The following is a 57,155-nucleotide window of genomic DNA, read 5'->3' on the forward strand; positions in this document are numbered from 1 at the left end:
ATTGAAGGCGGAGAGCACCGGCAGCCTGTACCTGCCCATTTCCCAGGTGGAAAGCTGTTCCTCCCAGCCCCGCAAGCACTTTGACGAGGCATCCCTGGCAGAGCTGGCCGACTCCATCCGAGAGCACGGTATCATCCAGCCTCTTACCGTCCGGAAGCTGGCCTCCGGCTACTATCAGATCATCGCCGGAGAGCGGCGCTGGCGGGCTGCGCGGCTGGCGGGCCTTCAGGAAGTGCCCGTCATTGTCATGGAGGCCGATGACCGCAAGGCCGCCGAGCTGGCCATGATCGAAAACCTCCAGCGGGAGGATCTGAACCCCATAGAGGAAGCCGCTGGCTTCCAGTCCCTGATGGAAACGTATCACATGACCCAGGCGGAGGCCGCGTCCCGAGTGGGCAAATCCCGCAGCGCCGTGGCCAACGCGCTGCGGCTGCTGTCCCTGACGCCGCCGGTGGCCAAGCTGGTGGAGGAGGGAAAGCTCTCCGCCGGTCACGCTCGGGCGCTGCTGCCCCTCTCCCCCGCCCTGCAGGAAAACGCCGCTGGCGCCGTGATCTCCGGCGGCCTCTCTGTCCGCCAGACGGAGGCCCTGGCCAAGCGGCTGAGTCTGGAAAAGCCGGAAAAAGCCCCCGCACCGAAGGGAATCGACTATGCTGCGGAGGCGCAGAAGGAGTTGAGCTCCAAGCTGGGCCGGGGGGTGCGGATCGTCACCGGCCGCAAAAAGGGCCGGATTGAGCTGGAATACTACGGCATTGACGACCTCAACGACCTGCTGGAGGCCCTGGCGATGCTCCGGGCAAAGCAAACGAAAACCCCCTGATTGGGAAAGGATGATCTGCCATGAAATTTGAAAAGCGCAGCGGAGACGAAGCGGAGACACCCTCCTCTGCTCCGGAGGAAACGCCCTCCACCGGGAAAAAGCCCGTTGTCATCTATATCATGATCCTGTTCATCGTGGCCTTTCTGCTGATGGCGCTGTCCTTTCTAATGCACCAGCGGAGCAACTCCGAGGTGCTTGGGGAGCTTCAGGACTCCGTCACTGCCATGCAGGAGGTACAGGCCACGCAGGACGCCCTGCTGGACCTGCAAAACCAGCTGGATGAAGCCCAGACCACCATCGACGCGCTGGAGTCCTCCGCAGAGGAAACTGACGCCGCCTTGGCGGAGGCCCAGCGGGAGAACCAGGCACTGCTGGCTCTGTACACCATTCAGCAGCAGTATTCTGCGGGAGATCTGGCGGGCTGTCAAGCCAGCATCGACGCCTTCGAGGCGTCTGAATACCGGGACGCACTGCCTGAGACTGCTGAGGAGGGTGTCACCCCTCCCTCCCAGCGGTATGCGCAGCTAAAGGAAGCAGCAGAGGCCCGTTGAGCAGTCAACGGCTGGCCATTGTTTCACGTGAAACATGCAACATCAATAAATTGAGGAGAGAATCATCATGCTGGATATCAAATTTATCCGGGAGAATCCGGATGCCGTCCGTGAAAATATCAAAAAGAAGTTTCAGGATGCCAAGCTTCCCCTGGTAGACGAAGTCCTGGACCTGGACTCCAAGCGCCGGGCCGCCATTGCGGAGGCGGATCAGCTCCGCTCCAACCGAAACACACTCAGCAAGCAGATCGGCATGCTGATGGGCCAGGCCAAAAAGGACCCCGCCAAGCTGGCGGAGGCCGAGGCTGTCAAGCAGCAGGTGAAGGAACAGGCGGACCGCTTGGCAGAGCTGGAGAAACAGGAGACGGAGCTGGAGGAAAAGCTCCATCACAATATGCTGCTGATCCCCCAGATGATCGATTCCTCCGTGCCCATCGGCAAGGATGACAGCGAAAATGTAGAGGTCCAGCGGTTCGGAGCATGTGAAGTCCCCGACTTCCCCATTCCCTACCACGTGGATATCATGGAGTCCTTCAACGGCATCGACCTGGATGCCGCCGGGCGGGTCTCCGGCAGCGGCTTTTACTACCTGCTGGGCGACATTGCCCGGCTCCATGAGGCGGTGCTGGCCTACGGCCGGGACTTCATGATCGACAAGGGCTTCACCTACTGCATCCCCCCCTTCATGATCCACGGCAACGTGGTGGAAGGCGTTATGAGCCAGACAGACATGGACGGCATGATGTACAAGATCGAAGGGGAGGACCTGTACCTGATCGGCACCAGCGAGCACTCCATGATCGGCCGGTTCATTGACCAGATCCTGCCGGCTGAGAGCCTGCCCCAGACCCTTACCTCCTACTCCCCCTGTTTCCGCAAGGAGAAAGGTGCCCACGGCATCGAGGAGCGTGGCATCTACCGCATCCACCAGTTTGAAAAGCAGGAGATGATCGTAGTCTGTAAGCCCGAGGAGTCCAAGGACTGGTATGAGAAGCTGTGGCGGATGTCCGTGGAGCTGTTCCGCTCTCTGGATATTCCGGTGCGGCAGCTGGAGTGCTGCTCCGGCGACCTGGCAGATCTAAAGGTCAAGTCCTGCGATATCGAGGCCTGGTCTCCCCGCCAGCAGAAGTTCTTTGAGGTGTGCTCCTGCTCCAATCTGGGGGACGCCCAGGCCCGCCGTCTGCGCATCCGCTATAAGGATGAAAATGGCAAAATGCAGCTGTGCCACACCCTGAATAACACCTGCGTGGCCCCGCCCCGGATGCTGATCGCCTTCCTGGAGAACAACCTCCAGGCCGACGGCACTGTCCGCATCCCCCAGGTCCTGCGGCCCTATATGGGCGGCAAGGAATTGCTGGTCCCCGCGGAAAAATCCAATTTGTAATTTTTTGTTTTATTTATACAAATCGTTGAACCCGTTTCCAGCCGTTGGAGCGGCGCGCAGCCCTGCTCCGGATCATTCGGTGCCCCTCCAGCGGCTCCATTCGGGTCAAATCTCTGAAAGCCTTGGGCTCCAATGGTTACAGCATACGTACACAGGCGCCCATTCATTTCACACAGGAGAGTCCCATGACTGAACTTACCAAAAAGACCACCGGCTTCCTGGCGGAGTTTCGCCAATTCATTGCCAGAGGAAATGTGCTGGATATGGCGGTGGGCGTCATCATCGGCGGCGCCTTCGGCAAAATTTCCACCTCCCTGGTCAACGATATCCTGATGCCCCTGCTCTCCCTGCTCACCGGCGGCGCGGACTTCTCCCAATGGCAATGGGTCCTGCGGGAGGCGGTGTATGACGCCGGCGGCAGCGAAGTGCGCGCCGCTGTTGCCATCAATTACGGCTCTTTTCTCTCCACTATTCTGGACTTCCTCATCATCGCCTTTGCGGTCTTCTGCCTCATCAAAGCTATCAACCGCTTCCACCGAAAGAAGGAGGCCGCTCCTCCTCCCCCGCCCCAGCCCTCGCAGGAGGAAGTGCTGCTGGCGGAGATCCGAGACCTGCTGAAGGAGAGGACATGATGGAACAGCGCCTGCAATCGGGTCTTGCCGCCCTGAACCTCCCTGTGGAGGGAATCCCTGCTCTGGTCCGGTATGGGGATCTGCTGATCGAGACCAACAAGGTGATGAACCTCACCGCCATTACGGACCCGGAGGATGTGGCCACTCTCCACTTTTTGGACAGCGCCGCCCTGCTGACCCTGGAGTCCTTTTCCGGAAAGTCCGTGGTGGACGTCGGCACCGGTGCCGGTTTTCCCGGTCTGCCCCTGCGGGTGCTGGAGCCCTCCATCCGCCTGACGCTGCTGGACTCCCTGAACAAGCGCATCCAGTTCCTGGAGACGGTGTGCCGGGAGCTGGACCTCCCCGATGTGGCCTGCGTCCACGCCCGGGCGGAGGAATTTGCCGCGGAGCACCGGGAAACCTTTGATTTAGCGGTCTCCCGGGCAGTGGCGGCCCTGCCGGTGCTGTGTGAGCTGTGCCTGCCGCTGGTAAAGCCCGGCGGGAAGTTCCTGGCCATGAAATCCGTGGAGTCAGACGCGGAGCTGGCCGCCTCACAGCACGCCATTGCGATCCTGGGCGGCGCCGTGGAGGCGGTCCGGGACTATGCCATCCCCGGTACAGATGTGCGCCACCGGCTGATCGTGGTGGAAAAAGTGAAAAAAACTCCGGAAAAATATCCGAGAATGTTTGCAAAAATCAAGAAGAATCCCTTATAATACATTTGTGAGCAGTTGAAAGGAAGTGCCGCCTGATGACGTCTCCAGGACAGTGCATTGCCGTCGCATCCGGAAAGGGCGGCACCGGAAAGACCTCCTTTACGGCGGGTGTAGGCGCGGCTCTCGCCCTATCTGGCCGGCGGGTGCTGTGCCTGGACTGCGACATCGGTCTGCGGAATCTGGATCTGGCCCTGGGCCTGTCGGACCGGACGCTGATGGACTTCTCAGACGTGGCGCAGAACCGCTGTTCCCTGGAACTGGCCGCTGTGGAACACCCCAAGATCCCCGGCCTTTTCCTGCTGACCGCGCCGGCGCGTCCCCATGGTCGCCCGGTGACGGAGATCCAGATGGCAGATCTGCTGCGGGAGGTACGCAGGCGGTTTGACTTCTGTCTGCTGGACGCACCTGCGGGCCTGGGGCGGGGCTTTCAGCTGGCCACCTGCGCCGCGGACCGCTGCGTGGTGGTGACCACTGCGGACGCCTCCTCCCTGCGGGACGCCCAGCACACCGTCATGGAGCTGGATCGCTTCCCATCAGGCGCCCTGCACCTGGTGGTGAATCGGGTGCGCAAAAAGCTGCTGCGCCAGCTCCACGCCACCATTGACGATGCCATCGACAAGGCCGGCCTGCCGCTGCTGGGAGTGGTCCCCGAGGATGACGCCCTGCCGCTGTGTATGAACCGGGGTGTGCCCATCCTGCTGGCGGACGGCCAGAGCGCCGCGACTGCCTACCGCAACATTGCGAAACGCCTCCAGGGGGAACGGGTCCCCCTGCTGCGGATCAGATAGAGAAAGGAGTCTTTCATGAACATCGCCCTCATGTCCCACGACAACAAGAAGGAGCTGATGGTGCAGTTCTGCACCGCCTACGCCGGCATCCTGTCCCACCACAACATTTACGCCACCAACACCACTGGCCACATGGTGGCCGACGCCACGGGCCTGAATGTCCACTGCTTCCTGTCCTACGCCCACGGCGGCAGCCAGCAGATCGGCGCCCGGATCGCATACAACGAATTCGACCTGGTACTCTTCTTCAACGACCCCAACAACGAGGCTATGGTGGGAGATGTTTCCTATATCTCCCGGCTGTGCGACCAGAACAACATCCCCTTTGCCAGCAATCTGGCCACGGCGGAGGCGCTGGTACTGGGTCTGGCCCGGGGCGATTTGGACTGGCGCTGCATCGTCAATCCCTCCAACCGTCCCATCGCTTGACATTTTTCCCCAAAGCGCATACAATCACCCTGTTGATTCATTTGCACCGCGCGGATGCCGCAGCAGTACTCCAATCGCCGGCCCCACAGAGAGGGGCGCACCGCTGAGAGCGGCCCGGCCGGCCTGGACGAAGGACAGCGGCGGAGCGGGGGCGGAGACGCCCACGGCACCCTCCCCGTAGCACAGGAGGCAAAAAGGAGGCTCTATAGGCCTTGAATTTGGGTGGCACCACGAAGCGGAATCGCTCTCGTCCCAAAGCCGCGGGACGGGAGCGTTTTATCATTTTGCGCCCGCGGTGCATCCCGGGCAGCGACCCGCATCCCACGAAAAAGGAGTTTTGACGATGGCTAAAATGACCCCACGGACACTGTCCGGCTTTATGGAACTGCTGCCCGGACCACAGCAGCAGATGGAGCGGATCATGGAGATCCTCCGCCGTACCTATTCCCTCTATGGCTTTACCCCCCTGGACACCCCGGTGATCGAGTCCAGCGAGGTACTGCTGGCCAAGGGCGGCGGCGAGACGGAGAAGCAGATCTACCGCTTCCAGAAGGGCGACGCGGATCTGGCACTCCGGTTCGACCTGACGGTCCCCCTGGCAAAGTATGTGGCCCTCCACTACAACGACCTGACCTTCCCTTTCCGCCGGTATCAGATCGGCAAGGTGTACCGGGGTGAGCGGGCCCAACGGGGCCGCTTCCGGGAGTTCTATCAGGCGGACATCGACATCATCGGAGATGGCAGGCTCTCCATCATCAATGAGGCGGAGATCCCCGCCATCATCTACAAGACCTTCTCCACCCTGGGACTGAAGCGGTTCCAGATCCGGGTGAACAACCGGAAGATCCTCAACGGCTTCTACGCCATGCTGGGTCTGACGGAGAAGTCCGGTGACATCATGCGCACCGTAGACAAGCTGGACAAGATCGGGCCGGAGAAGGTGAAGGCCATCCTCACCGGCGACCTCGCCGTGACTCCGTCCGACGCCGACGAGATCCTGAAGTTTATCGCCATCTCCGGCGGAAACGACGCCGTTCTCTCCGCTTTGGAGGGCTACCGGGGCCGGAACGAAATCTTCGACCAGGGTCTTGAGGAACTGAACACGGTGGTCCGGTATCTGGCGGACTTCGGCGTCCCGGCGGAGAATTTCGCCGTGGACCTGACCATCGCCCGGGGCCTGGACTACTACACCGGCACCGTCTACGAGACCACCTTGCTGGATCACCCCGAGATCGGCTCCGTCTGTTCCGGCGGCCGGTACGACAATCTGGCGGAGTATTACACGGACCGCCAGCTTCCCGGCGCGGGCATCTCCATCGGCCTGACCCGGCTGTTCTATGTGCTGGGAGAACAGGGTATGCTGAATCCGGACCTGCCCACCGCTCCGGCGGATGTGCTGATCCTGCCCATGACGGAGGACCTGTCCGCTGCCATCTCCCTGGCCACCCTGCTGCGGGAAAACGGCATCCGCTCCCAGCTCCACTGCGAGGAAAAGAAATTCAAGCAGAAAATCGCCTATGCCGACAAGCTGGGCATCCCCTATGTGATCTTTCTGGGGGAGGACGAGATCAGCTCCGGCGTGGTGGCCTGCAAGGACATGGCCACCGGCGAGCAGACAAAGCTGGAACCCGCCGCCACCGTCTACCGCATTAAGGCGGGTCTCGCGGAACGGGAAAAGGGCACCGTCATCCAGGAGTAATTCCCTGCCCCACAGAGATACTTTAACGCCGAATTTCACCTGCGGAGACAACCAAATCGCATCTCAAGCAGTCCAAGCAGAAATATTTTCTATAAAAAATACAAGCAGTATTTACTAGAGGTGTTTCTATGAAGAACCGGAAGCGTGTCTGGGTGCCTTTGTTGGTCCTGCTGCTGGTCGCCGCGATCTGGTACAGCCGTCCGGTAACATTGCCGGACCTGATGAAGGGCCAGGAACTCCAAGAGATCAACGTCCTGATCCGCTCCCTGGGGGACTGGGCCCAGGAGCCAGAGACCGCCACGGTGTCGGTACCCCTCACTTCCCCAGAGGGGGCGGCCCTGCTGAAACAGCTCCAAGACCTCTCCTTCTGCCGTTCTCTGACAGACCCGCTAATCAAGCCCCTTGCTCAGGCGGTGAATGCCAGCCATGGGTCCGTCTTCTATGAGGCGGGAGACTGGATGTTCTCCCTCTCCCTCGCCGGTACAGATGGCGATTTTGCTGTGCTGAACTTTACCGTCCGGGAGTGGTCCTATGCTGCTCCGGGACAGGCGGACTTCTACGGCTGCACCGTCCCGGACGGAGAGGCCGTTGGCAGGGGCCTTGGGGAACAGCTCTGGGCTCTGGCAGCGAAATATGATCTCAATTCGTAATATTTTTTATATAAATTTCTATTTGTAATCACATTTCCACACAGAAAGGAATCCACAATCATGACACAGAATCGCACCCATACCTGCGGAGAGCTGCGGCTCTCCGACGCCGGCAAGGCCATAAAGATCTGCGGCTGGCTGGAAAACCTCCGGGAGGTAGGCAGTGAGCTGGCCTTCGCCGTGGTCCGGGACTTCTACGGCACCACTCAGGTGGTGGCGGAGACCGCCGACATGGTGGCCCTGCTGAAGTCCATCAACAAGGAGTCCACCATCTCCGTGGAGGGCACCGTCCGAGAGCGGGACAGCAAGAACGCCAAGCTGCCCACCGGCGAGATCGAGGTGGTACCCGGCAAAATTGAGGTGCTGGGCCGCTGCCAGCACAACGAGCTGCCCTTCCCCATCAACCGCAGCCGGGAGGCCGACGAGGCCACCCGCCTGAAGTACCGCTATCTGGACCTGCGGAACCCGGCGGTGAAGAACAACATCATCCTCCGGTGCCAGGTAGTGGCCGCCCTGCGGCAGGCCATGACAGAGCATGGCTTCCTGGAGATCACCACCCCCATCCTGACCGCCTCCTCCCCGGAGGGTGCCCGGGACTATCTGGTGCCCGCCCGGAACCACCCCGGAAAGTTCTATGCCCTGCCTCAGGCGCCCCAGCAGTTCAAGCAGCTGCTGATGACCTCCGGCTTTGACCGGTACTTCCAGATCGCCCCCTGCTTCCGGGACGAGGACGCCCGGGCGGACCGCTCCCCCGGTGAGTTTTACCAGCTGGACATGGAGATGGCTTTTGCCTCTCAGGATGACGTATTTGCCGTACTGGAGGACGTGCTGCCCCCCATCTTTGCCAAGTACGGCAAATACGACCGGGCCAGCTCCGCGCCCTTCATGCGTATCCCTTACACCGAGGCCATGGAGAAGTATGGCTCCGACAAGCCGGACCTGCGCATCGACCTGACGGTGCAGGACGTCACCGGCCTGCTGGGCGCCTGCGGCTTCGGCCCCTTCGAGGGCAACGTGGTGAAGGCCGTGGTGGTCAGCGACTTCCACGAGACCCGGAAATTCATCGACAAGACCCTGGCGGATGTGGAGGTGGTCTCCGGCGGCAAGCCCTACTGGTTCCGCCTGGACGAAAACGGCGAAATCGTGGGCGGCATCGCCAAGTTTGTCCAGCCCATCAAGGAGTCTGTGGTCTCTGCCCTGGGTCTGAAGCCCAACGACTTCGTGGCCCTGTCCGCCGGCAAGCTGGGCGCTGCCCAAAAGACCGCCGGCACGCTGGTAAAGACTCTGGGCGCCGCCGTCCCCGGTCACATGGACAAGGAGCAGTACGCCTTCTGCTGGATTGTGGACTTCCCCATGTACGAGATCGGCGAGGAATCCGGCGAGCTGGAGTTCTGCCACAACCCCTTCTCCATGCCCTCCGGCGGGCTGGAGGTCCTGCTGAAGGCGGAGCGGGGCGAGATCGATCCCCTCAGCATCACCGCCGACCAGTATGACCTGGTGTGCAACGGCGTGGAGCTCAGCTCCGGCGCGGTCCGGAATCACGACCCGGAGATCATGATTAAGGCCTTTGAGATGGTCCGGCTGGGCGAGGAGGACGTAAAGGCCAAGTTCCCCGCCATGTACAACGCCTTCACCTACGGCGCGCCGCCCCATGCGGGCATTGCCCCCGGCGTGGATCGCATGGTGATGCTGCTGGCCGGGGAGGACTCCATTCGGGAGATCATCCCCTTCCCCATGAACAAAAACGCCCAGGACGTGATGATGAGCGCCCCCAGCGAGGTCACGCAGAAACAATTGGACGAGCTGCACATCGCCATCGTCAAGCCCCAGGACTGACCTGTAAATCCGGAATAAAAAAGAGACGGACCGCATTTCTGCGTTCCGCCTCTTTTTTTTCCACTTTCCGGCATCATCCCACGCATACCACCTTCATGACTCCGGAGGTCAAAGCCTGTCAAACCGCTGGCCCTGGGTATTGCACCAGAAATGGTCCTCCGCCAGACCGGAGACGTAATAGGTCAGCGGCCCGGAGAAATCGCCGGATTCGTGGATATCTATCTCCAACGACGGACACCAGCCCATGCCGCCGCGGTCCCGCAGCCGGGCAGAAAAGGCCGTTTCCCCATAGTAGTCCAGGTAGGGGATTACCACCCGACAGGTGCCGCTCTGGAAGATCAGCAGCTCCTGCAAGGTGCTGTCACACCAGATGCCGTCAAACGCAGCCAAATCCGCAGGCCAGGCAGAGGGCTCCTCCTGCCAGAGCGTGGTCTCCGTCCCCAGAAGCCTGGTGAAAAAGGGGGACAGGGACCGGACCGCCGCCCGGTAGGTCTCTTCTCCCAGCTCCGGCGCCTCACCTGCTTTCCGCAGGCTGTCCGCCCTGTCCAGAACCGCTGCAAATGCCACTGCGGAGGCTGCCGGTTCCGCCTCCATCTCCTCCAAAAGGGCCAGGACCACGTCCTCCTCCGGGATCGTCTGTCCAGAGCCCGCCCAGTCCAGCAGGGTCCGTGCCGCCGTCTCCGGTGTCTCCTCCAGCACTTGTACAGCCACCATCTCCCAGGTGGTCTCCGAGACCGTCCCCTCCCCCTGGGGACTCCCCAGCAGGGCGATCATTGCCATCAGTAGAGCCGCCATCCGCATGTTGTCACACGCTCCCTTCTATTTTTGCCAGCATACCACGGGGTCCGTTTGGATTCCACCACAAATCAGTAACAGTCTTTTCTTTCGGGCCTGGATGTGATACACTTCATATCATCACTCCACAGCAGAAAGGAGCTCTTATGAAACGACTTTTTACAATTCTGCTGGCTGTCCTCTCCCTGTTGAGCCTGACTGCCTGCGGCGGCTCCCCCACAGAGGAGACTTCCCAGGAACCCTTAGTGGACATTCAGCCCCAGGAGCCGGAGGCGCCCCCGGAACCCACGCCGGAGGAACTGGCCGCCCAGGAGGTGGAGGACCTGCTTGCCTCCCTGACCCTGGAGGAAAAGGTCGGCCAGCTGTTCTTTGTCCGGGTACCCGACACAGACGCGGTCTCCGACGTGAGCACCTATCATCTGGGCGGCTACATCCTCTTCGGCCGGGATACGGCGGACAAAACTGCCGATGCTTTGATCCAGACCATTCAGAGCTATCAGGACGCCGCGGCTGTGGACACCGGAATCCCGCTGCTGATCGGCGTGGACGAGGAGGGCGGCACGGTGGTGCGGGTCAGCTCCAATCCCCATCTGCGGGCCTCCAAGTTCCCCTCTCCTCAGAAAGCTTATGCCTCCGGCGGCATGGAGGCCGTGCTGGCAGATACCCGAGAGAAGGACCTCCTTCTCTCCGCCCTGGGCTTCAACGTGAACCTGTCCCCGGTGGCAGATGTGTCCACCAACCCCGCCGACTTTATGTATGACCGCACCTTCGGCCAGGATGCGGCCGCCACAGCGGACTATGTGGCCCAGGTGGTCTCGCAGATGGCGGAGGACGGTATGGGCAGCGTCCTCAAGCACTTCCCCGGCTATGGGAACAATGTGGATACCCACACCGGTATCGCCGTGGACCAGCGGCCGCTGGAGTCCTTCACGTCCTCCGACTTCCTCCCCTTCCAGGCGGGTATGGAGAGCGGCGGCGGAAAGACCGCTGTGCTGGTCTCCCACAATATCATGACTGCTGTGGATGGAGATCTCCCCGCCTCCCTGTCCCCGAAGGTCCACGGCCTGCTGCGGACGGACCTGGGCTTTGACGGCGTGGTGATGACCGATGATCTGGCCATGGAGGCAGTTGCAGCGTACAGCGCCGACGGGGCCGTGGCGGTGATGGCCCTGGAGGCGGGAAACGATCTCGTCATCACCACCGACTACCGCACCCAGATCCCCAAGGTCCTGGAGGCGCTGGAAAGCGGCGCCCTGTCCGAGGAGACCATCGACACCGCCTGCCGCCGGGTGCTGACCTGGAAGCAGAATCTGGGGCTGCTGTAACATACCTCCCGGTCCCATCCCCTGACGAAAGGAAGTTTTCCACATGGAAACGGAAAAACTCTATTACCAAGATCCCTACCTCACCGCCTTCACCGCCCGGGTGCTCTCCTGTGAAAAATCCAAATCTGGCTGGGCCGTAGTGCTGGACCGCACCGCCTTCTACCCGGAGGGGGGCGGACAGCCGGCGGACCACGGCACTCTGGGCGCAGTCCAGGTCACGGATGTCCATGAAACAAAGGGCGTGATTTTCCACACCTGTGACGGCCCTGTGGAGATCGGCACCCAAGTGGCGGGGGCCGTTGACTGGCCCCGCCGGTTCGACCACATGCAGCAGCACTCCGGGGAGCACATTCTCTCCGGCCTGCTGTGCTCGCTGTACCACTGTGACAACGTGGGTTTCCACCTGGGGGCCGACACGGTGACCATCGACTACAATGCCGAGCTGACCTGGGAACAGGTCATGGCCGCGGAAAAGGCCGCCAATGAGGTGATCTGGCAGGACACTCCGGTGGACATCACCTTCCCCGCGCCGGATGCGCTGGCCCGTCTGAACTACCGCAGCAAGAAAGCGCTTACCGGCCAGGTGCGGATCGTGGCCTTCCCCGGGGCGGACTGCTGCGCCTGCTGCGGCACCCACGTGCGCCGGGCCGGTGAGGTGGGGATTATCAAGATCCTCTCCTGCCAAAAGTTTCGGGAGGGGGTGCGGCTGGAGATTCTCTGCGGATCGCGGGCCTACCGGTATCTCTCCCAGGTATACGACCAGGACCGCGCCGTGGCCCAGCTGCTGTCTGTAAAACCCCAGGACACCCTGGCCGCCGCAGAGCGGCAGGCGGAGGAGCTGGCCGCCGCCAAGCAGCGGATGACGGAGCTGGAGGATCAGCTCTTCTCCCTCCGGGCCCAGGCCCTGACAGACCGGGGAGATCTGCTGCTTTTGGAGCCCCCCACGCGGCCGGACGGAGCCAGAAAGCTGGCAGACGCAGCCGCAAAGGCCTCCGGCGGTCTGGCGGCGGTGTTCGCGGGAGCGGAGTCCTCCTACGTCTATGCCCTTGTCCAGGCCGATGGGGCGGACATCTCTCCCCTGGTGAAGCGGCTGAACGCCGCTCTTTCCGGCCGGGGTGGCGGGCGGAACGGCTTTGCCCAAGGCAGCGTGCAGGCGGACCGGACCGCCATCTGTGACTTTTTCCGCAAGGAGGGGATTGAATGTCCTACGTGCTGATCGAACAGAATCTTGAGGAAGAGGACGAGCCCCGGTTCATCTACGCGGAACTGGACAGCGGGCGCCGGGAGGTCCGGCGGGTGGAATTCTACCCCAATGGCCTCTGCTTTGCCTACGGCGGCGACTACGGCCGGGAGGAGGCTCTCTCCCCTGCCCCCTACCCGGAGGACCTGCGGACGCTGAACCGCCCCGGGGAGGTCACCGCCCGCGCCATCACTCCGGCCGCGTTTTGGGAGATCTGGGGACAGGCCCAGGAGCGGCCGGACGGCTTTATGGGGATGTTTGCCTGATGAGAAGAAGCATTTGTTTTGCCGGGGGCTGCTTCTGGGGCATGGAGGCCCTGTATCGCCGCCTGCCCGGCGTACTGGATGTCACCGCCGGCTATGCCAACGGAGACACGGCAGATCACGCCAACTATGACGATGTCTGCACCGGCCGCACCGGCTTCCGGGAGGCGGTGCAAGTGGCGTATGAAGACGGGACTGTCTCCCTGCCCCACCTGCTCTTTGTCTTTTTTGCCGCCATCGACCCGGAGACTCCCAACCGTCAGGGACCGGACGTGGGCAGCCAGTACCAGACCGGCGTATACTGGATGGACCCGGCGGACGAGGGCATCATCCGCTCCATCGCTGTCCTGGAGGCCGCGGCCGTTCCCTTCTTCGCCGTGGAGCTGAAGGCCCTGGCGTGTTTCTATCCAGCGGAAGAATTCCATCAGCGGTATCTGGAAAAGCACCCACGGGGCTACTGCCACGTGGCCCCCTGGAAACTGGCCGCCCTGCCGGACTTCCCCTTTTCCACAAAGACCTATACCCGTCCCGCAAAAGAGCTGCTGCAGACCTGGAAAGAAGCCGGAGAAGTGTCTTTCTGACGGGCGGGGGAAACTCTGTTTTCCACAGGCTGACCATATTTGTGTAAATAAAAGCGCCGCAGGCGGATGCCTGCGGCGCTCTCTTTGATTCAGCTTCCGTCACTGGACGGGCTCGTTCATCTCTGCAGTGATATACTGTTGGCCGTACATGGCGTCGTACAGCACATCCTCCCGCAGCTGCAGCAGCTCCCGGGCCTCGTCGGAGAGAGCCGCCTCCTCCACGCCGGCGCTGGGCGTCCCCGTGCCATCCACAAAGTACAGCTCCGTGTTGGTGAGACACACCTGGCTCACCTTCTCCAGCAGCGCCCAGTACCGGGTGACCGGCTGACCGGTCAGCTCCAGCAGCTGGGGGCCGATGGCGGTGATGCTGCTATCCCGCCGGGTGCCTGCCTGCCCCTGGAGCAAGGCCGCATCATTGGCCCAGATCAGATAGTCCGTGGAATACAGGTCGCTGATCTCCTCCGGGGTCCAGCCCACCGTGTCGTTATCCGGGCAGAGGCCCAACTTTGTGTACACTGTGTCCCCGTCCGTCATGAACAGATTGGGCCTGTGATCCCCGAAGAACACCACGATGGTAGGCTCCTCGCTCTCCCGCAGGGCGTCTGTCAGATCTCCCAGGGCCTGATCCGCCCGGGTGATGCCCTCCAGCATGACCCGGACGATGGCCATATCCTCCTCGCCGAGGCTTTCGCTGGTGACGCCGATCTGACACTCATAGTTGAATTTCTCCGGGTCAAAGGGCTGGTGGTTCTCCATGGTGATGCCGTAGAGAAACGCCCGCTCCCCGCTGCTGTTGATGTCCTCCATCCGGTCCAGCATGGCCTGGAAGAAGTAACTGTCCCGCATGTAATACCCGCCGTAGATGCCCCCCTCCCAGGGAAAGTCCAGAGCCTGGATATCTGCGGAGAACAGAAGGTCGGAAAAGCCCAGCCTGGGATAGGTCACCGTTCGATTATACAGGCTGTCGTTATACCCATGGAGCATCTCCGCCCGGTAGCCGCTCTTGGTATACTGCTCCGGCAGGGCGTCAAATTTCTCATAGGCGTCATCCTCCAGGAAGCAGATGTTCGTCCCAGCACCGAAGTCCAGCTCCGTAATGCCGTACAGCATGGACATCTCCAGATAGCCGGTGCCGTAGCCCAGATAGTGGCTGTGGAATGTGCCGCTGATGCCCTCGCTCTCCAGGGCATGGAAGTTCTCCAGGGGATCCCGTTCATACTGAAGGCCCGGCAGCCGGGTCAGATCGTAGAAGGACTCCGACTGGGCCACGATGATGTTGGGCTGCACCGCCGCTGCGGGGGCGTCGGCGCTGTCCTCTGTCAGGATCTCGTCGATCCGGGCCAGGACCTGCTCCATGTAGGCTTCGCTGTATCCCTCCGGGCTCTTCTTGGCCTGAAGAAAGCAGTCCCGCCAGAGACTCAGCGTCAAACCGTAGGTGTCGTGGCTGTTGGCCGCAGCCAGGCGGGTGTTCACATCCACCTGAAAAACCGCCCCCGCCGCCTGGGCTCCCTGTGTGGAAAACAGCCCAATGGTCAGGGCCAGGGCAACGGAAAAAGTGACAAAGCGGCACCGCCCGGTGAGCAGCGTCAGCCGCCGCACCAGAATCAGAATCCCCACACACATCCCCAGGGCGATCATCGCCATCCAGAAATCCACCGGCGGGCGCAGCTCTCCCGCCACACCGGCCACCTCTCCCACCTGTGCCGCCAGGCCGAAGTCCGCCAGCACCAGTGGCGTGCCGTTGATAGCTGTCTTGAAATAGTCCACCAGGGACAGCACCAGTCCGGCAACCCCCACCAGTATAGCGGAAAGCCACAATCTACCCAGCAGCGCCCCCAGGGTGAACACCACAGCGCCGTAAAGGACGCCGGTCAGCAGCAGATAGGTGGGCCATTTCACGAACCACTCCCACACGATGGAGAGGGAACCGGTAACCACCCACTGGACGGCCACCGCCACAGCCAGCCCCATGCAAAGGCTGCCGCCCAGAAACATGACCCAGCGCAGCCACACCGGCCCCAACGCCCGGGGCCGCTTCTGTCTCTTCAACACTTCTACCTCATTTCCCAGGTTATAAAAAGGGCCGCGGGGATTTCCCGCGGCCCCGATGATCTCCGATCAGTATGCCAGTTTCTCCGCCAGATAGCTCTTCAGCTGGTCGATAGGCAGCCGCACCTGCCCTCCCGCAAAAGCAGTGCTTTTGCGGGACCCCTGTCCCATCTCATTCCTCGGGCGGAATGAATCCGCCCTCCGGCGAGATTTTGCCTCCGGCAAAATGCTCGGACGCCGCGCCGCGGCGTTCTGGAGCAGGATCGACACAGGCATCAATATGCCAGTTTCTCCGCCAGATAGCTCTTCAGCTGGTCGATAGGCAGCCGCACCTGCTCCATGGTGTCCCGGTCCCGGACGGTAACGCAGTTGTCGCCAGCCTTATCCGCGTCGCCCACGGTGTCGAAATCCACCGTGATGCAGTAGGGCGTGCCGATCTCGTCCTCCCGGCGGTACCGCTTGCCGATGGAACCGGTGTCGTCAAAGTCCACCATCCAGTCCTTGCTGAGCTCCGCCTGGATCTCACGGGCCTTTTCGGAGAGCTTCTTAGAAAGGGGCAGCACCGCGCACTTAAAAGGCGCGATGGCCGGATGGAACCGCATGACGGTGCGGACGTCGTTCTTTTCTGCATCCACCACCTCTTCATCGTAGGCTTCCACCAGCAGGGCCAGGGTCATCCGGTCCGCGCCCAGGGAGGGCTCCACCACATAGGGGATATAGTGCTCGTTCTTCCCCTGATCGAAATAGGTCAGATCCTGGCCGGAGTGCTCCTGATGCTGGGTCAGGTCGTAGTTGGTCCGGTCCGCCACACCCCACAGTTCCCCCCAGCCGAAGGGGAACAGATACTCAAAGTCCGTAGTGGCCTTGGAGTAGAAACTCAGCTCCTCGGGCTCGTGATCCCGCAGCCGCAGATTCTCCTCCTTGATGTTCAGGCCCTTCAGCCAGTCGTGGCAGTACGTCCGCCAATACTGGAACCACTCCAGATCCGTGTCCGGCTTGCAGAAGAACTCCAGCTCCATCTGCTCGAACTCCCGGATGCGGAAAATGAAGTTACCCGGGGTGATCTCGTTGCGGAAGGACTTGCCGATCTGGCACACGCCGAAGGGCAACTTCCGGCGGGTGGTCCGCTGGATGGCGGGAAAGTTGACAAAAATGCCCTGGGCGGTCTCCGGCCGCAGGTACACCTCGTTGGCGGTGTCCTCCGTGGCGCCCTGGTGGGTCTTGAACATCAGGTTGAATTTGCGGATGTCGGTGAAGTCACTCTTGCCGCAACCGGGGCAGGGCACCTGGTTGTCCCGGATGAATGCCACCAGCTCCTCCTGGGTCATGGCCTCCACGTTCACGTCCATGCCGTGCTCCTGCACATAGCTCTCCACCAGCTTGTCCGCCCGGTGGCGCATCTTGCAGGCCTTGCAGTCAATCAGAGGATCGTTGAAGGTGGATACGTGGCCGCTGGCCACCCACACCTGGGGATTCATCAAAATGGCGGAGTCCAGTCCCACGTTGTAGGGATTCTCCTGGACGAATTTCTTCCACCAAGCCCGCTTGACATTGTTCTTCATCTCCACGCCCAGGGGACCGTAGTCCCAGCTGTTGGCAAGGCCGCCATAGATCTCACTGCCGGGGAATACGAATCCCCGGTTCTTACACAGGGCCACGATCTTCTCCATGGTCTTCTCGGTGTTTTTCATGTTCCATTCTCCTTTACGGCGGCCCGGACAGAAAAAACGCCCCGAGCCGGTTTTCGGCTCAGGGCGAACAATCAGTCCGTGGTTCCACCTGAATTCGCGCCTGGCTGACGCGCACTCTTCACCCGGTAACGGCGGGGACCGGCAGGGCATTTCCGCCCCGCGGCTCCAGGGTGCCTGTTCTTCCGCCTCCCCGCAAGGGCTCACACCAGCCGCCCTCTCTCTTTGCCGGGGTATGGGGGATACTTCTCCCTGTCACTGCCTTTTGGATATCGTGAGAACTGTATCACGTTTTCATCAGAATGTCAAGGCCGAGTCCCACAGAAGCCGCACCAGGCAGGGCACTCTCTCACCCGGACCCTGGTCTGATCCCTTATCCGAAGCGCAGAAAAAGGCCGCCCTATAGGGCGGCCTTTCCCAATTTACTTTTTCTCCCGATCGTAGGCCACGATCACCCGGCGGTTGGGCTCCGTTCCGGTGGAGTAGGTCGTCACATTGGGCACATCCTGCAGCGCCGTATGGATCACATGCCGCTCATAGGCATTCATAGGTTCCAGTGTCACGCTGCGGCGGTACTTGGTGACCTTGGCGGCCACCTTCCGGGCCAGATGCTGAAGACTCTGCTCCCGCTTTTCCCGGTAATTCTCCGCGTCCAGCTGCACCCGCACCCGGCCGCTGCCGCTGCGGTTCACCGCATAGCTGGTCAGCTGCTGGATGGCGTCCAGAGTCTCGCCCCGGCGGCCGATCAGTGCGCCCAGATTCTTGCCCTCCAGGATCACCTTGTAGCGGCCCTTCTCCAGCAGATAGATGTGGATCTCCGCAGCACTCTCCATCTGCTCCAGCAGGCCGGAGAGGAACTTACGGATGGCCTGGGCCTTCTCGTCATCCACTTCTTCGCCCAGTGTCTGCACGGGAGCGGACTGCCGGGTCTTCTCCTCCGGGGCGGGCGCCGGCGCCTCCGCCGGCTTGCGCTCCTGTCTGGGCGGCTTTTCCGCTTTGGGGGGCTTAGGCCGCTCTTCCTGCGGCTTCTCCTTGGGGGCAGGCGCGGGGGCGAGAATCTCCTCTTCCTCCTCCGGGCCGTAGCTCACCCGGACCTTGGCCGGGCAGCTGCCCAGACCCAGGAAACCGGACTTTGCTCGCTCCAAAATCTCAACGGACACATCGTCCCGGTCCAGGCCAAGCTGCCGCAGGGCATTCTGGATGGCCTCATCCTCGGTCTTGCCCGTTACATCAATAAACTGTCTCATGGCGTAACAAGCTCCTTACTGATCATCATAGCGGTCCTCCTTGTAGGACCGGCCGCGGGCATAGGGCCGGTCTCCCACACGGCCCGCTTCCGTGGTGCTGGTGGCCGCCTTTTTGGCCTTCAGGGCCTTGGCCTCCTGCGCCGCCTGCCGCTTTTCCTTCAGGCTCTTCTTCTGTGCGGCATGCTGACGCTGCTGCTCCTGAAGCAGCTTGGCCTCCTCCATCCGCTTCTGGCGGTCCGCCTGGATCATCTCCTGCCGGGCGTCCTCCTCTTCCTGCAGCTTCTTGGTGTAGAACTTGCCCAGGACCATCTCCTGGATAATGGAGAACGCGCTCTGGGCAGCCCAATACACGCCCAGGGCGGCGGGCACGATGAAGGCGATGTAGATAGACATCAGAGGCATCATCCACATCATCATCTTGGTGGAGCCGTTGGCAGCCGCAGTCTGGGCGGACTGGCTCATGCTGACCTTGCTCAGCAGGAAGCTGAACACACCGGAAATGATGGGAATCAGAATCAGTCCCACCGCGGCCAGCGTGATGCCCGTGGAGAGGCTGCTGACAGCGCTCCAGGGCGTCTGGATCAGGTCAATCCCCAGGAAGTGGTAGTCGATGTTCACCCAGCCGGGATGCTCTGCAATGAAGTCGGGGAACTGGCTGTTAATGATGTTGGAAATGGCGATCTGCTCATAGCCGGGGCTGGCCACGATCTCAATGCCGGCGCCTTCAATCAGACTTCTGGCCGCATTCACTACCGCCAGACCGGCGTCCTTGCCGCCGAAGTTCATGAAGTAGACAATGGGCTCCCGGATGATATAGTACAGGGCCATCAGAATGGGCAGGGGCAGAAAGCTCCACAGGCAGCCGCTCATGGGATTGAAGCCCTCTTCCTGGTAGAACTTCTGCATCTCCTCCTGCATCTTCAGCTGGTTGTTGGCGTATTTCTTCTGGATCTCCTGCATCTTGCCGGACATGCGGCTCATCCGCACCATGCTCTTCTTGGACTTCATCTGGAAGGGCAGCAGGATCAGCTTGATGACCAGCGTGAACAGGATCAGGGACACGCCGTAGGACCCTGTCAGGTTGTAAAACAGCCGCAGCAGGGCCGCAAACGGGATACAAATTGCGTATCCGATGGTTGAAAACATAGATGCTTCCTCCAAATTGTAATGGGACCCGGGCTTTCAGCGCCCGCAGAGCGGAGCATTTCCGCTTTCGGCCTGTCCGCATTCCGCAGTACCGGCTGACAGACGGCCGGACAGCAGCACAGGGTCCGGCAGAGGGGCTTGTCCCCTCCTCTCATGGGACCGGATCATATCCTCCCTTGTGAAACGGATTACAGCGCAGGATACGCCGGAACGCCAGCCAGCCGCCCTTGAGGGCGCCGTACTTCTCAATCGCCTCCAGCGCATATTGGGAACAGGTGGGAATATACCGGCAGCAAGGCGGCCGGTACGGGGAGATGGCCACCCGGTAAAATTTCACCAGGGCCAGCAGGACCTTTTTCATCATGACCGGTCCTCCAGCAGCTCCAGCTTCCTGCAAAGACGCAGGAAGGTATCGTTCAGCTCCTTCCAGGAGGCAGTCAGGGTCCGTCCCCTGGCTACCAGAATCATGTCGTACCCCTGGCGGAGCCGTCCGGAATTGAGCCGGTAGACCTCCCGCAGGCGGCGGCGGGCCCGGTTGCGGACCACCGCATGACCCAGCTTGACGGATACCGTCACGCCCAGGCGGTTGTGCCCCAGCCGGTTTTTCCGGCAGTAAAGCACCATCCCTCCGCCCACGGCGGAGGCGCCCTTCTGGTACAGCCGGCGGAACTCATAATTCTCTTTCAGGGTCACTGCCCGCTTCATGCTGCCACCTGCCTTCTCCCATTTGACACATCTGACACAAACTCAACGAGGGACGGAGGAATCACAGAATTCCCGCCGTCCCTGAAGACGTTGTTCAAGTGTCTCCCGCACGGTCCGTTTCTCAGTAGGACAGACGGGCGCGGCCCTTGGCGCGGCGACGGGCCAGGACCTTGCGGCCGTTGGCGGTTGCCATTCTCTTGCGGAAACCGTGGACCTTCTGGCCGTGCAGCTTCTTGGGCTGATAGGTACGTTTCGTTGCCATGTTGAGACACCTCCTGTCAGAATTGCGGCCCTTTTGAGGGCGGCACTTACTCGACACCGCCTAAAGGGCGGCGCAGTAAACAGATCAAGACCGCATGATCGCGGCGCAACCGATATTATACAGACTGTTTGAAAATATGTCAACTAAAACTTAAAAGTTTTGCGAAATTTCCGTATTTTTTTCTTTTTTCAGTTGCGATTCTCGAAAATTTCAAAATCTGGTGTCCCATGCTGTCCCAAGCCGCTATATCTTGTTGCCTGTGCAGGCGGATCTCCTTGGTTCTTATTATTAGAATAAGTGTTGTAATTTCCGGCTGTCTTTGGTATAATAAAGCGTACTGCCATGTCTATTTTTTACTAGAGAGAGGTGTTTCCTTTTGAATTCCGTCGCCGACGTGTGGGACAATGTACTATCCCAGCTGAAGGGCGAGCTCTCGGAGACCACCATCGCCACCTGGTTCGACGAATTGGAGGCTGTGGACATCCAGGGCAATACGTTTATCCTCCACTGTTCCAACGACTTTAAAAAAGGCTATATCGAGTCCCTGTTCATGAAAAACATCAAGGCCTCCCTTCACGACATTTTCTCCACGGATTTTGAAGTGAAGATTCTGGACGACCTGGATTACGCAGAGCTCAAGGATAACCGCCCGCACCGCCAGAGTGAGCGGTTCACTTCCGCGGAGTTCACATTCGAGACCTTCGTGGTGGGCCCTTCCAACAAGCTGGCTTATGCCGCCTCCGTCTCCGTGGCGGAGCATCCTGCTCAGAACTACAACCCCCTGCTGATCTACGGGGACTCCGGCCTGGGCAAGACCCATCTGATCTATGCCATCGCCAACGTCATCCGCCGGAACGACCCCCGGTCCAAGATCGCTTACGTCAAGGGCGACGACCTGACCAACGAGCTGGTGGATGCTATCCGGGAGGGTAAGACTGCGGAGATGCGGGAGAAGTACCGTCAGGCGGACCTGCTGCTGGTGGACGACGTGCAGTTCATCGCCGGCAAAAAGCAGACGCAGGAGGAGTTCTTCCACACCTTCAACACCCTGTACGAGTCCGGCCGGCAGATCGTCCTGACCTCCGACCGCCCCCCCTCTGAGATGACCCAGCTGGAGGACCGCCTCCGCACCCGATTTGAGTGGGGACTGCTGGTGGACGTAGCGCCGCCGGATTTTGAGACGCGTCTTGCCATCGTGAAAAACAAGGCCGCCCTGCTGGGCATGGAGCTGCCGGACAAAATCTCCGCCTACATCGCCGAAAACGTCACCGCCAACGTCCGCCAGCTGGAGGGCACCATCAACAAGATCCTGGCCTACAAGGATCTGCTGGGCAACGACACCGACGAAGAAACCGTCACCCGGGCCATCCAGGACATGCTGCGCCGCAGCAACGAGTATGTCCCCACGCCGGAGGCCATCCTTGAGTATATCTCCAAATATTACAGTCTGGACGAGTCCGTGATCCGGGGCCAGCAGCGGGTGCGGGACGCGGTCTCCGCCCGGCAGATTGCCATGTACCTGATCCGCTCCATGACGAACCTCAGTCTGGATGAGATCGGCAAGGTCTTTGACAACCGGGACCACTCCACCGTCCTCTACTCCATCCAGCAAATCGAAAAGAAGATGAAGAAGGACGCTGCGTTTGCCGAAATGGTGAAGGAGATCAAGACGAATATCAACTCCAAGCGGTGACCAGATTTCTCCACATCTTCCGTGGAAAAGAAAAACTTCCCTGTTGAAAATGGTCTTTCAAAAAAGTCCGTGGAAAAATCCCCGGATCCTTCCACATCCCCTGTGGAGCCTCAAAATCCGACAGCGCAAGCCTTTCCCCGCCTTTTCCACAGCTTTTTTCCCTACGGCTGCTTTTTCTAAAAAATACATTTCTTTCTTTTTCAAAAGAGCGATTCCGACCCATATCTTCAAACCCCGACTAGAGAGGAAGTGCATGCATGAAATTCTCCTGTGAAAAAGCCCTTCTGCAAAGCGCCATCGCCGTCACCAGCCGCGCCGTGGCCCAGAAGAGCTCCATTCCCGCGCTGGAAGGGCTGCTGCTCCACGCGGACAGCCAGCTGACCATTTCCGGCTACAACCTGCAGACCGGCATCCGTACGAAGGTCTCCGCCGATGTAACGGAACCTGGCGAGATTGTTTTAAACGCCCGCCTCTTCGGCGACATCATCCGCCGGATGCCCGACGATGTGGTGGTTTTCACCGCGGATGACAAACAGCTGGTTCATCTCTCCTGCGGCGATGCGGACTTTGATATCCTGGGCCTCTCCGCGGCGGATTACCCGGAGCTGCCCATGGTGGAGGATGATTTTTCCGTCTCCATCCAACAGAAGCTGCTGCGTGCCATGATCGAGGAGACGGCCTTCGCTGTCTCCACCAATGAGAGCCGCCCCATCCATACCGGTGCCCTGTTCGAGATCACGGACCAGGGCCTGACTATGGTGGCGGTGGACGGATTCCGTCTGGCCATCCGGCGGGAGCCGCTGGAAAAGATCGACGGCGGCGCCTTTTCCTTTGTGGCGCCGGGCAGCGCCCTGGGCGAGGTGAAAAATATCTGTTCCGACGTGGAGGATCTGGCTGCCGTGACCCTGGGCAAAAGTCATATTCTATTTGAGGTAGGAGACACGGAGTTGATCTGCCGCCGGTTGGAGGGAGAGTTCCTGGATTATAAGAATGCCATCCCACGGAAGAATCCCATCTCCGTCATCGCGGACACCAAGGCCCTGATCGAGAGCATTGACCGCGTCAGTGTGGTGATCTCCGAAAAGCAGAAGAGTCCGGTCCGGTGCCTGTTTGACCACGACAAGGTGCTGCTCTCCGCCAAGACCGGAAACGGCGAGGCCAAGGATATCTGCCGCTTGTCCGGTGACGGCGGCGGGCTGGAGATCGGGTTCAACAACCGCTATCTGATGGAGGCTCTCCGGTACGCGCCGGCGGACACGGTGAAGATCGAGCTGAATACCGGCGTCTCCCCCGCCATCATCGTCCCCACGGAGGGGGAGGAAAACTTCCTCTATATGGTCCTGCCGGTGCGGCTGAAGAGCGCGGAGTGAGCAGATGGAGACGATCACGATTCACACGGAGTTCATCAAGCTCCAGGACCTGCTGAAATTCGCCAATCTGGTGTCCTCCGGCGGCGAGGCAAAGGAGCGGATCCAGGGCGGCGAGGTCACCGTCAACGGCGAGATCTGCACCATGCGGGGCAAAAAGATCCGCCCCGGAGACGATGTGGCCTTCCAGGGCGCCCATTACACGGTGGCCTATGCGGATTCTTGAGCTGGAGCTGCAGCATTTCCGCAACTACTCCGGCCAGCGGGTATCCTTTGACCCGGACTGCAATGTGATCTTTGGGGAGAACGCCCAGGGCAAGACCAATCTGCTGGAGGCCATCGTCTACCTCTCCTGCGGGAAATCCCCCCGGGCCAGGACGGACCGGGAGATGATTGCCTTCGATGCGCCCGCCGCTGTGCTGGAAGCCGGGATCTCCGCCCGAGACCGGGAGTTCCGCACCCGGGTGGAGCTGTACCGGGACCGGCGGCGGAAGATGTGGGTGAATCAGGTGCCTGCCAAAAACAGCGCCGCCCTGAGTCAGGTGTACCACACCGTATTCTTCTGCCCGGATGACCTGTATCTGATCCGGGAGGGGGCCGCCGCCCGGCGGCGCTTCATGGACACCGCACTCTGCCAGTTGCGGCCGAGATACGCGGCCGCTCTGGCGGAGTACCACCGGCTCTATGACCACAAGACCCGCATTCTGCGGGACAGTGAGGAGCGGCCGGATCTCCTGGAGCTGCTGCCGGACTTCAACGAGCGGATGGTTCGTTTCGGCGCTGTGCTGGTCCACTACCGCCGGCAGTTCGCGGAGGCGCTGAACCGCTATGCCGCCCGCCACCATCGGGAGTGCTCCGGCGGAAGGGAGCGCCTGGAGGTCACCTATCAGACTGTTTCCTCCGTCACGGACCCGGCGGCGGAGGTGGAGGTCCTCACGGAGCAGCTCCGGGCCCACATGGAATCCCACCAGGGGGCGGAGCGGGCCTCCCGGATGTGCCTCTCCGGCCCCCACAAGGACGATCTGGTCATCACCATCGACGGCCGGGAGGCCAAATCCTACTCTTCCCAGGGTCAGACCCGCACCGCGGCTCTGGCGCTGAAGCTGGCGGAGCGGGAAATCTACCAGAACGCCACCGGCGAATACCCGGTGCTGCTGCTGGATGACGTTCTCAGTGAGCTGGATCCCCGCCGGCAGGAGTTCGTTCTCAACCGCATCGCGGGGGGACAGGTGTTCATCACCTGCTGTGAGGATGACCGGCTGCCCCAAATGCTGGGCGGGAAGGTGTTCCATGTGAAACAGGGCGCCATCAGTGGATGATCCCTGCGGCCAGGCGGTAGCCTGTTCAATCAAACACAACAGATCCAATTACAGGCCCCCAACATGACAAAATGGAGGTAACCGTGATGAATTAGTACGCAGTGCTTCCCATTCTGGTTTTCGGCGGACCAGCTGCTGGCTTTCTCTGGGAGCTGATCGTGGGATTGGTCTGCCGGACAAGGCGCTATCTGCTGTGGGTGCCTGTTCTAGCGGGGGCGCTGGGACTGGCGCTGTGTGTGGTGTCTCCTTTCCATACCCTCCCGTTCTCCTTCCTACTGCTGTGCTGGGGGCTGTACGGTGGCGGACTTCTGTTTGGATGGAGTCTGTCCAACCTGCTCCGTGGCGGGGAGGACCACTTTCAGCGGTATGCCGTCCGTGCCGTTGCCCTCTGCTCCGGTGCGGCGCTGGCCATCGGCTTCGGTGTTCTGATCTCCCACGAGATGCGCAGCGCCACCTATACCATGGTGGAAGAAGACACCAGCGAGGAGCGCGTTCTGGCAGAGATCCCGGAGCTGGCCATTACAGAGACGGACCGGGAAATCCTCTCCGCCCTGGAGGAGAGTCCCTCCGTCCAGGCGGCCGTCGCCGGAGGGGAACAGTTCATCGATCTGCCACCGTCAGAACACGAGGACATCCACGCGATCCTGTCGGAATTTCTGGATGAAGAGCGCTACCAGTTTTCCGACGCGGGCGTCACCGCCCAGTCCGGGGAGGTCACCTCCCTGTATTACGATATTTTCGATCAGGAGAGGAATGTTCGGATCATCGTCATGGGCCTGGACACCGGAAATCTTAACAAGGTGATCACTGTCTACGATGGAGATCCGGAAGAGGAATTGTCCATGGTGATCTATGAAAATGACAACGGCGCCCTCCGCAAAATGAAGAAGCAGCGGATGTGGTTTTATGACTTCTATGAAACAGAGTTAGAATGAGGCACGGATCGCTCCCTCTACAAGGGCAGTTCCGCATCCGTAAGCGGCAAAGTCGCCAACAGATACCGAAAGGAGACCACCATGTACCTCCACATCGGCCAAAACGAAATTCTTCCCGACCGCCGGGTCATCGGCATCTTTGATCTGGACAAATGCAGTTACGGCAAGCGGACCCGGGAGTATCTGGCGGCCGCGGAGAAAGAGGGCGTGGTGCTGGACGTGTCCGGCGAGATCCCCAAGTCCTTCGTGGTGTGCGATCACCCCTATCACCGGCAGATCGTGTACCTCAGCCAGCTGAATTCCACCACCCTCCAGAAGCGGGCGGAGAGCGGAAACCTGGAATGAGCCAGGGGGAGATCCCATGGCGGCATATACGACACTGGTAAACCTTCCCCACTTTTTATCCTCGTTCACATCCCTGGAGACAGGAACTCTGGTGCTCTTTCTGGCGGCAGTGTTCACGGTGCAGCTGGTCCTGCTGCAAAATTACAGCAGGCGCCGGAGACGGCTGGTCCAGCCCGCTGCTTCTGGTGTACAGTGCGTTCCTTCTGCTGCTGTATTTTGCCTGGATGGCGCTGTTCACCGCCCTCCTGGCTCTGCTGACATATCTGATTTTGAAGAAATTACGCACTTGATTCCAACTTACATGGTTCAGGGCAAGGAGAAACGGGCCGGAGGCGGCTCCGGCCCGGCTCTTCTTGCCTTGGAACGGATATGAATATCCTGAAAGGAGAACCTGCATGGCAGAAAATGAACTGTTGAACTCCACTGCGGTGGACACGGCCAACGAGTACGACGCATCGGAAATTCAGGTGCTGGAAGGCCTGGAAGCCGTCCGGAAGCGGCCCGGCATGTATATCGGCTCCACGTCCACCTCCGGCCTGCACCATCTGGTCTATGAGATCGTGGACAACGCCATCGACGAGGCACTGGCCGGCTACTGCACCGACATCCTGGTGCGAATCAACGAGGGGGACACCATCACCGTGGTGGACAATGGCCGTGGCATCCCCGTGGACATCCAGGCCCAGACCGGCAAGCCCGCCCTGGAGGTAGTGTACACCGTCCTCCACGCCGGCGGCAAGTTCGGCGGTGGGGGCTACAAGGTCTCCGGCGGTCTCCACGGCGTGGGCGCCAGTGTGGTGAACGCCCTTTCCGAATGGCTGACGGTCCAGGTCCACCGGGACGGACATATCTATGAGATGAAGTTCTCCAGGGGCAATGTGACCCAGCCCATGACCATTGTGGGAGATACAGACCACACCGGCACCACTGTCACCTTCAAGCCGGACCCGGAGATGTTCGAGGATACGGAGTACAATTACGATACCCTCCACACCCGGATGCGGGAGGAGGCGTTCCTGAACGCTGGCCTGTGCATCCGCACTGTGGACGCCCGCCCCGGACGGGAGCAGGAGGACAACATGTGCTTCGAGGGCGGCATCCGGGAGTTTGTTACCTGGCTGAACAAGAGCAAGGATGTGCTTCACAACGACGTGATTTACATGTCCGGAGCCCGAGAGGACTCCGTGGCGGAAGTGGCCATGCAGTATAACGACGGCTATAACGAGACGATCCTCTCCTTCGCCAACAACGTCCACACGCCGGAGGGCGGCATGCACGAGGAGGGCTTCAAGCGGGCTCTCACCAATGTGCTGAACGCCTACGGCCGGAAGATCAAGCTGCTGAAGGATGACGAGAAGGTCTCCGGCGAGGACTGCCGGGAGGGCCTCACCTGCGTCATTTCCGTCAAGCTGACAGAGGCCCAGTTTGAGGGCCAGACCAAGTCGAAGTTGGGCAACAGTGAGATCCGGACCCTGGTGAATAACATCGTCTCCGAAAAGCTGGAGATCTTCCTGGAGGAGAACCCCCAGGTGGGCCGGATGATCCTGGATAAGGCTCTCACTGCCAATCGGGCGAGAGAGGCCGCCAAAAAGGCCCGGGAATCCATCCGCCGCAAGACGGCTCTCGGCGGCGCCGCCATGCCGGATAAGCTGCGGGACTGCAATGAGAACAATCCGGAGCTGACGGAGCTCTATATCGTCGAGGGAGACTCCGCAGGCGGCTCCGCCACCCAGGGGCGGGATTCCCGGTTCCAGGCCATTCTCCCCCTGTGGGGCAAGATGCTGAACGTGGAGAAGGCCCGGGCAGACAAGGTCTACGGCAACGACAAGCTCCAGCCCGTCATCACGGCCCTGGGCGCGGGCATCGGGGATGAGTTCGATCTGAACAGGCTCCGGTATCACAAGGTCATCATCATGGCCGATGCCGATGTGGACGGCGCCCATATCCGTACTCTGCTGCTGACCTTCTTCTTCCGCTTCATGCGGCCCCTGATCGAGGAGGGCTATGTCTACTCCGCCGTTCCGCCCCTGTATAAGCTGACCCGTGGCAAGACCACCCGAGTGGCCTTTGACGACATCCAGCGGGAGAAGATCGCCGCCGAGATGCGGGGCGACAACCCCAACGCCAAGATCGACATCTCCCGGTTCAAGGGGCTGGGTGAGATGAACCCCCATGAGCTGTGGGAGACCACCATGGACCCCACCACCCGGACGCTCCGGCGTATCACGCTGGATGACGCCGTGGCCGCGGACGAGACCTTTACCATCCTGATGGGCGAGAAGGTGGAGCCCCGGAAGGAATTTATCGAGCGCAACGCCCAATACGCGGTCAATCTTGACTATTGATCCGTAGGGCGGCTGCCCTCGGCCGCCCGTCCGATCAGATATGCCTTTGCGGGCCGGCGAGGGCGCCGGCCCCTACAAAAAGGAGATACGATACATGAGCAAAAAGCCCCAATACGATCCTGAGGAGATCCGGTACCCCGAACAGAAGATCGTGGAGTCACCGCTGGTCCCCGAGATGGAGAAATCCTACATTGAGTACGCCATGAGCGTCATCGTGGGCCGGGCTCTCCCTGACGTGCGGGATGGCCTGAAGCCCGTCCATCGCCGGATCCTCTACGCCATGTACGAGGATGGCCTCACGGTGGACAAACCCTTCAAAAAGTCCGCCACCTGCGTGGGCGACGTGCTGGGCCGGTACCATCCCCACGGCGACGCCAGCGTCTATGACGCTCTGGTCCGCCTGGCTCAGGATTTCTCCATGCGCTATCCCCTGGTGGACGGCCACGGCAACTTCGGGTCCGTGGATGGCGATCCCCCGGCGGCCTACCGGTACACGGAGGCCCGGATGTCCCGGCTCTCCGACGAGATGCTGCGGGATATTGAAAAGGACACTGTGGACTGGGACCCCAACTTCGACGAGACCCGCAAGGAGCCCCGTGTCCTGCCCTCCCGGTTTCCCAATCTGCTGGTGAACGGCTCCAGCGGCATCGCGGTGGGCATGGCCACCAATATCCCGCCCCACAACCTGCGGGAGGTGATCGGCGCCTGCATCTGCGTGCTGGACAATCCGGAGGCTCAGCTCAGTGATCTGATGCAGTACGTCAAGGGGCCGGACTTCCCCACCCGGGGCATCATCATGGGTCGCAGCGGCATCCGGCAGGCCTATGCCACCGGCCGGGGCCGGGTGGTGATCCGGGCCCGGCATGAGTTTGAGGAGTTCGGCAAGGACCGCACGCGCATTGTCATCACCGAGATCCCCTACCAGGTCAACAAGCGTATGCTCATCAAGAGCATGGCCGACCAGGTGGAAGACAAGCGTCTGGACGGCATCTCCGACATCCGGGACGAGTCCGACCGGGACGGAATGCGCATCGTCATCGAGCTGAAGCGGGACGCCAATCCCCAGGTGGTGCTGAACCGCCTGTTCGCCCAGACCCAGCTGCAGACCAGCTTTGCCATCAACATGCTGGCCCTGGTGAATAACCAGTCTCAGCCCAAGATCCTCTCCCTGCGCCACATCATTGACGAGTATCTGGCCTTCCAGGAGGAGGTCATTATCCGCCGCACCAAGTACGACCTGCGCAAGGCCCAGGAGCGGGCCCACCTGCTGGAGGGTCTGCTGGTGGCTCAGGACAACATCGACGAGGTTATCAAAATCATCCGCAGCAGCTACGACAACGCCAAGGAGAACCTGATGTCCCGCTTCGGTCTGGACGATGTCCAGGCCCAGGCCATTCTGGATATGCGGCTGAAAGCCCTTCAGGGCCTGGACCGGGAGAAGCTGGAGGCGGAGTACAAGGAGCTGGAGGAAAAGATCGCCTACTTCAACCAGCTGCTCTCCTCCGACGAGCTGCTGCGCAAGGTGCTGAAGGAGGAGCTCCAGGCCATCTCCGACAAATTCGGCGATGACCGGGTCACGGAGATCCAGGATGTGGAGGATGAGATCGACATCGAGGACCTGATCGAGGAGGAGCAGTGTGTCTTCACCCTGACCCAGGCGGGCTACATCAAGCGGACACCTGCCAGCGAGTACACCGCCCAGTCCAAGGGCGGCATGGGCAAGAAGGGCATCACCACCCGGGAGGAGGACTACGTGGTGGATGTGTTTACTGCCTCCACCCACGACTATATCCTCTTCTTCACCGACACCGGCAAGGTCTACCGGAAGAAGGGGTATCAAATCCCCGAGTCCGGCAAGGCTGCCAAGGGGACCAACATCGTCAACATCCTTCAGGTGGAGCAGGGCGAGCGGATCCAAGCCATGATCCATACCCGGTCCATTGAGGACGACGGCCGCTTCCTCTTCATGGTTACCCGGAACGGCACGGTGAAGCGCCTGCCGGCCAATACTCTGAAGAATCTGCGGAATAACGGCATCCGTGCCCTGCGGATGGAGGAGGGTGACCAGCTGATCGCTGTCCGGGAGACTGACGGCAGCCAGAAGATCCTCATCGCCACCCATGACGGTATGGCAGTCTGCTTTGACGAGAACGATGTGCGGCCCATGGGCCGGGACGCCGTGGGTGTGCGGGGTATCCGCCTGCGCCAGGGCGATTACGTGGTGGGCGCCGCCCGTGCCAAGGTCAATCATGCGGTGCTGGCCATCACGGAAAACGGCTACGGCAAGCAGACGCCGGTGGAGGACTATCGGATCACCAACCGGGGCGGCCTCGGCATCAAGAACTACATGGTGACGGACAAGACCGGCCCCGTGGTGGGCATCAAGGTGGTGGACGGCACGGAGGACCTGTTGTTGGTGACCCAGGCAGGCATCCTGATCCGCACCCCGGTGGACAGCATCCGCACCGCGGGCCGGGCCACTCAGGGCGTCATCGTCATGCGGTTCAAGGAGGAGGGGGATCACGTGATCTCCCTGGCGCTCACAGACCATGAGGAGGGCAGCGCCGAGGCCGAGGAATAAGGCCGTCCGGAGCCGGGGCGAAAACGCTTCTGCCGGAATGTTTATCAGAACACAGGGGGAGCTGTTCCCGAGGAGACGGCTCCCCCATTCAAAACCATCTTCCAAAAGGATTTCATGATGAAAACAGTCACCATCTACACCGACGGCGCCTGCTCCGGCAATCCGGGCCCCGGCGGCTGGGGCGCGATTTTGATGTACGGCCCCCACAGCCGGGAGCTCTCCGGCGGAGAGGCCGCCACCACCAACAACCGCATGGAGCTCACCGCCGTGATCCAAGCACTGTCCCTGCTGAAGGAGCCCTGCATCGTGGACCTCTGGTCCGATTCCAAATATGTGATCGATGGGCTGGAGAAGGGCTGGGCCAAAGGCTGGAAGGCTAGGGGCTGGAAAAAAGCTGACAAGAAGCCCGCCCTGAATCCGGATCTCTGGGACAGGCTGCTGTCCCTGACAGAGGTTCATTCCATCCGTTACCATTGGGTCAAGGGCCACGCGGAGAATGCGTACAACAACCGCTGTGATGAGCTGGCGGTGGCGGAGAGCCAGAAATACAAGTAGTATGTCTTCTGTACCCCGCAGAACGGGGCAGGCGCCGTACAAGCGGTTCGACGACGGCAAAGCCACGGCGGAGTCGGAATTTCCTCTCGCCGGGCAAATCAAAAAAATAGGTCCCCCACCGGCTCTGCCGGGCGAGGGACCATGCGGAGAGCGCATACAGCAACCACTGTGATGAGCTGGTGGCGGCCGGAGATCCTGATAGCCCCCGCTTCCTTCTCATGGGGAGAAAAAGTGAGAGAAACAGACCTATCTTCCAAAAAAAGACAAGTTTTTCTAAATTTTTCCGCTGTTTACGAAAACAGAAAAAAACATTCACAATCTGTTCATAAGAAAAACATAATTTAGAAAAAATTTTCGGATATCTTTATAATCAAGCAAAGGGTCCTCCCAAACCCGATGCGTTTTCTCCCTCCTAAAAACACACACAGCACAAAGGACCGCCACATGGCGGTCCTTTGTGTGTTTACGGCTGGATCAGCTCCTTGCTGAGATGGACGATGAAGTCCTGCACATTGGTGACGATGCCCCGGGCGGAGAGGCTTCCCCGGTCACTGAGTTTGTTCACGGCAAATTCTGAGATATCCACGCAGTAGAAATACACCTGCCGCACGGTTCCGTCTGCCAGCACCCGGTAGGAGGGGGTCATGTTTCCGGCGGCGATGGTGTGAAGGGCAGTGGCCATGCAGATCACCGTGGTGGCGGAGCGGATCTCTGCCCGCATGGCGTCCTGAGCGGCATAGACGTCTGCCAGCACCGGCGGCAGAGGCCCGTCGTCCCGGATGGAGCCCGCCAGTATGTACGGGACGCCGTGCCGTTCGCAGGTGTGCAGAATGCCGTTTTCGATCTGCTCCGCTTTCAGAAAGGCGGGAATCGATCCGTGGAGCCGCACCCGGTTGATGGTGTCCAGATGGTTGTAGTGCCCGTTGGGCTGACTTTCCTGCGTGTAGATGTTCTGCCCCAGAGCAGTGTTGAGGTAGGCTGCCTCCAGATCATGGGTGGCCAGCGCGTTGCCCGCCAGCACGGCATGGACAAAGCCGCCTGCGATGAGCCGGGAGAAGGCGTTGCGTGCGTCGTGGTCAAAGGCGAAGGCGGGCCCCATCACCCAGACTACCTTGCCGTGGTCCCGTTCGTGGCGCAGCAGTTCATAGAGCTCGTCATAGTCCCGGGAAAAGGCGGTCTCCCGGGAGCGGCCCTGCCGGAAGGCAAACACATCTCTGGCAACCCGGCGCTCCCGGAAGCCGTCCGGGTGGACGAGGATCCCCTCCTCTCCCTGTTCTGTGCGGCCGACGGCCACCAGATCTCCCTGCCGCAGGCGGCGGAATTCCCGGACGTCGATGCGGCCCCGATCCCACACGGCCACGCAGTCCATCCGGCTCTCCCGGGCCAGATGCCACTGCCCTGCGATTTTGAAGTATTCCGGAAAGATGCTCATGGCGTGGAAATTCTCCGGCGCCACGCCGTCCCGGGGCGCCGGGCGAAAGACGGCGTCCGGTGCGTTTTCCAGTGCGGGTGTGGAAAAGACCGGCGGAAAATAGGGGCGCAGCTGAAACGGCATAATGGCGTTCCTCCTTTGAAAGATGGTGCCGCTGTTCCACCCGGATGCAGAGAAGAAAAGCCCGGGGACCGCTCCTCGCAATACCTGCGGAGCAGTCTCCAGGCCCATCGGCATTCCCATCCGGCAAAAGGGCGCGGGAGGTTTGATTGCATTCAGAATATCAGAATGCCGCCAAAAAAACAAGGCCCTTTCTTGTAAATCCGGGCCGTCGGGTGTAGAATATCCAACATACAGGTTTTTCCTTCAAGGAGGCTTTTCAACATGAGAGACGGTTTTATCTCCGTGGCCGCAGGCACCCCCAAAATCCGGGTGGCGGACTGCCGCTATAACGCGGAACAAATTTTTACCCTGATGCGGGAGGCGGACAAGCAGGGGGTGAAGGTGCTGGCTCTTCCGGAACTGTGCCTCACCGGCTACACCTGCGGAGATCTGTTCCTGCAGGACACGCTGCTCCGGGGCGCCGAGGAGGGCCTTCAGACCATCCTGGAGGCTACAAGAAATCTGGAGATCGTGACGGCCCTTGGCCTGCCCGTGTGGGACAAATGGGACAACAAATTGTATAACTGTGCGGCTATTATACAAAAAGGAGAGATTTTGGGGCTGATTCCCAAGGTCTATCTGCCCAATTATGGGGAGTTTTATGAGCAGCGGTGGTTTGCATCCGGCAGCGGCGTGGAGCACGGGATTGAGCTGTGCGGGCAGCATGTGAGTCTCTGTACGAACCAGACCTTTGCCTGCGACACCATGCCCAACTTGGTGATCGGCGTGGAGATCTGCGAGGATCTGTGGGCCCCGGCGCCGCCCTCCGTGGAGCTGGCCCGGAAGGGCGCCACCGTGATTCTGAACCTCTCCGCATCCAATGAGCTGGTGGGCAAGGCGGACTACCGCCGCTCCCTAGTGACAGGCCAGTCCGCCCGGCTGATGTGCGGTTATGTGTACGCGGATGCCGGAGAGGGAGAGTCCACCACCGATGTGGTGTTCACCGGCCACAATATGATCGCGGAAAACGGTACCCTGCTGGCGGAGCGGCGGTTCGCCACCGGACTCACCGTCAGCGAGATCGATGTGGACCGGCTGATCCATGACCGCCGCCGGACCAACACCTTCACCTTCGGCAAGGAGCCGCCGGAGATCTGGCGGTGCGGCTTCACGCTGCCGGTGGAGGAGACCCGGCTCACCCGGTACGTCTCCCCATCTCCTTTCGTGCCGGAGGATGCCGCGGGCCGGGCGGAGCGGTGTGAGGAGATCCTGCGGATCGCCTCCCTGGGTCTGAAGAAGCGGCTGGAGCACACCGGCGCCAAGACGGCGGTGGTGGGCCTCTCCGGCGGGCTGGACTCCACCCTGGCCCTGCTGATCACGGCCCTGGCCATGGGGATGCTGAATCGGCCCGCCAGCGACATCGTGGCCGTCACCATGCCCTGCTTCGGCACCACTGCCCGGACGAAGTCCAACGCGGAGCTGCTGGCGGAGCGGATGGGTGCCACGCTGAAGATCATTGACATCTCCCAGGCGGTGCGGCGACATTTTACCGACATCGGACAGAACATGGAGAACCATGACGTCACCTTTGAAAACGGCCAGGCCCGGGAGCGGACCCAGGTCCTGATGGACATTGCAAACCAGACCGGCGGCCTGGTGATCGGCACGGGAGATCTCAGTGAGTTGGCCCTGGGCTGGTGCACCTACAATGGCGACCACATGAGCAACTACGCCGTCAACTGCTCCATCCCCAAGACCCTGGTGCGGCATCTGGTGGCCTATCTGGCCCGGGACAACGCGGAGAAGGACGAGGCCCTCCATGACGTGCTGGAGGATATTCTGGACACCCCTGTCTCCCCGGAGCTGCTGCCCGCTGTCCAAGGGGAGATCAGCCAGCGGACCGAGGATCTGGTGGGGCCCTATGAGCTACACGACTTCTTCCTGTACTACATGCTCCGCTGGGGCTTCCCGCCCCGGAAGATCTACCGTCTGGCGCTGTATGCCCTGGGGAAGACCTACACCCCGGATGTGATCCTGAAGTGGCTGAAGACCTTCTACCGCCGCTTCTTCTCTCAGCAGTTCAAGCGCAGCTGTCTGCCGGACGGCCCCAAGGTAGGTTCTGCGGCACTCTCCCCCCGCGGCGACTGGCGGATGCCGAGCGATGCTTCCGCGGCACTGTGGCAGGCAGAACTGGAGACACTGGAGTAAACGGAAGAGAGGAGCCAGTTGCCGAACATGGGGGGCCCAAAAAAATCAAAGATTTTTTGGGGAAAGAAGGAGCAAGGGAGCGTCCGGAGCTTTTGCCGTGGGCAGAATCGGAGGGGAGCGGACTTTGCGACGACGCGGCGGATGCCGAGCGATGCTTCCGCGGCACTGTGGCAGGCAGAACTGGAGACACTGGAGTCAGTGCATTTTTAACAGTATGTGGAAAGCGGACCAGGGCGACGGCTATACAGCCGGCGCTCTGGTCTTTCTATGCGTATACAGATAAACACGGACAGGCAGCATGAACTTTCGCAGTTCTTGACAGATTCTCCCCCCTCCCATTAAAATAGAAGAAAAATTGTTTGAAAACGGAAAGGAAGCACACGATGGAAGAATCTCTAGAACATATCCGGGAGAGCGCGGAGACACGAATGAGGAAGAATGCCTTCATGCTCCATAATTATATCGAGCTGGAACGCGTGGAAAAAGACCGGGCGGTCTTCAAGCTGGACATCCGCCCGGAGAGCTGCAACCCCTATGGGCTGATTCATGGCGGCGCCATCTACACCCTGGCGGACAACGCCACCGGCGCGGCGGCCCACAGCGACGGGCGGTATTACGTCACACAGACCAGCGCGCTCCACTTCCTGCGCAACCAGGCCACAGGGACGGTGCGGGCCTCTGCTTGGGTCCGGCACCGTGGAAAGTCCACGGTGCTCACCGCTGTGGACATCACCGGAGAGGGCGGCAGGCTGCTGGCCACGGGGGAGTTCACCTTCTTCTGTGTAGACAAGGCGCTGATGGACCAGAAGGCGGCCGCTGAGCAGAAATAAGAGAGATGCGGGAGAGGGCGAACCCCTCTCCCCTTTTTCCCAAACACTGTGGAAAACCGGGCTGTCATATCTCCGCCCGCCGCCGCATAAGGTTGTCCCAGAGGTGAGGCGATATGAAGAGGCCGGTTTTTCCAGGCCCGTTCAGAAGAGGGCTCCGGCGGCTGGGCGCAGCCGGGCTGGCGGCCGGGACCCTTTGGGCGGTTGTGGTCACCGCCGGAAGCGACAGCGCGTCTGCAGCCTGGGCGGCCCTGCGGGCGGCGTCTCCGCTGGCGGCGCTGAAATGGGAGCTGGGGGACCTGTGGGCGAACGATGACCTCTCCCCCGCCGCGGTGATGACGTTGGGAGAGTCTCCCCTGCTGTTGTCCGCCCGGGCGGCTGTGGCGGAGCTGTGGTCCACCGAGCGGACGGAGGAATCCGGTGCGGACGGCCGGGAGGAGACTGTCACGGAGCCGGTGGAGGAGACGCCGCTGGAGACCACGGGAGAGACGGACAACGGCGTTCCGGCCAGAACACTGGTGCCTACGGACCCCAGCGGCTATACGGTCTGCGGCCGGTCCTACATCTCCAACAGCACGGACCACGCCCTCACCGTCACGGAGCTGTCGGAGCCCTTTGACGCCCGGCTCGCCGATGGGGAGCCTCAGATTCTGATCCTCCACACCCACGGCAGCGAGGCCTACACCCCACCCCCGGGCACGGACATCGTCTGGTCCGGCAACTACCGCACTACGGACTCCCGCTACAACGTGGTGGGGGTGGGAGACGAGATGGCGGAGGTGTTTACCGCCGCCGGGATCTCCGTCCTCCATGACCGGACACTGTACGACTACTCGTCGTACAACGACGCCTATAACAACGCCCTGGCGGCCATTGAGACCTATCTGGCGGAATACCCCTCCATCCGCTTCATCCTGGATGTCCACCGGGACGCCATCGGCGACGCGGAGGGCAATCAGTACAAGGTGATCTCGGAGATCGACGGGGTGGGCACCTCCGCCCAGATGACTCTGGTGATGGGCAGCGACGGCAGCGGCCTGGCTCATGAGCACTGGATGGAGAATCTGAAACTGGCGGTGGCCCTTCAGGACAATATCTTGCAAAGCTATCCCACCCTGATGCGGCCGATCCTGCTGCGGAATTCCCGCTATAACCAGCACGCCACCACCGGCTCCTTGCTGGTAGAGGTAGGGGCCGCCGGCAACTCTCCGGAGGAGGCCGCCCTGGCGGGCCGCCTGTTCGCCCAGCAGATGGCGGACTATCTCATTGATCTGGGCAAGTGACAGAGGCGGTCCTGCGGAGAGCAGGCCATCCGGCCCCGGTCCGACGGCAAAAGCCCCGTCCGAACGGACGGGGCTTTTTGCTTTGAAGGCTCAGGGCTCCTCCGCCAGGGGGAAGGACACCACAGCGGTGAACAAGTCCGCCAGCGTCTCCACGTGGAAATCTCCGCCGCAGGCCTCGGTAAAGGAGCTGGCGATGGAAAGGCCCAAGCCGCTGCCGCCATCGGTACGGCTGGCGTCGCCCCGGACGAACCGGGCCGTCAGGTCCACGCCTGTGGGCAGCTCCTCCCGGGAGGTGTTGCGCAGGCTGGCCTCCGCCCTGCCCACCTCGGTCTTTAAGGAGAGGTAGACCCGGCTTCCCGCCAGGGCATATTTCAGGGCGTTGTCGATGAGGTTCTGGAACACCCGGTACAGCCGCCGGCCGTCAGCCGTGATCATCACCGGTATCTCCGGCAGCTCCATCCGGAAGGTCAGCCCGCTTTGGGAGATAGGCCCCTCCAGGTCCGCCAGGGTCTGCCGCAGGAGCTTGGCAAAATCCAGCCGCTCCAAGTGGACCGGCAGCTGGCCGGAGGCGGCCTTGCTGACCTCGAACACATCCTGGACCATCACTGCCAGCCGTCGGGCCTTCTCGTCGATGATCCGGGCGTAGTCCGCTGCGGCCCCCTCCAGGGGCTCCTGCCGCAGCAGTTCCGCATAGGAGAGCACAGAGGTCAGGGGCGTTTTCAGGTCGTGGGACACGTTGGAGATCAGCTCTACCTTCATCCGTTCGCTGCGGGTCTGCTCTGCCAGGGCCCGGTGCAGGCCCGCCTGGATGTCGTTCAGCTGCTCCGCGGTCTGATGCAGGTCTGCGTCCGCCGGCAGGTCCAGGGGCGTTTCCAGATCCCCGTCCCGGATGGCCGTCACTTGGTCCGCCAGCAGGCCGATATCCCGGACCAGGGTCCAGTCCCGCCGGATCCAGAAGATTTCCAGGACCCCTATCAGCGCAAAGGCGGGAACAAAAACGCAGATCACAGTCAGAGAAGAGTTCCAAAGCATTTCATACACAGGGACACAGCAGAGAACAGCTGTAAGCATAATGGCCCATAGTGCAAGGTTCCGCACCAGAGACCGCCGCCGGAGCCGCTTCTGCACCGGCAGCTTCAAGTCTCTTGCCAAGAATGCGTTTTTCAGCCCCCTCAACAGACTCCGCCGCTGCTCCCTTTCCGTGTTTTTCCGGGTGATGTGCCGCAGCCACAGCGCCCACACCAGCGCCAGCAGCGCCGGGGCATTGGCGGGCAGCAGCGCCGCCAGCCGCAGGGCGTCCGTCACGGTCGGACCCACCCAGCCGTAATACCAGAATTCAAAGGGAGAGTAGCCGCCGAATCCTGTGGAGAACACCATGGAGAGGACTGCCAGGGCAGCCGCCAGCCACCAGATCTCCCCGGGCACGCGGCGAGTGAGAGCGGCCAGCTTTTTCTCCGCCTTCCGCCGTTCCGCCCGCAGGAGACGGGTACTCACCAGATACGCAATGCCGAGCACACACAGCACTGCCCGCAGCAGGTAGAACTTCTGCATCCCCTGGATGCGCTGATACAGGCTGTAGAGATCGTTAGCGGGGCGGGACGCCCCGCCGCTGTTCGGCTGGAGATAAGGCACCGGCTCCTCCCGGACGGCCATGTAGACGGTCACATCCGCCGCGTCCTCCCCGGCCGTGAAATTCTCATAGCCGGGGACGTCCCACAGGGAATCCTCTGTAAAAAATCCATCGCCGTAAACGTCCACTGGCTCTCCATCCTTGGTGATGGTGACTGTACCGTTCTGGAAGGTCAGCAGAAAGTTGTAGCCCTCCGGCACGGCCCAGCTGGAGGAGAGGATCATATTCGCTGGAGCATTGCTGTAATAGGAGTCCTCCCCCGATCCCTGGACCCGGTAGAGGAGATTCTTGTCCTCTACATAGGAGGCGTCTGGCGCCTCCTCTTTCGGGGTTGCTATATCTTCTGTGGCAGTGTCCGTGGATCCCCACTCGTACCAGGTGATGCCAGCACTGGACACGACGTAGGTATCCCCGGAAGCAGTATCCCACCACTCCAGGTCGCTGCCAGTGGCCATAGCCAGAAAGGCCCGCAGCCGTTGGGCCACCTCCTGCCGGAAGGCTGGGGTCTCCTGCCAGTCTGTACTCCACCATCCGCTGCCGAAGGAGCCGCTGTCGACCCCGCTGGCCAGGCGGCCCGCCGTCTGTCCCAGGCTCCCCAGCACCAGGCTCACGCCCAGTACCAGGGCCGCCAGTCCGGCCGCCGCCCGCAGCCTGCCGCAGGTCTTTCCGGAGACGCGGACCTTCGCCACGCCCGGGGCGTCCTCCACCCCCTTCAGAGCCTCCCGGACCTCCCCGGCCACAAGTTGTTCCAGACCTTCGTCAGGTCCCGTGCTGTTCCATTTTGTATCCAATGCCCCACACCACCTTGATGTAATCTGGCTCCTTGGGATTGAGCTCGATTTTTTCCCGAATGCGCCGGATGTGGACCATCACCGTGTTTTCGCAGGCGTAGGCCGCCTCCCCGTCCCACACCCGGCGGTAGATCTCCTCCGCCGGGAAGATGCGGCCGGGGTTACGCATCAGCAGGTCCACGATCTTTGTCTCCGTGGCGGTGAGCTTCACCGCTTCCCCATCCGCCCGCAGTTCCCGGCGGTCCGGGTCGTAGGTGAGGCGCCCGTTGACGATGAGGCCCTGCCGCTCCTCCGCGTGGACGTCCCCCAGCAGGGTGTACCGCCGCAGCTGGCTCCGGACTCTGGCCGCCAGCTCCTGGGGGTTGAAGGGCTTGGTCACATAGTCGTCCGCCCCCATGGAGAGGCCCAGGATCTTGTCCGTGTCCTCACTTTTGGCGGAGAGGACGATCACCGGCAGGTTCCGCTTTTCCCGGATCCGCAGCAGAGCGGACAGCCCGTCCAGCTTGGGCATCATCACGTCGATGAGGATCAGCCGCACCGCCGGGTCCAGGGCCAGATCCAGAGCCTCCATGCCGTCATAGGCCCGCAGGACCCGGTAGCCCTCCCGCTCCAGGGTGATGGCGATGGCCCCCACGATCTCCGGATCGTCGTCTACCACCAGAATGCACGCGTTCATCTCGATCCCTCCTTGAGCTGATTGTAGCATACCAGGGAATTCTTACAAACACCCGGAGAAATTTCTTACAGATTTCTTACGGTTTCAAGCGGCACAAAAAAAGGGCCCTCCCGGGAAGGAAAGCCCTTCTTTTCAATGGCTCACTTTTTCAGCGGCATGGAGAAGAGGAACCGGGTGGAGGCCTGGTCGCTCTCGGCCTTCAGAGTTCCCTTGTGCTCCGTCGCAATGGAGGCGGCGATGGGCAGCCCCAGGCCGAAGCCGGACTGCTCCCCCCGGGAGGCGTCCGCCCGGTAGAATCGCTCGAACAGGCGGCCCAGCTGGTCCGGTGGGATGGGATCGCCGGGGTTGGATACCAGCAGACGGGCCTGCCGGTCTGTGCGCCGCAGGGTCAGGCTGATGGTACCCCCCGCCTGCCCATACTTGATGGCGTTGTCCAGCAGGACGCCGATCAGCTGGCGCAGTTTGTCGGCGTCGCCGGTGACGGTCACGTCGGGGGTGATGTCGCTCTCCAGGGGCTTTCCCGCCTCAAAGGCCACCGGCTCAAAGGCCAGTACGCAGTCCGTGGCCAGGTCGGAGAGCGAGACCTCCCCCATCACCGCCGTGGGAACCGCATTGTCCGCCCGGGCCAGGGTCAGCATCTCCTCCACCAGGGACTTCATCTGTCCGGCCTCGGAGCGGATGTTGTCCGCCCACCGGGCCGGGCGGTCCTCCAGCGGCGCCGCCTCCAGCAGTTCCGCATTGGAGAGGATCACGGTCAGCGGCGTCTTCAGCTCGTGAGAGGCGTCGGAAAGGAACTGCCGCTGCTGCTGCCAGGCTTTTGCCACCGGGCGGGTGGCCCACCGGGCCAGCAGGATGGAGACGCCCAGAAGCAGCAGCAGCGCCGCCAGACCGATTTGCAGATAGGAGCCCATGATCTCCTGCAATGTGGCCTGCTCCATGGACATGTCCACAAAGGCGATGCGCTCGTATAGTCCATAGTCCCGGCGCAGATACCGCAGGCCGTAGCTGTGGATAGTGCCCTCGGGCCGGTTCTGCTGGAGACAGTCGGTAAGAATGGTCTGCAGCTCCTGTGTGTCCTGCAGATTGGAATAGGTCCCGCCTGTGACAAAGGCCTCGTAGATTCCGCTGCGGTCCCAGAGATTCACCGTGAAATAGGGCAGCAGAACGTCTTCCCCGCCCCGGTTGAGCCCCAGATCCGGCCGGCCGCTGGGAGTGTCGTCCTCCATGACCCGCTGGAGCACCTGATGGCTGATGACCTCGATGTTCTGCTTGGCGGAGAAAAACACAGCCGTGAATACCACGCCCAGTACCGCGGTCACCAGAATCATGCACATGGCCACGAATTTGATCTGCAATTTTCGGATCATGGGAGGATCGCCCCCTTCCTGTCGAAAACTCTGTGGAAAAGTGGAAAAATGTGGACTTTGTGGAAAACTACGCCTCCTCAGGCGCTTCCAGGCAGTAGCCCACCATGCGGATCGTACGGATCTTCACCTGGGAGTGGAGATGGTCCAGCTTCTTCCGCAGGAAGGAGATGTAGACCTCCACATTGTTGTCCTCTGCGTCGGACTCATAGCCCCAGACCTTCAGCAGCAGCTTCTCCTTGGTGATGACCAGCTTCTGGTTCAGCATCAGCATCTCCATCATGTCGAACTCCTTCCGGCTGAGCCGCACGGAGCGCTCGCCGCAGGAGAGGGTGAAGGAGGTCTTCTCCAGCCGCAGGTCTCCGTATTTCAGGGCATCAGTCTGCCGCAGCTCCGGCTGGCGGCGGGTCAGGGCCCGGATGCAGGCCAGCAGCTCCTTGGGCTCAAAGGGCTTGGTGAGATAGTAGTCCGCACCGGAGTCCAGCCCGTTCACCCGGTCCGTCAGCTCGGACCGGGCCGTGAGCATCAGCACCGGCGTGGTGCTGCCCTCCGCCCGCAGGCGGCGCAGCACGGTGAAGCCGTCCAGCTTGGGCAGCATCACGTCCAGCAGGATCACGTCATAAATGGAGGTCAGGGCGTTGTCCAGCCCCGCCTCGCCGTCGTGGCAGACGTCCACCGTATAGCCGTTCAGCTCCAACAGGTCCTGGAGGGTGGCGGCCAGGCGGACCTCATCCTCCACCACCAGTACGCGCATGAAATCACCTCCGTTTGCAGGATCGCGCGCCGTTTCTGCCGGCAGCGCCACACAGGGGGGAGCCCGGGGGCTCCCCCCTGGTCAGATGAGACGGATGGGAAACGAGATCGAGTTTATTCGCCCGTGGCGTCCGCCGCAGTCAGGCCATTCTCCGCCACAGAGAGAATGGTGTCCACCGAAGCGGTGTCCATCTGGTAGATGGTGGAATCCCCCTCCATGCGGACGTAGTAGCCGGTCTGGTCCAGGTTCTCGCTGCCGAAGGTCAGGGTCAGCGTCCCCTCGGTACCGGTGTCGTTCAGGTAGAGAATGGTAACCGTGGCCTGGGGTGCGTCAAAGCCGCACAGGGCAGCGGCCTCGTCTGTGGGCTTGTAGTCCACGCATTTGGTGAAGGTCAGCGCCCCCAGCTCCGCCAGCAGAGAGGCGGTGTCCGCGTTGCCGGTGACGTCCTCGCCGCTGGCAGCCCAGGTGACGGTAACCGTTTCCTCCCCGGTCTCCTCGTCGGTGGAGGTCTCCTTGTCGATGGGCCGCAACAGGGTGCTGGCGGCGCCCTCAACGGTGACGGACTGGAGGTTTTCCTCCGTCAGCTGGGGCAGCTCCGGCAGGTCGCACATGTCATAGATGGTCTTGGACATCTCGGTGTACAGGGAGTTGGAGATGATATACACCGGACTCTCCTGTTCGTTCATCAGCATATAGTAGCTGTTGCCGTCCGTAGTGGTGTTGCCCAGGGAGATGGTCAGCGTCCCGCCGTCCGGCTTGGCTGCGGTCAGGGTGGCGAAGGGCTGGTCCAGGCCATAGGCCTCCAGCGTATCGCCCTCTGTAATGGTCTGCTGGGGTTTGAGGTTGGTGAGAAGGGTCAGGATCGACTGGATGGTGGAGTCGTCCAGGGGAAACTCCGGGTCGTCGGACCAGACCCACTTGCCCGCCTCGTCCAGATGGAAGGACAGCGTGGCGCTGCCGTTGTCATAGGTGAGGGACGAATAGGCGGCCTCCGTCTCCGTGATGACGCTGGCGGCGTCCTGGGCGGCGGCCTCCTCAGCTTCCCGCTGGGCGCTGGACCGCTTGACGGCGGAGACCACCGCCAGCAGGATGCCCAGGCCCACCAGGATCCCCAGCAGGAGAACCAGCGTCTTCTTCTGTGTTCGATTCATGCTTGTATGCTCCTTCGTCACAGTTTCCGGCGGTGCATCCAGCGGACAAAGCCGTAGATCAGCAGCGCCGCGGGGATCACCAGGATAAACAGCAGGCCCCAGATGCCGCCGGTCGTGATGGTATTGGTGGGCGTCAACAGGCTCACCGGCTCCACAGAGATGGCGGATACATCGTCAAAGCCCACAGTGGCGGAGTGGATGAAGAGATCCACGTTGTCAACATTGGTAAAGCTGTTGGTCACATCGGTGTTGATCAGCGTGTCCGCGCCGTAGACCGTCAGCCGGGCGGTGGTGTCCTCGCTGATCTCCTCCGTGGCCACGGCACCCACCACATAGGTCCCCTGGGTCATGTTGTCCGCGTCCAGCACGGCATAGCCGTTCTCCGTGGTGGTCAGGAAGGGCTGGACGGTGATGGTGTCCCGGGTGGGATCCGCCAGGGTGAAGCCCCGGGAGGCATAGAACAGGACCATGGAATCACTTGTGAGGCTGCTGGCCGCATCCACAGAGGTGTCCGCCTGCGCGAAGAACAGATAGGGGTTGTTCTGATAGCCCTGGGAGGTGTCCGCGATCATGCCGTCCGCCACCTGCATTCCATAGGCGGCGCACAGGGCGTTGAAGTTGGGCAGGTCCACCAGCTCACCGGCCATGTTGTAGATCACCTGGCCGCCCTCCGCCAGATAGTTCAGGATCATATCCAGCTCATCGTCCGCCAGATCCTGGTCCGGCTCGTTGAGGATCAGCAGGGAGCAGTCCTCAGGGATGCCGCCGTCGGTGAGCAGGTTCACCCGCTCCACGGACATGTGGAGCCGCGTGAACCGCTCCTTCACGCTGATGGGGACGGCGGTCTCGTTGTGGCCTGTGGTCTCGTACACCATCCGGGTCACGCCGGTGAGCACGCTGTCGATGGCGGAGGTCAGCAGGCTCTCCCCGTCGAAGTCCGTCTCCGTATAGGTGCCGTAATAGTAATACGACATCATATCATACCCGATTATGTCGCTGATGTCAAAGGACTCCTGCCGGCCGGTGGCCTCGCAGGTGACCACGATGGTATCCGCCCCCACACCGTACTGGGACAGGGCGGAGGGATAGACCGTGGGGTCGGTGTATTCCAGGGTCAGGTGGTCGCTGAGATCTGCGTAGATGTCCAGAAAGCGGACGATCCGGGTATCCAGTGTGTCCTTGTCGGTGAGCACGTGGATCACCACGTCATCCTCCAGCCCCGCCAGGTAGTCCTGAGAGGTCTCGCTGATGTTGTAGATCCCGCTGCCCGTCAGGTCGATCTGGGCCCACTGCTCCGGCAGCTGTGCCGCCAGCAGGTTGAACACCAGCACTGCCGCCACGGCCAGGGCCGTCAGTCCGGCGGAGAAGGCGCCCCTGCGGGAGGCGTGGCGCCCCGCGGTCTCCTGCAGGCTGTTTTTCCAATCACGATGTTCCATATTCACACGCCTCCTCTCAGTTCCACCGGCGCTTCTGGATGACCTGGACGGTCAGAAAGACCAGCAGCGCGCTGATGGACAGGTACAGCAGGATCCCGGGCACGTCGAAGACGTGGTCCGTGGAAAAGCTGTCGAAGGCGGAGAGCAGGGAGAACTTGCCCAGCACATCCGGCAGCAGGTTGGCGAAGACGGAGGAGTCCCGCAGGTAGAAGGCGATCAGCACCGCGGCGCCGGCCACCAGCACGCCGGCTGTGACCTTCCAGTTGTTGGACAGGGCGTTGATGAGGAAGCACACCAGGATCAGCACCACGAAGAAGCCCAGCAGAGACCCGACGGCGGTGGAGGGCAGAAAGCCCACCAGGCCATCCCACAGATACAGCAGGAGCAGCAGGCCGAAGGTGCCCACTGCGGCGATGATCTGGCTCTCCGTCAGAGAGGAGATCAGCATGCCCACGGCGATCTCCACCGCGCCCAGCAGGAAGAAGGCCAGAATGGCGCCGTAGTCCGCCAACAGGAAGGCCGTGCCGTTCAGCGCGATGATGAGGGGGCACAGGCAGGCAATGGCCACCGGCACGGCGAACACCGTCAGCATGGCGAAGTACTTCCCCAGCACTACGGCGGTGACGGATACCGGCGCCGTCAGCAGCAGCTGGTCCGTCTTGGTGTGGCGCTCATCCGCCATGGAGCGCATGGTGAGAATGGGGACCACCACCATGAAAATGAAGAGAGAGGAGCCCAGAGAGAGGGAGAAATAGGGGTATCCCTGAAACAGGTTGTAGGCAAAGAAATAGATGCCGATGAAGACCGTCAGAACCGCCACGAAGATCCAGCCGATCATGGAGTTGAAATAGGAGCTGACCTCCCGCTTATAAATCGCTTTCATCGCCGACCGCCTCCTTTTCCGCAGTTTCCACAGAGGTCTGGAACAGCGCCGCCGCCCGGGCGGCCACCGTATCGTTATCGTCCGTCAGATCCAGGAAGACCTCCTCCAGAGAGGCCGTCCGGGGCCGCAGCTCCAGCAGGGGCAGCCCCGCCTCTGCAAAGGCGAAGAACAGCGCCTCCCGGATGTCCCTCTCCATGTGGATGGCAAATCGGGCTGTGTCCTCCGTCCGCCCCAGCAGGGTCCGGCCGGTGATGCCCGCCACCCGGTCCAGCACGGCCTCCGCCGCCTCCGGCGCGGCCTTTGCCGTCAGTTCCAGGGAGCCTCCGGCGGAGAGCTTCTCCTCCAGGTCCTCCGGGGTGTCGCACACCACAAACCGGCCCTTGCGGATGATGAGGACCCGGTCGCATACCGCCCGGATCTCAGAGAGGATATGGGAGCTGAGGATCACGGTGTGGTCCTTTGCCAGATGCCGAATGAGATCCCGGATCTCCACCACCTGCTTGGGATCCAGGCCCACGGTGGGCTCGTCCAGAATGATGATCTTGGGGAAGCCCAGGATGGCCTGGGCCAGGCCGACCCGCTGGCGGTAGCCCTTGGACAGGTTCCGGATCAGCCGGGCGCTCATATCCTCCAGATGGGTCAGGGCCAGGACCTTCGTCAGCTGGTCCGTCCGCTGCTCCTTGGGGATCTTCTTCAGCTCCGCGCAGAAGCGCAGGTACTCCTCCACCGTCATATCAGGATACAGCGGCGGGATCTCGGGGAGATAGCCGATGCAGGCACGGGCGGCCTCCGGCTCCTCCAGAATATCGTGGCCCTCCACCAGGACCTGTCCCTCCGTGGCCGCCAGATAGCCGGTCATGATATTCATTGTGGTGGATTTTCCGGCGCCGTTCGGCCCCAAGAAGCCGAAGATCTGGCCGTCCTCCACCGTGAAGCTCAGATGGTTCACCGCATAGTGGTCGCCATAACGCTTCACAAGGTTTTTGACCTCGATCACACAAATAACCTCCTTCAGGAATGGAGACGGGCAGGGCCCGCCCCAGTCAGCTTTCACAGTATAAAAAAAGAAACTGAAAACTATCTGAAAGAATGAACAGAACTTCATAAACTGTTCAAACTTTTTAAAGGTTGTTTTTAGATTTTGGGGGTATGATACAGACATCCTCCAAAAAGGATAACTGATCCCCCCTCTCTTTTTTCATTTTTCATTTCCTTTCTCTCTGCGTGCGGCGGAGGGCGTCCATGACCAGGCGTCCTCCGCCGCACGCTGTCTTGCGCGAAAAGGGCGAAAAAGATGGAAAGATCCGGCCGGTCCAGGACTTTCCGCCGACTTGTTCTTGCAAACAGCCGGTGTTTCCGATATAATGATTCCGCAATTCTAAGTAGCCGGGTTCAGAATGCGACTGCCCGGTGAACAATGGAGGAAAAAAGAATGAGAGGCGTACACAGCGCGGTGGATGAGATCCGCCGCAATGTCTTCACCGAAGTGGCCCGCCTGGCCTATGAGGGCGGGGATTTGAAGCGGGTGGACATGATCCCCTACACCATCGTTCCCGGAGAGGTGGCCCGCCACCGCCACGACGTGTTTCTGGAGCGGGCCATTGTCCAGGAGCGGGTGCGGCTGGCCCTTGGCATGAGCCTGCAGCCCGCTGGCGAGCAGACGCCCGTCAGCGCCGGTATCCAGGAGGCGGCCGCGGCCGACGACAAATATTTTGAGGAGCCCCTGGTCAATATCATCTCCTTTGCCTGCAATGCCTGCCCCCCCAAGCAGATCCGGATTACGGACAGCTGCCAGGGCTGCCTGTCCCATCCCTGCATGAATGTGTGCCCCAAGGATGCCATTTATCTGGACAAGGACAAGCATTGCCACATTGACCAGGACAAGTGCATCAAATGCGGCCGGTGCTTCAACCAGTGCCCCTACCACGCCATCAGCAAGATTGAGCGCCCCTGCGCCGCAGCCTGCGGCATGGACGCCATCGAATCCGACGAGCTGGGCCGGGCCAAGATCAACTACGACAAGTGCGTCTCCTGCGGCATGTGCCTGGTGAACTGCCCCTTTGCCGCCATCGCGGACAAGAGCCAGATCTTCCAGGTCATCAACGCCATGAACCGCGGATCCAAGGTCATCGCCTGCGTGGCCCCCGCCTTTGTGGGCCAGTTCGGCAAGGCCGCCACGCCTGCCAAGCTGAAGGCCGCCATGCGGATCCTGGGCTTTGACGATGTGGTGGAGGTGGCCATCGGCGCGGACCTGTGCACCGTGGAGGAGGCCAAGGATTTCCTGGCGGAGGTGCCGGAGAAGCTGCCCTTCATGGGCACCAGCTGCTGCCCCGCCTGGTCCGTCATGGCCAAGAAGCTGTTCCCGGAGTTCAAGGACTGCATCTCCATGGCCCTCACCCCCATGGTGATCACCGCCCGCATGGTGAAGAAGGACCATCCGGATGCCCGGATCTGCTTCATTGGGCCCTGCGCAGCCAAGAAGCTGGAGGCCAACCGGAAATCTGTCCGGTCGGATGTGGACTACGTGCTGACCTTTGAGGAGCTGCAGGGCATGTTCGATGCCAAGAACATCGACTTCACCACCCTGGAGGCGGACCCGGAGGACGGCCTGAACGAGGGCACCTCCATGGGCCGCGGCTTCGCGGTGGGCGGCGGCGTGGCCGCGGCCGTGGTAGAGGCCATCAAGCACATCGACCCCACCCGGGAGGTACAGATCGAGTACGGCGACGGCCTGCGGGAGTGCAAGAAGATGCTGATGATGGCCAAGGCCGGAAAGCGCAACGGCTATCTGCTGGAGGGCATGGGCTGCCCCGGCGGCTGCGTGGCCGGCGCCGGCACCATCACCCCCGTGCGGGAGAGCACCCTGAATGTTGAGAAGTTCAAGAAGGAGGCCGCGGAGATCAGCAGCACCGCCAGCCCCTATGTGGACCGTCTGAAAGACGTGGAGGAATAACCGCTAAAGCAAGAAAGCGGGCCACCCAAAAGGGTGGCCCGCTTTGTGCGTTTTCCGGAAAAGCTGTGGTTCTGCTTACATTTGGTACAGAAGAACCATCAGCGGCATGGTCCCGATACAGAGAAGCGTGGTGATTACATTAATGGCGCCGGCGTAGTCTCCTTCATGACCGTAGACTTGAGCGATCTGAGTGACGTTAGCCGCCGCAGGGGCACTTGCTGCCAGCAGGCTGATCATCAGGATGGACTGGCCGTCCGGCACCAGGGCCGCAAGGCCAGAGTATTTGAAAATACACAGGACCACCAGCGGCAGGGCGATCAGCCGCAGGAAGGCCACCTTCCAGATGCTGCGGATGCGCAGGACCGCCAGCAGGTTCTGCTCTCCCATGAGCATGCCGGCGACAAACATGCTGAGGGGGCCGATGGTGGAGGCAATGGACTTCATGGTACCGGCGATTACCGTAGGCAGGGGCAGGTTCAGCAGAAACAGCAGCACACCCACAAACACGGAAATGATGTTGACATTCAGGAGAATTTTTTTCAGCGAGACATTCCGGTCACCACTCAGAATAATCCGGCAGTGACTCCACATGGGAAACTGCTGCACCAACTGAAACATGCTGCAATAGATGACCCACTCCGGCCCCAGGACCGCAGTCACCAGGGGGATGATGAGGTTACCGGAATTGGTGTAAATCAGGGAGGCCTGTTCCACCGGCGTCAGACGCAGGGGGCGGTGCAGTAAGGCCGTGGCAATGAAAAACAGAGCGTGGATGCCAATGGCGGCCCCGAGGGAGAGGGCCAGACCCTGAAGCAGCTCCGGCGTACGCTGGAGCTGGAAGGCGTTGATGATGACGCAGGGAGTGACCAGATACAGACAGACTTTGGACAGAACCCGGCTGTCCTCCGGCTTCAGCAGATGCAGGCGGACCAGGAGCCAGCCCAGGACGATACACAGAAAAAGCTGTACGATCTGTTCAAGCAGCATCAATACCATGAAAACGTTCCTCCATCCACACACAGGTGCGAGTTTAATCGTACCACGCCAAAAGAGGAAAAACAACCAGAAAGTTTATATAGCGTAAAAAAACTGGGACTGCAGTAAAAAGGCTCCCCCATCCAGCGGATGGGGGAGCCTTTGTTCAGTCACGGACTGCCTCAGTCGGTGACGTAGGGCAGCAGGGCGATCTGCCGGGCGCGCTTGATGGCCTCGGTCAGCTGACGCTGATGCATGGCGCAGGTGCCGGTGGTCCGGCGGGGCAGGATCTTGGAACGCTCAGAGACAAAGCGGCGCAGCTTGGCGGCGTCTTTGTAATCGATATACTCGCATTTGTCCGCGCAGAACTGGCAGACCTTGCGGCGCTTGCCGCGGTTGGGGCGAGCGGGTCTCGCTTCACGATCAAAAGCCATGAAATGGTTCCTCCTTTATCAAAAGTCAGAACGGCAGTTCGCCGTCCTCTTCGCCGATCTCGGCGAAATCGGATTGTCCGCCCATCGGTGCGGCGTTGCGGCCGCCCATGGGGGCGCTGTAAGAAGCGGGTGCGCCGCCGAAATCGCCGGCGCCGTCCCGTTTGGAATCCCCGAAGTAGACATTGTCGGCGACGATCTCGGCGCTTCTGCGCTTGCCGCCGTCCTTGTCCGTCCAATCGCGGATCTGCAGCCGACCCTCCACCACGGCCATGCGGCCCTTGGTGAAGTATTTGCTGACAAACTCCGCGGTGCTGCGCCAGGCCACCACGTCGATAAAATCGGTCTCCTTTTCGCCGCTCTGGGACTTAAAGTCCCGGTCCACAGCCAGGGAGAAGGACGTGACGGCGGTGCCGCTTCCGGTGCGGCGCAGCTCGGGGTCCCGGGTCAGACGACCCATGATGATGATCTTGTTGAGCATATCAATGCCCCCTTACTCGCCCTTGCAGACGATCAGGGAACGCATGATGCCGTCCGTGATCCGCAGAACACGGTCCAGCTCCTTCGGGAAAGAAGGCTCGCTGGTGAAGGTCATCAGGACGTAATAACCCTCGGTCTTGTAGTTGATGGGATAAGCCAGCTTGCGGCTGCCCCACTCTTCCACTTCCACAGCGGAACCATTCTGCTCAGCCAGGGTCTTGAACTTGGCCACCAGCGCGGCGGTGTTCTCCTCACCCTGTGCAGGGTCGATGATATACACGACCTCATAATTGGCAGAAACCTTTGCCATATTTGCACCTCCTTCTGGACAAATGGCCCCCATTCGGGATGGGAGCAAGGATATGCCTGCAGACTGCAAGCCATATTATTATATCGGAATTTCTGGAAATGTCAAGGAATTTTTCTCCCGGCTCTATAGGGGGGCAAATCTTTACACAAGATACTGCTTGACAAATTCCCGCGGGCGGTGTCATAATAAATGCGACAAAAACAGGGGAGCCCTCACGGGCTGAGAGGAAGCGGACCGCTTCGACCCTTTACCTGATGTGGGTAATGCCACCGTAGGAAGTTATGTATGAGCATCCGGCACGGCGGGCACCCTCTCAGGCGCCCGCTGTTTTTTACTTTGAGACGGAAGGGATGTGCATCGGCGAAAACAACATCCGGCGCCCCGGGGACCACCGGGAGCGGGCTGAGGGGGAGCGCCCTGGGCCTGGGCCGGCAAAACAGCGATGGGAAGCCGTGTTCCGGCGTGAGAGGAGGCCAGAAAGCCTCGACCGATTTTCCACAGCAGGCGGATGCCCGCCTGCCGACCTTGCATGGCAAGGGGAAAACGCTGTTTCGCACGCTGTTTTCTCCCTGCAAATTCTGATGGATCAAAGGAGCGATCTCTATGAAAACCAATTCCAAGAAGCTGGCCCTGGCAGGCGTGCTGTGCGCCGTGGCCGTGGTGGGCAGTATGCTTCAGTTTCCCGTATTCGGCAGCCAGTGCGCGCCAGTGCAGCACATGGTCAATGTCATCTGCGCCGTGTTCCTGGGCCCGGGCTACGGCGTGGCCGTGGCCTTCCTGGCCAGCCTGCTGCGCAACATCTTCGGCTTAGGCAGCCTCCTGGCCTTCCCAGGCAGTATGTGCGGCGCCCTGCTGTGCGGCCTGGTCTACTGGAAGACCAGGAATCTGCCCGCGACCCTGGCGGGCGAGGTGTTCGGCACCGGCATCATCGGCGGCCTGCTGTCCTATCCTGTGGCGGTGGCCTTTATGGGCGTAGTGGCCGGCTCCATCGCCTTTTACGCCTATGTGGTGCCCTTCCTGGTCTCCACCGTGGGCGGCTCCATTCTGGCCGGCATCCTGGTATTCACCCTCCAGAAGAGCGGCGCCCTCAAATCCATGCGGGCCGCATTGGAGCATTGATCCCAACTGAGAAAGGGTCCTTCCATGCTTGATTTCACCCGTCTGGACAAAGTCCGCCGCCAGCGGCCCCTGATCCACTGCGTCAGCAATATCGTCACCGCCAACGACTGCGCCAATCTGGCCCTGGCCGTTGGCGCCAGTCCCATGATGGCCCAGGCACCGGAAGAGATGGAAGCCATCTCCGCCGTCAGCGACGCCACGGTGCTGAACACCGGCACCCCGGATGCGGAGAAATTCCGGGCCTGCCGGATCTGCGCCGTCTCCGCCCGTCATCCGGTGGTGCTAGACCCGGTAGGGGTGGGCGCAAGTCCCTGGCGGCTGGGACAGGTCCGGGCGCTGCTGGACCTGTTCACCCCGTCCATCCTGCGAGTGAATCTGGGGGAGGCCCGGGCCCTGCTGGGGTCGGATGGGCAGGAACAAGGGGTGGACAGCCCGCTGCCCGCCAGCCGGGAAGCCCGGAGGGACACCGCCATGGACCTGGCCCGGCGCCGCGGAACGGCGGTGCTGCTCTCCGGTCCGGAGGATCTCATCACCGATGGGGCGCGGGTCTGGTGCGTCACCGGCGGCAGCGGCCGGATGTCTCTCGTCACCGGCACGGGCTGTATGCTGTCGGTGCTGTGCGGTGTGTTCGCCGCCGTGGAGCCGGACGCCGCCGCGGCGGCTGCCCTGGCCTCCGCCTTCTGGAAGATCTGCGCCCGCCGGGCGGAGCACCTGGCCGCAGACCGGGGCAGCGGCAGTTTCCGCACGGCGCTGCTGGACGCCGCCAATACGCTGACGGCATCTGACGCCGCCCGCGAGGCGGAGATCCTGACTCTCTGACAAAGAAGCCCGCCCGGTCCTGACGGACCGGACGGGCCTTCTGTTTTGCGAGGCAGGCGATCACTCCAGCTCCCGGGTCTCAAACATCTCCTCAAAGGAACGGATATAGTAGTCCGCCAGCCCGCGGATCTCCTCCTGGTGTGCCTCCTCGGACGCGTCGTACACCGCCGCCACCCGGAACCCGGCGGCCTTGGCGGTCTGGATGGCGTGGAAGGCGTCCTCAAACACCACCGTGTCCTTCTTGTTGGACTGAAGGCGGCGCATAGCCCGCTCGTAGATCTCGGCGCTCTCCTTTTTGCCGACCCCCACCTCCGCCACAGTGATAAGTCCCCGGAAGTAGTGGTCGATCCCTGCATGGCGGAGGGCTGCTTCCGCCAGAGGGCGGTCCGTGGCAGTGGCCACATACATCCACACGCCCTCCATCTTCAGAAGGGACAGAAACTTGTCCACGCCGGGCTTTGCCTGGACCTCATGCTGATAGAAATCCGCGACCCGGTCCACTACCCGGCCGATCAGCTCCTCCTCCGTCTGGGGGAGGTGGTAGTGCTCCTTGCAGTAGGCGATCCCGTGCCGGAGGGAGAGGGTCTTCAGCATCTCGTCGGTCTCCGGCTCGGGCTCGATGCCAAGGCCCCGCAGGACGCTGGTACCCAGGTCCCGCCAGATAGGCATGGAGTCCAGCAGGGTGCCGTCCATATCAAAAATCGCGCTTTGCAGTCTCATGGGAACTCCTTTCGTCTGTTGCCGATGGTCCCTATTGTACCACCGGAGCAGGCAAAAGCGCAATGAAAACCCCGTGAAAAGGAGGAAAAATTCATGCGTCTCTTTCTGGCCATCCAGCTGTCCCCCGCGGTGCGGGAAGCACTGCTGACCGCTCAGGACGCCCTGCGCCGCCAGGGCAGGGGCTCTTTCCCGCCGCCGGAGAACCTGCACCTGACCCTGGCCTTCCTGGGGGAGGCAGAGGACCCGGCCAGGGCCCGGGCCGCCCTGTCGGAGGTATCCTGCCGACCTTTCTCCTTGGCGGTGGGCGGCCCGCCGGGGCATTTCGGCGACCTGTGGTGGGCCGGTGTTCGAGCAGATCCGGCCCTGGAGGAGCTGGCCGTGTCCCTGCAGGCGGACCTCCGCTCCCGGGGCTTCTGCCAGGAGGACCGCCCCTGGCTGCCCCACATCACCCTGGTCCGCCGCTGGCGGGGCGAGGTCCCGCAGGTGACCGTCCCCCACGCGAGCATGGTGGTCCGGCAGATCTCCCTCCTGCGGTCAGACCAGATTGACGGCAAACGGATCTACACAGAACTCTCCCACAAATCCCTGCGTTAAAAAACAGCCGGCACCGTTAGGTGCCGGCTGTTTTTGCAGCGGAAAGGGGGTCTAGGGGAAAACCTAAGGTTTTCCCCAGTTCGTTCGCCGTTGGCGAACGAAGAAATTTCAATCATTTTCGCCGCGGCGTGTACGTGGCAAAAATCCCTTGACCCGTGCGCCCTGGGCGCACACACCAGTCCGCAGACTGGTGGTGGGGGAGGTCGAGGGGAAACAGCCGAAATGCCGCCAGCGGCGGAAAAAGTGAGTCTGTTTCGAGGCAGCGGCGCGATTGGCGGCCCGAACAGGGCCGGGAATTGCAATGCCGCAACGGTGTCAGCCTGCTCCCCCTCGAAGCCCTCAGCACAGCTTCGCGCCCGCCGGGATGGAATCATCCACCATGATGAGGTGCAGGCACTCCTCACCGTGCTCGGTGTGGACGGCGGAGATCAGCATGCCGTTGCTCTCCAGGCCCATCATCTTCCGGGGCGGCAGGTTCACAATGGCGATCAGGGTCTTGCCCACCAGATCCTCCGGCTCATACCACTTGTGGATGCCGGAGAGGATCTGCCGGTCCACACCGGTGCCGTCATCCAGAGTGAATCTCAGCAGCTTCTCACTCTTCTTCACGGCATCGCAGGCCTTCACCTTCACCGCCCGGAAATCGGACTTGCAGAAGGTGTCAAAATCCACCTTCTCCGTCAGCTGGGGCTCCACCTCGACGGCGGGCAGGGCGGCCTTTTTGGCCGCAGCCTCCGCGGCCTCCAGCTCCTCCAGGGCCTTGTCCATGTCCAGCCGGGGGAACAGGTTCTCGCCCTTGGTGACGGCAGCGGTCTCAGGCAGAGCGCCCCACTCCGCCGCGGCGTCCCAGGTCCGACTCTCCGCAGGGGCGCCGATCTGGGCAAAGAGCTTTTCACAGCTCTCCGGCATGAAGGGCGTCAGTAGGATGCCGCAGATGCGGGTGGCCTCCAGCAGGTTGTACAGCACATGGGCCAGCCGCTTGCCGTTGGTCTCCATATCCTTTGCCAGGGCCCAGGGGGCGTTCTCGTCGATATACTTGTTGGCCCGCTGGATGACCTTGAAGATCTCGTCCAGAGCCTTGTGGGGGGCGAAGGTCTCCATGTCCTCCTCATAGTCGAACCGGAGCCCCGCGGCCTTGCTCACTAGGTCCAGGTCAAAGAGGACCGGATCGTTGGGATCGTCAGATCCGAAGCACATCGTGGATGCCCGGCTTGCGGCAGACCTGGCGGTCTCTTTCTCCATCTCCGTGGCGCCGCACCCGGCAGGCAGCGCTCCGCCAAAGTACTTGCCCACCATGGCGGTGGTGCGGGAGACCAGGTTGCCCAGGTCGTTGGCCAGGTCGGTGTTGATGGTCTGGATCAGCAGTTCGTTGGAGAAGTTGCCGTCGGAGCCGAAGGGGAACGTCCGCATCAGGAAGAACCGCAGGGCGTCCACGCCGAACTTCTCCGCCAGGATATACGGGTCCACCACGTTGCCCTTGGACTTGGACATCTTGCCGCCGTCCAGCAGCAGCCAGCCGTGGCCGAACACGTGCTTGGGCACCGGCTCGCCCAGGCTCATCAGCATGGCGGGCCAGATGATGGAGTGGAACCGGACGATCTCCTTGCCCACGATGTTGACGCCGGGCCACCAGCCCTTGTCGTAGTCGTGGTAGCGGTCGTTGTCATAGCCCAGGGCGGTGATATAGTTGCTGAGGGCGTCCACCCACACATAGACTACGTGCTTGGGATCGAAGTCCACCGGAATGCCCCAGGAGAAGCTGGTGCGGGAGACGCACAGATCCTCCAGGCCGGGGTCCAGGAAGTTCTTCACCATCTCGTGGACGCGGCTACGGGGCTGGAGGAAGTCGGTGTTCTCCAGCAGATCCCGGACCTGGTCGGCGTACTTGCTCAGGCGGAAAAAGTAGGCCTCCTCCTCCGCGTCCTGCACCTCCCGGCCGCAGTCGGGGCACTTGCCGTCCACCAGCTGGCTCTCGGTCCAGAAGGACTCGCAGGGGGTGCAGTATTTGCCCTTGTAGGTGCCCTTGTAGATGTCGCCCTTGTCGTACATCTTCTTGAAAATCTTCTGGACGCTCTCCACATGGTAGTCGTCGGTGGTGCGGATGAACCGGTCGTTGGAGATGTTCATCAGCTTCCACAGGTCCTTCACGCCCCGGTCTCCCTCTACGATGTTGTCCACGAACTCCTTGGGAGTGACGCCGGCCTCCCTGGCCTTGGTCTCGATCTTCTGGCCGTGCTCGTCCGTGCCGGTGAGGAACATGACGTCCTCGCCCCGCAGGCGGTGATACCGGGCCAG

Annotated in this window: 54 protein-coding genes, 1 riboswitch and 1 other annotated feature (1 of these 56 only partly in view); of the genes, 31 read left to right on the plus strand and 23 right to left on the minus strand. The window is 61.5% G+C overall.

The window, feature by feature from the left end:
- The first annotated feature begins 1 nt into the window (after position 1).
- From OCV80_RS13110 to aspS, 10 genes are all read left to right on the plus strand, one after another.
- Positions 2-817 carry a ParB/RepB/Spo0J family partition protein gene (locus OCV80_RS13110; RefSeq protein WP_267288462.1) on the plus strand — a complete coding sequence of 272 codons (816 nt, stop codon included), beginning with the start codon at positions 2-4 and terminating at the stop codon, positions 815-817.
- A 20-nt stretch (positions 818-837) separates the two neighbouring features.
- Positions 838-1,368: a hypothetical protein gene (locus OCV80_RS13115; RefSeq protein WP_021751174.1), complete on the plus strand. Its 531-nt coding sequence runs from the start codon at positions 838-840 to the stop codon at positions 1,366-1,368.
- Between the two features lie 67 nt (positions 1,369-1,435).
- Complete coding sequence (gene serS, locus OCV80_RS13120) at positions 1,436-2,752, plus strand: serine--tRNA ligase (protein ID WP_136891314.1); 1,317 nt, start codon at positions 1,436-1,438, stop codon at positions 2,750-2,752.
- A 185-nt stretch (positions 2,753-2,937) separates the two neighbouring features.
- Positions 2,938-3,384, plus strand: a complete 447-nt coding sequence (mscL, locus tag OCV80_RS13125; protein WP_136891315.1) for a large-conductance mechanosensitive channel protein MscL — start codon at positions 2,938-2,940, stop codon at positions 3,382-3,384.
- The gene (gene rsmG / locus OCV80_RS13130; RefSeq protein WP_256264602.1) at positions 3,381-4,079 is read left to right on the plus strand and encodes a 16S rRNA (guanine(527)-N(7))-methyltransferase RsmG; all 699 of its coding nucleotides are present in this window, start codon (positions 3,381-3,383) and stop codon (positions 4,077-4,079) included. The genes mscL and rsmG overlap by 4 nt, the downstream gene beginning before the upstream one ends.
- Before the next feature lie 35 nt (positions 4,080-4,114).
- Positions 4,115-4,867: a septum site-determining protein MinD gene (gene minD, locus OCV80_RS13135; RefSeq protein ID WP_021751169.1), complete on the plus strand. Its 753-nt coding sequence runs from the start codon at positions 4,115-4,117 to the stop codon at positions 4,865-4,867.
- A gap of 15 nt (positions 4,868-4,882) precedes the next feature.
- On the plus strand, positions 4,883-5,296 hold the full coding sequence (locus tag OCV80_RS13140) for a methylglyoxal synthase (RefSeq protein ID WP_021751168.1): 414 nt from the start codon (positions 4,883-4,885) through the stop codon (positions 5,294-5,296).
- A gap of 343 nt (positions 5,297-5,639) precedes the next feature.
- Positions 5,640-6,995, plus strand: a complete 1,356-nt coding sequence (gene hisS, locus OCV80_RS13145) for a histidine--tRNA ligase (protein ID WP_136891316.1) — start codon at positions 5,640-5,642, stop codon at positions 6,993-6,995.
- A gap of 128 nt (positions 6,996-7,123) precedes the next feature.
- Entirely contained in the window at positions 7,124-7,645 is a 522-nt protein-coding gene (locus tag OCV80_RS13150) for a hypothetical protein (protein WP_136891317.1), read from the plus strand.
- A gap of 60 nt (positions 7,646-7,705) precedes the next feature.
- The gene (aspS, locus tag OCV80_RS13155; RefSeq protein WP_119311861.1) at positions 7,706-9,481 is read left to right on the plus strand and encodes an aspartate--tRNA ligase; all 1,776 of its coding nucleotides are present in this window, start codon (positions 7,706-7,708) and stop codon (positions 9,479-9,481) included.
- A gap of 108 nt (positions 9,482-9,589) precedes the next feature.
- Here the strand turns inward: aspS and OCV80_RS13160 are convergent, their stop codons facing one another.
- Entirely contained in the window at positions 9,590-10,282 is a 693-nt protein-coding gene (locus OCV80_RS13160; RefSeq protein ID WP_119311862.1) for a hypothetical protein, read from the minus strand.
- Positions 10,283-10,422: 140 nt separating this feature from the next.
- On the opposite strand from OCV80_RS13160, the gene OCV80_RS13165 reads away from it, so the two are divergent.
- From OCV80_RS13165 to msrA, 4 genes are read left to right on the plus strand one after another with little or no spacing between them, the layout of a single operon-like run.
- The gene (locus tag OCV80_RS13165) at positions 10,423-11,601 is read left to right on the plus strand and encodes a glycoside hydrolase family 3 N-terminal domain-containing protein (RefSeq protein ID WP_021751161.1); all 1,179 of its coding nucleotides are present in this window, start codon (positions 10,423-10,425) and stop codon (positions 11,599-11,601) included.
- 43 nt (positions 11,602-11,644) lie between these two features.
- Positions 11,645-12,817: an alanyl-tRNA editing protein gene (locus OCV80_RS13170; protein ID WP_267288463.1), complete on the plus strand. Its 1,173-nt coding sequence runs from the start codon at positions 11,645-11,647 to the stop codon at positions 12,815-12,817.
- Positions 12,802-13,107, plus strand: coding sequence for a DUF6881 domain-containing protein (locus OCV80_RS13175; RefSeq protein WP_021751158.1), 306 nt, complete (start codon positions 12,802-12,804; stop codon positions 13,105-13,107). The genes OCV80_RS13170 and OCV80_RS13175 overlap by 16 nt, the downstream gene beginning before the upstream one ends.
- A complete protein-coding gene (gene msrA, locus OCV80_RS13180; protein ID WP_136891319.1) occupies positions 13,107-13,685 on the plus strand; it encodes a peptide-methionine (S)-S-oxide reductase MsrA in 579 nt (192 codons plus the stop codon). Before OCV80_RS13175 ends, msrA begins: the two co-directional genes overlap by 1 nt.
- Positions 13,686-13,784: 99 nt before the next feature.
- Here msrA and OCV80_RS13185 read toward each other — a convergent pair whose 3' ends face one another.
- The 7 genes from OCV80_RS13185 to rpmH form a co-directional block, all read right to left on the minus strand.
- Positions 13,785-15,734: an LTA synthase family protein gene (locus OCV80_RS13185; protein ID WP_267288464.1), complete on the minus strand. Its 1,950-nt coding sequence runs from the start codon at positions 15,732-15,734 to the stop codon at positions 13,785-13,787.
- 275 nt (positions 15,735-16,009) lie between these two features.
- On the minus strand, positions 16,010-17,425 hold the full coding sequence (locus tag OCV80_RS13190; RefSeq protein WP_267288465.1) for a glycine--tRNA ligase: 1,416 nt from the start codon (positions 17,423-17,425) through the stop codon (positions 16,010-16,012).
- A 56-nt stretch (positions 17,426-17,481) separates the two neighbouring features.
- Positions 17,482-17,690 (minus strand) — a binding site (T-box leader).
- A 154-nt stretch (positions 17,691-17,844) separates the two neighbouring features.
- Entirely contained in the window at positions 17,845-18,669 is an 825-nt protein-coding gene (gene jag / locus OCV80_RS13195) for an RNA-binding cell elongation regulator Jag/EloR (protein ID WP_021751151.1), read from the minus strand.
- A 15-nt stretch (positions 18,670-18,684) separates the two neighbouring features.
- Positions 18,685-19,815, minus strand: a complete 1,131-nt coding sequence (gene yidC / locus OCV80_RS13200; protein ID WP_267288466.1) for a membrane protein insertase YidC — start codon at positions 19,813-19,815, stop codon at positions 18,685-18,687.
- A 151-nt stretch (positions 19,816-19,966) separates the two neighbouring features.
- A complete protein-coding gene (yidD, locus tag OCV80_RS13205; protein ID WP_025543888.1) occupies positions 19,967-20,176 on the minus strand; it encodes a membrane protein insertion efficiency factor YidD in 210 nt (69 codons plus the stop codon).
- Complete coding sequence (gene rnpA, locus OCV80_RS13210) at positions 20,176-20,520, minus strand: ribonuclease P protein component (RefSeq protein ID WP_021751148.1); 345 nt, start codon at positions 20,518-20,520, stop codon at positions 20,176-20,178. The genes yidD and rnpA overlap by 1 nt, the downstream gene beginning before the upstream one ends.
- A 121-nt stretch (positions 20,521-20,641) precedes the next feature.
- Complete coding sequence (gene rpmH, locus OCV80_RS13215; RefSeq protein ID WP_021751147.1) at positions 20,642-20,782, minus strand: 50S ribosomal protein L34; 141 nt, start codon at positions 20,780-20,782, stop codon at positions 20,642-20,644.
- 376 nt (positions 20,783-21,158) lie between these two features.
- On the opposite strand from rpmH, the gene dnaA reads away from it, so the two are divergent.
- The 10 genes from dnaA (at position 21,159) to rnhA (ending at position 31,922) form a co-directional block, all read left to right on the plus strand.
- The gene (dnaA, locus tag OCV80_RS13220; protein ID WP_021751145.1) at positions 21,159-22,475 is read left to right on the plus strand and encodes a chromosomal replication initiator protein DnaA; all 1,317 of its coding nucleotides are present in this window, start codon (positions 21,159-21,161) and stop codon (positions 22,473-22,475) included.
- Positions 22,476-22,732: 257 nt separating this feature from the next.
- The gene (gene dnaN / locus OCV80_RS13225) at positions 22,733-23,845 is read left to right on the plus strand and encodes a DNA polymerase III subunit beta (protein WP_136891322.1); all 1,113 of its coding nucleotides are present in this window, start codon (positions 22,733-22,735) and stop codon (positions 23,843-23,845) included.
- Between the two features lie 4 nt (positions 23,846-23,849).
- Positions 23,850-24,068, plus strand: coding sequence for an RNA-binding S4 domain-containing protein (locus OCV80_RS13230; protein ID WP_021751142.1), 219 nt, complete (start codon positions 23,850-23,852; stop codon positions 24,066-24,068).
- On the plus strand, positions 24,055-25,161 hold the full coding sequence (gene recF, locus OCV80_RS13235; protein ID WP_267288467.1) for a DNA replication/repair protein RecF: 1,107 nt from the start codon (positions 24,055-24,057) through the stop codon (positions 25,159-25,161). Before OCV80_RS13230 ends, recF begins: the two co-directional genes overlap by 14 nt.
- A gap of 101 nt (positions 25,162-25,262) precedes the next feature.
- Positions 25,263-26,096, plus strand: coding sequence for a hypothetical protein (locus tag OCV80_RS13240; protein WP_158629767.1), 834 nt, complete (start codon positions 25,263-25,265; stop codon positions 26,094-26,096).
- A gap of 81 nt (positions 26,097-26,177) precedes the next feature.
- On the plus strand, positions 26,178-26,441 hold the full coding sequence (gene remB, locus OCV80_RS13245) for an extracellular matrix regulator RemB (RefSeq protein WP_021751139.1): 264 nt from the start codon (positions 26,178-26,180) through the stop codon (positions 26,439-26,441).
- A gap of 16 nt (positions 26,442-26,457) precedes the next feature.
- Entirely contained in the window at positions 26,458-26,814 is a 357-nt protein-coding gene (locus OCV80_RS13250; RefSeq protein ID WP_267288468.1) for a hypothetical protein, read from the plus strand.
- 22 nt (positions 26,815-26,836) lie between these two features.
- The gene (gene gyrB, locus OCV80_RS13255) at positions 26,837-28,786 is read left to right on the plus strand and encodes a DNA topoisomerase (ATP-hydrolyzing) subunit B (protein ID WP_021751137.1); all 1,950 of its coding nucleotides are present in this window, start codon (positions 26,837-26,839) and stop codon (positions 28,784-28,786) included.
- Positions 28,787-28,880: 94 nt separating this feature from the next.
- A complete protein-coding gene (gene gyrA / locus OCV80_RS13260; protein WP_119310364.1) occupies positions 28,881-31,367 on the plus strand; it encodes a DNA gyrase subunit A in 2,487 nt (828 codons plus the stop codon).
- A 117-nt stretch (positions 31,368-31,484) separates the two neighbouring features.
- Complete coding sequence (gene rnhA, locus OCV80_RS13265) at positions 31,485-31,922, plus strand: ribonuclease HI (RefSeq protein ID WP_036631207.1); 438 nt, start codon at positions 31,485-31,487, stop codon at positions 31,920-31,922.
- Between the two features lie 463 nt (positions 31,923-32,385).
- On the opposite strand, the gene OCV80_RS13270 is transcribed toward rnhA, so the two are convergent.
- Complete coding sequence (locus OCV80_RS13270) at positions 32,386-33,477, minus strand: ornithine cyclodeaminase family domain (RefSeq protein WP_119310365.1); 1,092 nt, start codon at positions 33,475-33,477, stop codon at positions 32,386-32,388.
- Between the two features lie 261 nt (positions 33,478-33,738).
- Between OCV80_RS13270 and OCV80_RS13275 the strand changes: the two genes are divergently transcribed.
- The 3 genes from OCV80_RS13275 (at position 33,739) to spoIIP (ending at position 37,774) form a co-directional block, all read left to right on the plus strand.
- Positions 33,739-35,664, plus strand: coding sequence for an NAD(+) synthase (locus OCV80_RS13275; RefSeq protein WP_136891327.1), 1,926 nt, complete (start codon positions 33,739-33,741; stop codon positions 35,662-35,664).
- 383 nt (positions 35,665-36,047) lie between these two features.
- A complete protein-coding gene (locus OCV80_RS13280; RefSeq protein ID WP_136891328.1) occupies positions 36,048-36,494 on the plus strand; it encodes a PaaI family thioesterase in 447 nt (148 codons plus the stop codon).
- A gap of 113 nt (positions 36,495-36,607) precedes the next feature.
- Positions 36,608-37,774 (plus strand): stage II sporulation protein P, encoded by a 1,167-nt coding sequence (spoIIP, locus tag OCV80_RS13285; protein ID WP_136891329.1) that lies wholly within the window; start codon positions 36,608-36,610, stop codon positions 37,772-37,774.
- 90 nt (positions 37,775-37,864) lie between these two features.
- Here the strand turns inward: spoIIP and OCV80_RS13290 are convergent, their stop codons facing one another.
- The 8 genes from OCV80_RS13290 to OCV80_RS13325 form a co-directional block, all read right to left on the minus strand.
- On the minus strand, positions 37,865-40,195 hold the full coding sequence (locus OCV80_RS13290) for a sensor histidine kinase (RefSeq protein WP_136891330.1): 2,331 nt from the start codon (positions 40,193-40,195) through the stop codon (positions 37,865-37,867).
- A complete protein-coding gene (locus OCV80_RS13295) occupies positions 40,164-40,871 on the minus strand; it encodes a response regulator transcription factor (protein WP_025544704.1) in 708 nt (235 codons plus the stop codon). The genes OCV80_RS13290 and OCV80_RS13295 overlap by 32 nt, the downstream gene beginning before the upstream one ends.
- Before the next feature lie 140 nt (positions 40,872-41,011).
- Complete coding sequence (locus OCV80_RS13300) at positions 41,012-42,238, minus strand: sensor histidine kinase (protein WP_021751124.1); 1,227 nt, start codon at positions 42,236-42,238, stop codon at positions 41,012-41,014.
- Between the two features lie 67 nt (positions 42,239-42,305).
- Positions 42,306-42,989, minus strand: a complete 684-nt coding sequence (locus tag OCV80_RS13305) for a response regulator transcription factor (protein ID WP_021751123.1) — start codon at positions 42,987-42,989, stop codon at positions 42,306-42,308.
- Between the two features lie 113 nt (positions 42,990-43,102).
- Positions 43,103-44,140: a DUF4340 domain-containing protein gene (locus OCV80_RS13310; RefSeq protein WP_119310369.1), complete on the minus strand. Its 1,038-nt coding sequence runs from the start codon at positions 44,138-44,140 to the stop codon at positions 43,103-43,105.
- Positions 44,141-44,157: 17 nt separating this feature from the next.
- Positions 44,158-45,576, minus strand: coding sequence for a Gldg family protein (locus OCV80_RS13315; protein ID WP_025544707.1), 1,419 nt, complete (start codon positions 45,574-45,576; stop codon positions 44,158-44,160).
- Between the two features lie 16 nt (positions 45,577-45,592).
- Complete coding sequence (locus OCV80_RS13320) at positions 45,593-46,459, minus strand: ABC transporter permease subunit (RefSeq protein ID WP_021751120.1); 867 nt, start codon at positions 46,457-46,459, stop codon at positions 45,593-45,595.
- Complete coding sequence (locus OCV80_RS13325; protein WP_025544708.1) at positions 46,443-47,456, minus strand: ABC transporter ATP-binding protein; 1,014 nt, start codon at positions 47,454-47,456, stop codon at positions 46,443-46,445. Before OCV80_RS13325 ends, OCV80_RS13320 begins: the two co-directional genes overlap by 17 nt.
- Positions 47,457-47,891: 435 nt before the next feature.
- Here OCV80_RS13325 and OCV80_RS13330 point away from each other — a divergent pair, with 435 nt between their 5' ends.
- On the plus strand, positions 47,892-49,412 hold the full coding sequence (locus OCV80_RS13330; protein ID WP_267288469.1) for a 4Fe-4S dicluster domain-containing protein: 1,521 nt from the start codon (positions 47,892-47,894) through the stop codon (positions 49,410-49,412).
- A 75-nt stretch (positions 49,413-49,487) separates the two neighbouring features.
- Here the strand turns inward: OCV80_RS13330 and OCV80_RS13335 are convergent, their stop codons facing one another.
- The 4 genes from OCV80_RS13335 to rpsF form a co-directional block, all read right to left on the minus strand.
- Complete coding sequence (locus OCV80_RS13335; RefSeq protein WP_021751116.1) at positions 49,488-50,408, minus strand: AEC family transporter; 921 nt, start codon at positions 50,406-50,408, stop codon at positions 49,488-49,490.
- Positions 50,409-50,569: 161 nt separating this feature from the next.
- Positions 50,570-50,821, minus strand: a complete 252-nt coding sequence (rpsR, locus tag OCV80_RS13340) for a 30S ribosomal protein S18 (protein ID WP_021751115.1) — start codon at positions 50,819-50,821, stop codon at positions 50,570-50,572.
- Positions 50,822-50,846: 25 nt separating this feature from the next.
- On the minus strand, positions 50,847-51,299 hold the full coding sequence (locus tag OCV80_RS13345) for a single-stranded DNA-binding protein (protein ID WP_021751114.1): 453 nt from the start codon (positions 51,297-51,299) through the stop codon (positions 50,847-50,849).
- A 12-nt stretch (positions 51,300-51,311) separates the two neighbouring features.
- Entirely contained in the window at positions 51,312-51,608 is a 297-nt protein-coding gene (gene rpsF / locus OCV80_RS13350; RefSeq protein ID WP_021751113.1) for a 30S ribosomal protein S6, read from the minus strand.
- 192 nt (positions 51,609-51,800) lie between these two features.
- Positions 51,801-51,903: riboswitch (TPP riboswitch) on the plus strand.
- A 308-nt stretch (positions 51,904-52,211) separates the two neighbouring features.
- Here rpsF and thiW point away from each other — a divergent pair.
- Together thiW and thiM are read left to right on the plus strand one after the other, a co-directional pair.
- Positions 52,212-52,727: an energy coupling factor transporter S component ThiW gene (gene thiW, locus OCV80_RS13355; protein ID WP_021751036.1), complete on the plus strand. Its 516-nt coding sequence runs from the start codon at positions 52,212-52,214 to the stop codon at positions 52,725-52,727.
- A 24-nt stretch (positions 52,728-52,751) separates the two neighbouring features.
- Positions 52,752-53,546, plus strand: coding sequence for a hydroxyethylthiazole kinase (gene thiM, locus OCV80_RS13360; RefSeq protein WP_021751037.1), 795 nt, complete (start codon positions 52,752-52,754; stop codon positions 53,544-53,546).
- Positions 53,547-53,606: 60 nt separating this feature from the next.
- On the opposite strand, the gene OCV80_RS13365 is transcribed toward thiM, so the two are convergent.
- The gene (locus OCV80_RS13365) at positions 53,607-54,266 is read right to left on the minus strand and encodes an HAD family hydrolase (RefSeq protein WP_021751038.1); all 660 of its coding nucleotides are present in this window, start codon (positions 54,264-54,266) and stop codon (positions 53,607-53,609) included.
- 93 nt (positions 54,267-54,359) lie between these two features.
- Between OCV80_RS13365 and thpR the strand changes: the two genes are divergently transcribed.
- A complete protein-coding gene (thpR, locus tag OCV80_RS13370; protein ID WP_119310371.1) occupies positions 54,360-54,860 on the plus strand; it encodes an RNA 2',3'-cyclic phosphodiesterase in 501 nt (166 codons plus the stop codon).
- Between the two features lie 339 nt (positions 54,861-55,199).
- On the opposite strand, the gene metG is transcribed toward thpR, so the two are convergent.
- Positions 55,200-57,155 carry the 3' portion of a methionine--tRNA ligase gene (gene metG, locus OCV80_RS13375; RefSeq protein WP_119310372.1) on the minus strand. Its footprint extends 96 nt past the window's final position, so only the last 1,956 of its 2,052 coding nucleotides appear in the window; its start codon lies beyond the right edge, outside the window; the stop codon is at positions 55,200-55,202.

Origin of the sequence: Oscillibacter acetigenes, from assembly GCF_025567605.1 — a bacterium.
Classification (GTDB): Bacteria; Bacillota; Clostridia; order Oscillospirales; family Oscillospiraceae; genus Oscillibacter; species Oscillibacter welbionis.

Coding starts and splice junctions, on each gene's coding strand:
- rnhA (WP_036631207.1), top strand. CDS start 31,485: ATGAAAACAGTCACCATCTACACCGACGGCGCCTGCTCCGGCAATCCG.
- OCV80_RS13345 (WP_021751114.1), bottom strand. CDS start 51,299: ATGCTCAACAAGATCATCATCATGGGTCGTCTGACCCGGGACCCCGAG.
- recF (WP_267288467.1), top strand. CDS start 24,055: ATGCGGATTCTTGAGCTGGAGCTGCAGCATTTCCGCAACTACTCCGGC.
- OCV80_RS13275 (WP_136891327.1), top strand. CDS start 33,739: ATGAGAGACGGTTTTATCTCCGTGGCCGCAGGCACCCCCAAAATCCGG.
- OCV80_RS13315 (WP_025544707.1), bottom strand. CDS start 45,576: ATGGAACATCGTGATTGGAAAAACAGCCTGCAGGAGACCGCGGGGCGC.
- OCV80_RS13295 (WP_025544704.1), bottom strand. CDS start 40,871: ATGAACGCGTGCATTCTGGTGGTAGACGACGATCCGGAGATCGTGGGG.
- rpsF (WP_021751113.1), bottom strand. CDS start 51,608: ATGGCAAAGGTTTCTGCCAATTATGAGGTCGTGTATATCATCGACCCT.
- gyrB (WP_021751137.1), top strand. CDS start 26,837: ATGGCAGAAAATGAACTGTTGAACTCCACTGCGGTGGACACGGCCAAC.
- OCV80_RS13335 (WP_021751116.1), bottom strand. CDS start 50,408: ATGGTATTGATGCTGCTTGAACAGATCGTACAGCTTTTTCTGTGTATC.
- aspS (WP_119311861.1), top strand. CDS start 7,706: ATGACACAGAATCGCACCCATACCTGCGGAGAGCTGCGGCTCTCCGAC.
- OCV80_RS13250 (WP_267288468.1), top strand. CDS start 26,458: ATGGCGGCATATACGACACTGGTAAACCTTCCCCACTTTTTATCCTCG.
- minD (WP_021751169.1), top strand. CDS start 4,115: ATGACGTCTCCAGGACAGTGCATTGCCGTCGCATCCGGAAAGGGCGGC.
- OCV80_RS13310 (WP_119310369.1), bottom strand. CDS start 44,140: ATGAATCGAACACAGAAGAAGACGCTGGTTCTCCTGCTGGGGATCCTG.
- OCV80_RS13160 (WP_119311862.1), bottom strand. CDS start 10,282: ATGCGGATGGCGGCTCTACTGATGGCAATGATCGCCCTGCTGGGGAGT.
- OCV80_RS13140 (WP_021751168.1), top strand. CDS start 4,883: ATGAACATCGCCCTCATGTCCCACGACAACAAGAAGGAGCTGATGGTG.
- yidC (WP_267288466.1), bottom strand. CDS start 19,815: ATGTTTTCAACCATCGGATACGCAATTTGTATCCCGTTTGCGGCCCTG.
- OCV80_RS13280 (WP_136891328.1), top strand. CDS start 36,048: ATGGAAGAATCTCTAGAACATATCCGGGAGAGCGCGGAGACACGAATG.
- OCV80_RS13150 (WP_136891317.1), top strand. CDS start 7,124: ATGAAGAACCGGAAGCGTGTCTGGGTGCCTTTGTTGGTCCTGCTGCTG.
- serS (WP_136891314.1), top strand. CDS start 1,436: ATGCTGGATATCAAATTTATCCGGGAGAATCCGGATGCCGTCCGTGAA.
- msrA (WP_136891319.1), top strand. CDS start 13,107: ATGAGAAGAAGCATTTGTTTTGCCGGGGGCTGCTTCTGGGGCATGGAG.
- OCV80_RS13165 (WP_021751161.1), top strand. CDS start 10,423: ATGAAACGACTTTTTACAATTCTGCTGGCTGTCCTCTCCCTGTTGAGC.
- yidD (WP_025543888.1), bottom strand. CDS start 20,176: ATGAAAAAGGTCCTGCTGGCCCTGGTGAAATTTTACCGGGTGGCCATC.
- OCV80_RS13300 (WP_021751124.1), bottom strand. CDS start 42,238: ATGATCCGAAAATTGCAGATCAAATTCGTGGCCATGTGCATGATTCTG.
- rsmG (WP_256264602.1), top strand. CDS start 3,381: ATGATGGAACAGCGCCTGCAATCGGGTCTTGCCGCCCTGAACCTCCCT.
- spoIIP (WP_136891329.1), top strand. CDS start 36,608: ATGAAGAGGCCGGTTTTTCCAGGCCCGTTCAGAAGAGGGCTCCGGCGG.
- thiW (WP_021751036.1), top strand. CDS start 52,212: ATGAAAACCAATTCCAAGAAGCTGGCCCTGGCAGGCGTGCTGTGCGCC.
- jag (WP_021751151.1), bottom strand. CDS start 18,669: ATGAGACAGTTTATTGATGTAACGGGCAAGACCGAGGATGAGGCCATC.
- rnpA (WP_021751148.1), bottom strand. CDS start 20,520: ATGAAGCGGGCAGTGACCCTGAAAGAGAATTATGAGTTCCGCCGGCTG.
- mscL (WP_136891315.1), top strand. CDS start 2,938: ATGACTGAACTTACCAAAAAGACCACCGGCTTCCTGGCGGAGTTTCGC.
- OCV80_RS13175 (WP_021751158.1), top strand. CDS start 12,802: ATGTCCTACGTGCTGATCGAACAGAATCTTGAGGAAGAGGACGAGCCC.
- OCV80_RS13365 (WP_021751038.1), bottom strand. CDS start 54,266: ATGAGACTGCAAAGCGCGATTTTTGATATGGACGGCACCCTGCTGGAC.
- OCV80_RS13230 (WP_021751142.1), top strand. CDS start 23,850: ATGGAGACGATCACGATTCACACGGAGTTCATCAAGCTCCAGGACCTG.
- OCV80_RS13320 (WP_021751120.1), bottom strand. CDS start 46,459: ATGAAAGCGATTTATAAGCGGGAGGTCAGCTCCTATTTCAACTCCATG.
- thpR (WP_119310371.1), top strand. CDS start 54,360: ATGCGTCTCTTTCTGGCCATCCAGCTGTCCCCCGCGGTGCGGGAAGCA.
- OCV80_RS13270 (WP_119310365.1), bottom strand. CDS start 33,477: ATGCCGTTTCAGCTGCGCCCCTATTTTCCGCCGGTCTTTTCCACACCC.
- OCV80_RS13330 (WP_267288469.1), top strand. CDS start 47,892: ATGAGAGGCGTACACAGCGCGGTGGATGAGATCCGCCGCAATGTCTTC.
- OCV80_RS13190 (WP_267288465.1), bottom strand. CDS start 17,425: ATGAAAAACACCGAGAAGACCATGGAGAAGATCGTGGCCCTGTGTAAG.
- OCV80_RS13115 (WP_021751174.1), top strand. CDS start 838: ATGAAATTTGAAAAGCGCAGCGGAGACGAAGCGGAGACACCCTCCTCT.
- OCV80_RS13170 (WP_267288463.1), top strand. CDS start 11,645: ATGGAAACGGAAAAACTCTATTACCAAGATCCCTACCTCACCGCCTTC.
- hisS (WP_136891316.1), top strand. CDS start 5,640: ATGGCTAAAATGACCCCACGGACACTGTCCGGCTTTATGGAACTGCTG.
- dnaN (WP_136891322.1), top strand. CDS start 22,733: ATGAAATTCTCCTGTGAAAAAGCCCTTCTGCAAAGCGCCATCGCCGTC.
- thiM (WP_021751037.1), top strand. CDS start 52,752: ATGCTTGATTTCACCCGTCTGGACAAAGTCCGCCGCCAGCGGCCCCTG.
- rpmH (WP_021751147.1), bottom strand. CDS start 20,782: ATGGCAACGAAACGTACCTATCAGCCCAAGAAGCTGCACGGCCAGAAG.
- rpsR (WP_021751115.1), bottom strand. CDS start 50,821: ATGGCTTTTGATCGTGAAGCGAGACCCGCTCGCCCCAACCGCGGCAAG.
- OCV80_RS13305 (WP_021751123.1), bottom strand. CDS start 42,989: ATGCGCGTACTGGTGGTGGAGGATGAGGTCCGCCTGGCCGCCACCCTC.
- remB (WP_021751139.1), top strand. CDS start 26,178: ATGTACCTCCACATCGGCCAAAACGAAATTCTTCCCGACCGCCGGGTC.
- gyrA (WP_119310364.1), top strand. CDS start 28,881: ATGAGCAAAAAGCCCCAATACGATCCTGAGGAGATCCGGTACCCCGAA.